Origin of the sequence: Pseudomonas sp. UBA2684 (genome assembly GCA_002354655.1) — a bacterium.
Lineage (GTDB): Bacteria > Pseudomonadota > Gammaproteobacteria > Pseudomonadales > Pseudomonadaceae > Aquipseudomonas.
Genome location: DELY01000034.1, coordinates 1 through 56,172, shown reverse-complemented (window position 1 = coordinate 56,172; position 56,172 = coordinate 1). Strand labels below are relative to the sequence as shown.

The window sequence follows — 56,172 nt, the reverse complement described above, 5'->3', positions numbered from 1 at the left end:
CCTGCCAAGGTGTGAGGCCGCATGGGTGGGCTTGCGGGGTGTGATCCGCTAAGCTAGGCGTCATGCGCGCTCTCGATTTTCTGCATATCTCCCTCGCTGATCAGTGTCTGTACGGCTTTGCCGACGGGCAATTGTTGCTGCGCGTTCCGGTGTCTACTGCGTTGAATGGTGCAGGCGAGCTCAGTGGCTCCGGTTGCACGCCGCGTGGCCGGCATCAGGTACGGGCGAAGGTGGGCGAGGGCTTGCCACTGGGTGCGGTGTTGCGTGGGCGGCGCTGGACCGGTGAAATCTGGTCCGCGCAGTTGGCGGCGCAGTTTCCCGGTCGCGACTGGATTCTCACGCGGATCATCTGGCTCAGCGGTTGCGAGCCAGGGCGTAACCGCCTCGGTGCGGTTGATACCTTTCGCCGTTATATCTACCTGCATGGCACCCCGGACAGTGAGCCAATGGGCATAGCGCTTTCTCACGGCTGCGTACGGTTGCGCAATGCCGACCTGCTGGAACTCTTCCCGCGGGTGCCCGTCCATTGTGCGGTACAGATCGATGAGGCGCCTTGCTCGGCATGGGCGGCGGCGCCACTCAATTAAGGATTATTCGTGAGTTCAAGCATGCAAGGCTCGTTGATGCTGGATGTCGCCGGCACGTGGTTGAGCGCCGAGGATCGACAGATCCTCAGGCAGCCTGAGGTCGGCGGGGTGATTCTGTTTGCGCGAAACATCGAGCACCCGCGCCAGGTGCGTGAGCTGGCGGCGGCGATGCGTGCGGTTCGTCCCGATCTATTGCTGGCGGTGGACCAAGAGGGTGGGCGCGTACAGCGTCTGCGCCAGGGATTTGTACGTTTGCCGGCCATGCGGGCGTTGGCCGATAACGCCAATGCCGAGCTGCTGGCTGAGCACTGTGGCTGGTTGATGGCCACGGAAGTGCTGGCTGTAGGGCTCGACCTGAGTTTTGCGCCGGTGCTGGATTTGGACTATCAGCGCAGCGCAGTCGTCGGCAGCCGTGCCTTCGACGGCGATGCGGCGCGTGCCACGCAGTTGGCTGGTGCCTTTATTCGCGGCATGCGCCAGGCAGGCATGGCGGCGACCGGCAAGCATTTTCCTGGGCATGGCTGGGCCGAGGCCGACTCCCACGTGGCGATTCCGCTGGATGAGCGCAGCCTTGAGCAAATTCGTCTACAGGACATGCAGCCGTTCGCCCGTCTCGCCGGGCAACTGGCGGCGGTGATGCCGGCCCACGTGATCTACCCGCAGGTCGATGATCGGCCCGCAGGCTTTTCGCGGCGTTGGTTGCAGGACATTCTGCGCGGCGAGTTGCAGTTTTCCGGGGTTATTTTCAGCGACGACTTGTCGATGGCGGGCGCCCATGTGGTGGGCGATGCCGCATGCCGCATCGAAGCAGCGTTGACGGCTGGGTGCGACATGGGCCTGGTGTGTAACGACCGTGGGGCCGCGGAGCTTGCCCTCAGCGCCTTGCAGCGCCTGCGGGTGGCCGCCCCAGCAGGCTTGGCGCGTATGCGTCGGCAGGCTTTCCCTGGCATTGAATACCGGCAAAGCCCGCGTTGGCTGGCCGCAGTCGGCGCATTACGCGCCGCGCAATTAATCGATTGAGGATTAACCCGATGACTGTTTACGCCATTATTGGCGGCACAGGCCTGACCCAGCTGGACGGCCTGACGATCACGGCGGCATTGAATCGTGAGACGCCTTATGGCGTGCCGTCTGCCCCTTTGTTGCGTGGTGAGTACGCTGGGCGCGATGTGCTGTTTCTGGCTCGCCATGGTCACCCGCACCGGGTTCCACCGCATCAGGTGAATTACCGCGCCAACCTGTGGGCGTTGAAGGAGGCGGGTGCTCAGGCAATTATCGCGGTCAATGCGGTAGGCGGCATTCATATGGCGATGGGCACCGGGCATTTTTGCGTGCCGCATCAGTTGATCGATTACACCGCAGGGCGTGAGCACACCTTCTTTGAGGGGGAGCTGCAACATGTTACTCACATCGATTTCAGCCACCCGTACGACGCCGAGTTGCGTGAGAAACTCTGTAGCGGTCTGCTGGCCGAGGGCTGTGCGTTCAGCAGTCATGGTGTTTACGGCTGCACCCAAGGGCCGCGCCTGGAGACGGTGGCCGAGATTGCGCGAATGGAGCGCGACGGTTGCGACATCGTCGGCATGACCGGTATGCCGGAAGCCGCCTTGGCGCGTGAGCTGGCGCTGCCCTACGCTTGCTTGTCGCTGGTGGTCAACCCGGCGGCTGGCAAGTCGGCTGGAGTGATCACCATGGCGCAAATCGAGCGTGCGCTGGAGGAGGGCATGGGCAAAGCCAAGGCTGTATTGGCCCGGGTGTTGGCCGCTTGAATTCGCCCGGCTAATCCTCGAAAAAACCGAAGGGCCGCATTGCGCGGCCCTTTTTTGTGGTTGTTCGCTTACAGCGGGCTGACGCGAATCAGTAAGCCCAGGCTGCCGTGGTCCAGGTAGGTCAGCTCGCCGCTTTTCAGGCGGCTGCCTTGCTTGATGCGCTGGCTGCCAGTGAGCAGGCCGCTGTCGTCGAACTGGTTGACCCACAGATCGGCTTGCAGATCGATAAAGCGCACTTGGCTGAGATGCAGGGTGCCCTCCACCGGGAAGTGACCGAACTGCTCATCGCCGGTGTGCAGCGCCACGCTGCTAGGGCTGCCGCCCAGCTGTTGCGACCAGGCTTTGTGCAAGAGCACTTCATAGCCGCTGCCGGGGTTGAGCTTGGCTGCTTCGCTATTGAGTGCCGTGACGCGCTCGCTGCTGGCGTCGAGCGGTTGTGCACCTTGAGCCCAGTCGTCGGGCGCTGGCTGGCTGGCGGGAATCGGTTCGCCCGCTTGGCGGAAGACGATGACTTCGACCTGGTAAAGGCCTTCGGCAAAAACCGCTGCGCTGCTCAGTAGCGACAGCAGAATAAGCGGCAGCAAGGCCAGGGTGCGGAGTGCGCGCATGGGTCAGTCCTTTACGTAGAGGGAGTCAGGCGCTCGAACAGCGCTTCCAGGGTATTGAATCGTTCTTCCGGGCGCTCCATGGGCACCTGGAGTTTAAACATCGTCGCGCCTTCGAACTTGTAGCGGTTCGGCGCGCTCTGGATCAGCTTGATCAGCGTCAGCGGGTCGACGCAGGTATCGGCGGTGAACTCGATGCGCCCACCTTGCGGGCCGGCGTCGACCTTCTTGATTCCGAGCTTCTCCGCCTGCAATTTCAGCAGGGTGATGCGCACCAGATTCTTGCTCGGCTCGGGCAGCAGGCCGAAGCGGTCGATCATCTCCACCTGCAGTTCTTTCAGGCCATCCTCGTCGGCGGCGTTGGCGATGCGTTTGTAGAGGATCAGCCGCGCATGCACGTCGGGCAGGTAGTCCTCGGGGATTAACGCCGGCACACGCAGGTTGATCTCCGGACCGCCGCCGAGCGGTTGGTCGAGGTTGGGCTGCTCGCCCTTGCGGATGGATTTCACCGCGCGCTCGAGCATTTCCATATAGAGGGTGAAGCCGACCGCCTGGATCTGCCCGCTCTGGCCGTCGCCGAGCAGCTCGCCAGCACCGCGGATCTCCAGGTCATGGGTGGCCAGGAGGAAGCCGGCACCGAGATCCTGGGCACCTGAGATGGCCTCCAGGCGTTTCTGCGCGTCGTCGGTCAGCTGCTTGCGTGGCGGTGTCAGCAGGTAGGCGTAGGCCTGGTGGTGACTGCGGCCGACGCGGCCGCGCAACTGGTGCAGCTGGGCCAGGCCGAACTTGTCGGCGCGCTCGATGATGATGGTGTTGGCGCTCGGCACGTCGATGCCGGTCTCGATGATGGTTGAGGCGATCAGCACGTTGAAACGCTTGTGGTAGAAGTCGCCCATCACCTGTTCCAGCTCGCGCTCGCGCATCTGCCCGTGGCCGATGCCGATGCGCGCCTCGGGAACGAGCTCGGCGAGGTCGGCGGCGCACTTCTCGATGGTTTTCACATCGTTGTGCAGGTAATACACCTGGCCGCCGCGTAGCAATTCGCGCAGCAGCGCTTCCTTGATCGTCGGGTTGTTCTGCTCCATGACGAAGGTGCGCACCGACAGCCGTCGCGCCGGCGGCGTGGCGATGATAGACAGGTCGCGCATGCCGGCCACGGCCATATTCAGGGTGCGCGGAATCGGCGTGGCGGTGAGGGTGAGGATGTCGACTTCGCTGCGCAGGGTTTTCAGCTGCTCCTTCTGGCGCACGCCGAACCGGTGCTCTTCGTCGATGATCACCAGGCCCAGGTTGCTGAATTTGACGTCATCCTGCAGCAGCTTGTGGGTGCCGATAACGATGTCCACTTTGCCCTCGGCCAGTTGCTGCATGGCCTCGCTGACTTCCTTGGTGCTCTTGAAGCGGCTCATCACCTCGACTTTTACCGGCCAGTCGGCGAAGCGGTCGCGGAAGCTGTTGTAGTGCTGCTGGGCGAGCAGGGTGGTGGGTACCAGCACTGCCACCTGCTTGCCGCCATGCACGGCGATAAAGGCGGCGCGCATGGCCACTTCGGTCTTGCCGAAGCCCACGTCGCCGCAGACCAGGCGATCCATCGGCTTGGGCGCGAGCATGTCGTCGCGCACGGCGTCGATGGCGTTCTGCTGATCCGGGGTTTCTTCGAAGGGGAAGCCGGCGCTGAAGGTGGCGTAGTCGGCCTTCGGGTCGGCAAACGCATAGCCTTCGCGAGCCGCGCGGCGGGCGTAGATGTCGAGCAGTTCGGCGGCAACGTCGCGCACCTGTTCGGCGGCCTTGCGCTTGGCCTTCTGCCAGATTTCCGAGCCGAGCCGATGCAGTGGGGCCAGGGCGTCGTCGCTGCCGGTGTAGCGCGCGATCAGGTGCAGGCTGGCCACCGGTACGTAAAGCTTGGCTTCCTCGGCGTACATCAGGGCGAGGAACTCGGCGGCCTGGCCGTCGAACTCCATGGTCACCAGGCCCAGGTAACGGCCGACGCCATGGTCGATATGCACCACCGGCGCGCCTTCGCGCAGTTCGGTAAGGTTCTTGATGACGTTGTCGCCGCCATCACGGGATTTCTCGCGGCGGCGTCGCTGCATGACGCGTTGGCCGAACAGCGGGCTTTCCGCCACCAGGGCCAGGTCTTCGAGCAGCAGGCCGTCATCCAGCGGGGCGATGCAGATGCCCAAACGCTCTTTACTGGCGGTGAAGCTTGGCCAGCTGTCGAATTCGTTGGGCTTGAGCTTGAGGCGCGCGAGCAGCTCCAGCAGCACCTCGCGGCGGCCCGCCGATTCGGCGCAGAACAGCACGCGGCCAGGATGCTCCTCGATAAAGCGCCGCAGCGCCGCCAGGGGTTCATTGGCTTTGGCCTGAATCGCCAGGTCCGGTAGCGGTTTGGCGTCGAAACGGGTGCGGCCGACGCCTTCCTCGATATCGTCCTGGCTGACCACCACGCGCGGCCAGTTCTTCAGGCGGGCGAAGCAGTCTTCCACCGGCAGGAAGATATCGGCGGGCGGCAGCAGCGGGCGTTCCGGGTCGACGCGGCGTTCTTCATAACGGCCGCGCGCATCGACCCAGAACTGCTCGGCGGCCTTTTCGATGCCCGGCAGGGAAAACACCTGGGTGTCGGTTGGCAGGTAGTCGAACAGGGTCGCGCTTTCCTCGAAGAACAGCGGCAGGTAGTACTCGATACCGGCCGGGGTGATGCCGGTGCTGAGGTCCTGGTAGATCGGGCAGCGGCGGAAGTCCACGTCGAAGCGCTCGCGGAAACGCCCGCGGAAATCGCTGACGGCTTTCTTTTCCAGCGGGAACTCGCGTGCCGGCAGCAGCTTGATCGACTCGACCTTGTCGATGGAACGCTGGGTTTCCGGGTCGAAGGTGCGCAGGGTTTCGATTTCGTCGTCGAACAGGTCGATGCGAAACGGTTGCTCGCTACCCATTGGGAACAGATCGATCAAGGCGCCGCGTACGGCGAACTCGCCGTGTTCGTACACGGTATCCACGCAGCGATAACCGGCGGCCTCGAGGCGCATGCGCATGTTGTCGACATCGATTTTCTGGCCGACGTCGAGTACCAGGCTGCTGCCGAGCAGAAAACGCGTCGGCGCCAAACGGTGTAGGGCAGTGGTGATGGGCACTACCAAAACGCCGTGTTTGAGCTCTGGCAGGCGATAAAGCGCAGAAATTCGCTGAGAAATAATGTCCTGGTGCGGCGAAAACAGGTCGTAGGGCAGGGTTTCCCAGTCGGGGAAATGCAATACCGGAAGTGTCGGGGCAAAGAAACTAAGCTCCTGCTCCAGGCGTTCGGCACTCTGGCTGTCGGCGGTTAGCAGCAGGGTGAAACGCTTGGCGGCGCTGGCGGCCTCGGCAATCGCCAGGCTTAGCGCGGCCCCGGGCAGGTTGCCCCAGTGTTGTTTGCCGGCGGTGGCCGGCAGGGACGGCAGGCGCAGTACGGATAGGGTCGGTGCAGACACAGGCAGCTCACGGTCATGGCACAAGGTCGGCGATTGTAGCGGGCAAGAATGCTCGGTGTCAGTCGCGACAGGTGCGCATTGCTCCTGCTTGCGTGCGCCGTCATAATGTAGCCCCTTTTTTCAGCCCCTACATGTGGAAGGTACTGCCCGTGACTCAGAAGCCCGACCAGTGTCTCGGTGAGTGGATCGATCGAGAAGCCCTTGCGGAAGCGATGATTCCGATGATTGGCCAACTCTACCGCAACAATAATGTGGTTACCTCGATCTACGGTCGTAGCCTGATCAACCGTTCGGTCATCCAAATTCTCAAAGCCCACCGCTATGCGCGCCACCGCCTAGGCGGCGATGCCGAGCTGTCGGTGCATGACACCTTCCCGATCCTCAAGACGATGAGCGAGCTCAAGCTGGGCGCCGCCTCCGTGGATCTGGGGCGCATGGTGGCCAAGTTCACCCAGGATGCCAATGGCCGCAGCATCGAGCAGTTCGTGCGTGACGAACTGGCCCCGGTCGCCGGCCAGCAGAACCTCGTGGCACGCAAAGGCACCGACGTGGTGCTCTACGGTTTTGGTCGTATCGGCCGCCTGCTGGCGCGCATCCTGATCGAGAAAACCGGTGGTGGCGACGGCCTGCGTCTGCGCGCCATCGTCGTGCGCAAGGGTGCGGAGAACGATCTGGTCAAGCGTGCCAGCCTGTTGCGTCGCGATTCGGTGCATGGCCCGTTCGATGGCACCATCACCATCGATGAAGCCAACAACACGCTGACCGCCAACGGTAACCTGATTCAGGTGATCTATGCCAAGTCGCCAGCCGAGGTGGACTACACCCAGTACGGCATCGACAACGCCTTGCTGGTGGACAACACCGGTGTATGGCGCGATGCCGAAGGCCTGAGCCAGCACCTGGCTTGCCCAGGTATCGATCGCGTGGTGCTGACTGCGCCGGGCAAGGGCGCGTTGAAGAACATCGTGCATGGTATCAACCATGGCGATATCACGGCGGACGACAAGATCATTTCCGCGGCGTCCTGCACCACTAACGCCATCGTGCCGGTGCTGAAAGCGGTGAACGACAAGTACGGCATCGTCAACGGCCACGTGGAAACCGTGCACTCGTACACCAACGATCAGAACCTGATCGACAACTTCCACAAGGGCAGCCGTCGTGGCCGCAGCGCCGCGCTGAACATGGTGATCACCGAAACCGGTGCCGCCACTGCCGCTGCCAAGGCGCTGCCGGTGCTGAAAGGCAAGCTGACCGGCAATGCCATTCGCGTACCGACACCCAACGTGTCCATGGCGATTCTCAACCTGAACCTGGAAAACGCCACCAGCCGCGAAGAGATCAACGAGTACCTGCGCTATATGGCGCTGCATTCGGATCTGCACAAGCAGATCGACTTCGTCAACTCGCAGGAAGTGGTGTCCACCGACTTCGTCGGTTCGCGCCATGCGGGTGTGGTGGATGCCGAAGCGACTATCGCCAATGACAACCGCGTTGTGCTGTACGTGTGGTACGACAACGAATTTGGCTATAGCTGCCAGGTAATTCGCGTCATGGAAGACATGGTTGGGGTCAACCCACCGGCCTTTCCGCGCTAAGCGCTAAGCGCTAAGCCGCAATTAAAGAACGGGAGCTTCGGCTCCCGTTTTTTATTGCCTGGATTCAGTCGGCCAGCAGGCTGTCGCGCAGTTTGTCCGACAGTCCGTTGGGGGCGAGCCAGATGCCGAGGTAGGCATTGGCCAGTTCGGGGTTGCTGCTGGTGAATGTGGCTTTGCCGTTACGCTCAAGGATTAAGCCGCTGCTGGCGCTGTAGTTGAGCGCGTAGCGGTCGCCTGGGCGAATATCGCGAAAGCTGGCATGCAGGGTATCGAGGTCTTTGCGCAGGCGTTCGAGCGTGGCTGGATTCTGCTGCCTTTCCAGGGTGACCCAGGCGGCTTTGATCACGTCAGTGCGGTCTATGTTGCGAAAGTAGTAAAGCTCCAGGCGCTTGCTGCGGTTGGCGTCGAGGGCTTGGCGTGCACTCAACTGCGGCTCGGCATAGAGCGCAGCGGCATACACGTCGGCCCACAGGTAGGTGAGCACGGTTTGGTTTTTCCGCTCGAGGCTGGCGTCTGGCAGGTCGACCTGTGCGGCGAAATTTGCTTCGTCCAGGCGTGCACTATTGTTCGCCAGCAAGGCGGGGCTGAGTAAGAGCAGGGCGATGAGCGTGAGCAGTCTGCGCATGACGGGTTCCTAGGCTGATTCAATGGTCTTATTTCGCGCGCATGGTGCTTTCAGTCAAGCTGGCGTCTGTTGCGCCCTGTTACGGAAAACTCAAAAAAAGCAAGTGCTTGGGTGGCCAGTCAGGGGGGGCGTCTTTATAATCGAACGGATCTTTTATCCGCGCTCACTATCATCATTCATGCCAATAGTACTGTCGGCGTGAGTGGAGCTATTAGGCTTTTCGATGGTGTTCGTATTCTAAAAAAAGCTTATAAATCAGTGGTTAGGCAAACCTATGATCAAAATAAAACATGGGCTTGATTTGCCCATAACAGGCGCGCCGGCGCAGCGTATCGAGGCTGCAAGGCCGGTACGTAGCGTCGCCGTCATAGGCTTCGACTATCACGGTATGAAGCCGACGATGGATGTCCAAGTCGGCGACCGCGTCAAGCTCGGTCAAGTGTTGTTCTCCGATAAAAAGTCACCCGGGGTAAATTACACCGCGCCTGGTGCCGGTGTCGTCAGCGCGATTCATCGCGGTGAAAAGCGTGTGCTGCAGTCGGTGGTGGTCGATCTCGACGGCGACGAGCAAATAAGCTTTGCCCAGTATCCGGCAGCGCAACTGGCCAGCCTGAGCGATGCGCAGGTTCGTGAAAACTTGCAGCAGTCCGGGCTTTGGACCGCTCTGCGTGCGCGTCCGTTCAGCAAGGTGCCGGCCGCCGATGCTGTGGCCAGCTCGATTTTCGTGACGGCTATCGATACCCACCCGCTGGCCGCCGATCCGGCGTTGGTCATTGGCGAGTATGCCGCGGACTTTGAAAATGGTCTGAAGGTGTTGAGCTGCCTGGCCAAAGTCTTTCTGTGCAAGGCCGACGGCGCCAATTTACCGGGCGAGCAACTGAGTCATGTGCAGACCGAAGCATTTGCCGGCCCACACCCGGCTGGACTGGCCGGTACCCACATCCACTTCCTCGATCCGGTCAACGCCAGCAAGAGCGTTTGGTCGATCAATTACCAGGACGTGATTGCCGTCGGCAAGCTGTTCACCAGCGGGCAACTGTGGGTTGAGCGCGTGGTGGCCCTGGCGGGGCCGGTGGTCGAGCAACCGCGTTTGTTGCGTACCCGCTTGGGCGCGAGCCTGGAGGAAATCACGGCCGGGCAGTTGCACGTTGGCTACAACCGAGTGATTTCCGGCTCGGTGCTTGGCGGTCGTACCGCACAAGGTGCATTTGCCTACCTGGGGCGCTATCACCTGCAGGTGTCCTGTCTGGCTGAGGGGCACGAGCGTGAGCTGATGCATTACCTGCGTGCCGGGATAAACAAGCATTCGGTGATGAACATCTTTGTTTCCAAGCTCAACGCCGTGAAGAAGTTCGCCTTCTCCACCACCACCAATGGCAGCCCGCGCGCCATGGTGCCGGTGGGTAACTACGAAGCCGTGATGCCGCTGGATATCTTGCCGACTCAACTGCTGCGCTACCTGATCGTCGGCGACACCGAGATGGCTCAGAAACTGGGCTGTCTGGAACTCGATGAAGAAGACCTGGCGCTGTGCACCTATGTGTGTGCCGGCAAGTATGAATATGGCCCGATCCTGCGCGATAACCTCGCCCGCATCGAGAAGGAGGGGTAACTCATGGGTATTCGTGCATTCCTCGATAAAATCGAGCACAACTTCGAGAAAGGCGGCAAGTTTGAAAACTGGTATGCCTTGTATGAAGCCATCGACACCTTTTTCTACCGCCCAGGCAGCGTAACCAAGACCACCGCCCACGTGCGTGACGGTATCGACCTCAAGCGCATGATGATCACCGTGTGGTTGTGTACCTTCCCGATAATGTTTTTCGGCATGTGGAACACCGGTTATCAGGCCAACCTGATCTTCGCCCAGAGCCCAGAGCTTTTGGCGGCGCAGGAAGGCTGGCGCTTCGCGCTGATCGGGTCGCTGGCAGGTTTCGACCCCAACAGCCTGTGGGATAACTTTATCCAGGGCGCGGCTTACTTCCTGCCGGTTTATGCGACGGCTTTTATTGTCGGCGGCTTCTGGGAAGTGCTGTTCGCTTCGATCCGCAAACATGAAGTCAACGAAGGCTTCTTCGTGACCTCCGTACTGTTCGCCCTGATTCTGCCGCCCAGCATTCCGCTGTGGCAGGTGGCGCTGGGTATCAGCTTCGGCGTAGTGATTGGCAAAGAAGTGTTTGGCGGCACGGGCAAGAACTTCCTCAACCCGGCACTTACCGGGCGGGCTTTCCTGTTCTTCGCCTACCCGGCGCAGATGTCCGGCGATGCGGTATGGACGGCGGTCGATGGTTTTGCCGGCGCTACTTCGTTGAGTCTGGCGGCTGCCGGCGGCATCGAAAACGTAGTGAGTAACGGCATCACTTGGATGGACGCCTTTGTTGGCACCATTCACGGTTCGCTCGGCGAAACCAGCACCCTGGCGATCATGATCGGTGGCGGTGTGTTGCTGCTGACCAAGATCGCCTCCTGGCGCATCGTCGCTGGCGTGATGCTGGGCATGGTCGGCCTCAGCCTGCTGTTCAATGTGTTCGGCTCGACAAGTAATCCGATGTTCGCCATGCCGTGGCATTGGCACTTGGTGGTGGGTGGTTTTGCCTTTGGTATGTTCTTTATGGCCACCGACCCGGTGTCGGCGTCCATGACCAATACCGGCAAGTGGATTTTCGGTGCCTTGATCGGCGTGATGGTGGTGTTGATCCGCGTGGTCAACCCGGCGTTCCCGGAAGGCATGATGCTGGCGATCCTGTTCGCCAACTTGTTCGCACCGCTGATCGACCACTTCGTCGTTCAAGCCAATATCAAGCGGAGGCTGGCACGCAATGTCTAGTCAAAAAGAATCCACTGCGCGCACGCTGACGGTAGCCCTGTTGGTCTGTCTGGTGTGCTCGGTGTTTGTTGCGGGCGCCGCGGTTGCGCTGAAGCCAACCCAGGTGGAAAACCGCCAGATGGATAAGCAGCGCAGCATTCTGGCAATTGCCGGCCTGGGCGATGCCAGCATGAGTGGTGCGCAGGTCAAGGCGCTGTTCGACAGCCGCATCAGTGCGCGCATCGTCGATCTCGACAGCGGGACCTTCAGCGATGCGCAAAATCCAGCGACGTTCGACCCACTGAAGTCCTCCAAAGACCCGAAGCTGTCTGAAGCCTTGAGCGGTTCCGACGATATCGCCTCGATCAAGCGTCGCGAGCGCTTCACCACGGTTTATCTGGTGGAGCAGGACGGCAAGCTGGACACCGTGATCCTGCCGGTACGCGGTTATGGTTTGTGGTCGACGCTGCACGGCTTCATGGCGCTGAAAGGCGACCTGAACACCGTGGCCGGTTTCGGTTTCTACCAGCACGCCGAGACCCCGGGTCTGGGTGGCGAAGTGGATAACCCGAAATGGAAAAGCCTGTGGCCAGGCAAAACCGTCTTCGCTGAAGACGGTGAGCTGGCGATTCAGATCATCAAAGGTAATGTCGATGCGCAAAGTGCGCAGGCTACCCATCAGGTGGATGGTCTGGCTGGCGCTACGCTGACTCAGAACGGGGTGAACAACCTGCTGCAGTTCTGGCTGGGAGAGAACGGCTTCGCCCAGTTCCTCGCCAATTTGCAAAAAGGGGAGGCTTGATCATGTCGCAGCCAACAATTAAAGAAGTTCTGCTCAACCCGCTCTTCAATAACAATCCGATTGGCCTGCAGATTCTGGGTATTTGCTCCGCATTGGCGGTGACCTCGAACCTGAAAACTGCCCTGGTGATGTCGGTTGCCCTGACCTTGGTGACCGGGTTCTCGAACCTGTTTATCTCGATGATCCGCAGCCAGATCCCCAGCTCGATCCGCATGATCGTGCAGATGGTGATCATTGCTTCCCTGGTGATTGTGGTCGATCAGGTACTCAAGGCCTTCGCCTTCAGCCTGTCCAAGCAGCTGTCGGTGTTCGTCGGTCTGATCATCACCAACTGCATCGTGATGGGCCGCGCCGAAGCTTTTGCCATGCAAAATCCGCCAGTGCTGTCGTTCTTCGACGGTATTGGCAACGGCCTGGGCTACAGCGTCATGTTGATTGCCCTGGGCATCATTCGTGAGCTGTTTGGTGCGGGCAAGCTGATGGGCTACGAGATCATTCCGCTGATCAACGACGGTGGCTGGTACCAGCCCAATGGCATGCTGCTGCTGCCGCCTTCGGCGTTCTTCCTGATCGGTCTGTTCATCTGGGGGATTCGTGCCTGGAAAAAAGACCAGATCGAGCAGCCGAGTTTCAAGATGGCGCCTCAGGTATCCAATAAGGAGGCTTACTGATGGAGCATTACCTCAGCTTGCTGGCTAAGGCGGTGTTCGTTGAGAACATGGCCCTGGCCTTCTTCCTTGGCATGTGCACCTTTATCGCTATCTCGAAGAAAGTCGAGACGGCGATCGGCTTGGGTATCGCCGTGATCGTGGTGCAGGTGATCACCGTACCGGCGAACAACCTGATCTATACCTACCTGCTGAAAGACGGCGCGCTGGCCTGGGCTGGGTTGCCGGAAGTCGACCTGAGCTTCCTCGGCTTGCTCAGCTACATCGGCGTCATCGCCGCCATCGTGCAGATCCTCGAGATGCTCCTGGATAAGTACGTGCCCAGTTTGTACAACGCCTTGGGCGTGTTCCTGCCGCTGATTACGGTGAACTGCGCCATCATGGGTGGCACCTTGTTCATGGTGGAACGCGATTACAACCTGGCGGAAAGCACCGTGTATGGCTTTGGTTCGGGTCTGTCCTGGGCGCTGGCGATTGCCGCATTGGCGGGGATTCGCGAGAAGCTCAAATACAGCGACGTACCGGCGGGGTTGCAAGGACTTGGCATTACCTTCATCACCATCGGTCTGATGTCCTTGGGCTTTATGTCCTTTTCCGGCGTGCAGTTGTAAGGAAGGGATGAACAGATGATCAATTACGAAATCTTTCTCGCCATCGGCATGTTCACCGGCATCGTGCTGGCGTTGGTGCTGGTGATTCTCGCGGCGCGCGCCAAGCTGGTGTCCAGCGGCGATGTGAGCATCGAAATCAACGGCGAAAAAACCATTGTGGTGCCAGCCGGCGGTAAGCTTCTGCAAACTTTGGCGGCCAACAATGTGTTCCTCTCGTCCGCCTGCGGCGGCGGTGGCACCTGTGCGCAGTGCAAATGCGTGGTGGAGAGCGGCGGTGGCGAAATGCTGCCGACCGAGGAAGCCGCGTTCACCCGCCGCGAGGCCAAGGCCGGCTGGCGTTTATCCTGCCAGACGCCGGTCAAGCAGGACATGAAGATCGAAGTGCCGGAAGAAGTCTTCGGCGTGAAGAAGTGGGAATGTACGGTGGAGTCCAACCCCAACGTGGCCACCTTCATCAAGGAGCTGACGCTGAAACTGCCGCAAGGCGAGAGCGTCGACTTCCGTGCCGGTGGTTATGTGCAGCTGGAGTGCCCGCCGCACGAAGTGCACTACAAGGACTTCGATATCCAAGAGGAATATCGCGGCGATTGGGACAAGTTCAACCAGTGGAAGTACGTGTCCAAAGTCGAGGAAACGGTGATCCGTGCCTATTCCATGGCCAACTACCCGGAAGAAGTCGGGCTGGTGAAGTTCAACATCCGTATCGCTTCGCCGCCGCCCGGTAAGGACGATCTGCCGCCAGGCAAGATGTCCTCCTGGGTGTTCGGCCTCAAGCCGGGCGACAAGGTCACCGTGTACGGGCCGTTCGGCGAGTTTTTCGCCAAGGACACCGATGCCGAGATGGTCTTCGTCGGCGGTGGCGCTGGCATGGCGCCGATGCGTTCGCACATCTTCGACCAGCTCAAGCGTTTGAAGTCCACGCGCAAGATCAGCTTCTGGTATGGCGCGCGCTCCATGCGTGAGGCCTTTTATGTCGAAGAGTACGACCAGTTGCAGGCGGAGAACCCGAATTTTCAGTGGCATCTGGCGCTGTCCGACCCGCAGCCGGAAGACAACTGGACCGGCCTCAAGGGCTTCATCCACAACGTACTGTTCGAGAACTACCTGAGGGATCATCCGGCTCCGGAGGATTGCGAGTTCTACATGTGCGGCCCGCCGATGATGAACGCGGCGGTGATCAAGCTGCTGACCGACCTGGGTGTGGAGCAGGAGAACATTCTGCTCGACGACTTCGGCGGCTAAGCATGATGCACGCGGTACTCCAGCCCGTTATTGCTGTCGCCTTGGCGACCGCTCTAACGGGCTGCTGGTTTTCAGAACGGATCGAGGAATTCGGCGGCCCGACCATGGGCAGCAGCTACTCGGTGAAGTATGTGCCCGGCGAAAACACCCCTGAGCTAGACGCGGTCAAGCGTGAGGCCGAGGCGATACTGGCCGAGGTTGACCAGCAAATGTCCACCTACCGCGACGACTCGCTCATTTCCACTTTCAATCGTGCGCCGGCCGGCAGTTGCCTGGCCATGCCCGAGGGCATGCTGGAGTTGGTGCGCGTGGGTGAGTTGCTGTCGCAGCAGAGCGCGGGGGCTTTCGACCTGACCCTGGAGCCGTTGCTCAACCTGTGGGGCTTCGGCCCGCAGGCGCGTGCCGAGCGGGTGCCGACCGCCGCGCAGCTGGCCGAGGCGCGTCAGCGCATGGGCCATCAACACCTGCGTATCGACGGCCAACAACTGTGCAAGGACGTCGCGGTCCAACTCGACCTCAATAGCATTGCCGCCGGCTACACCGTCGACCGGATCATCGCGCGTCTGGGGGAATTGGGCGTCAGTAGTTACTTGGTGGATGTTACCGGCGAACTGAAAGCCGCCGGCAGGAAGCCCGATGGCCAGCCTTGGCGTGTGGCTATCGAGGCGCCGCGCGACGATCAGCGGGTAGCGCAGAAAATTCTGCAACTGGATGGCTACGGTATCTCCACCTCTGGCGACTACCGCAACTACTTTGAACAGAACGGCGTACGCTACTCGCATACCCTCGACCCGCTGACCGGTGCGCCGATTACCCACAAGCTGGCTGCGGTGACTGTGGCTGATGCCTCAACGCTGCGCGCCGATGGCTTGTCGACCCTGTTGATGGTGCTGGGCCCCGAGCGGGGTTTCGCCTATGCCGAGCAGGCGGGTATTGCGGCATTTTTCGTGACCCGTGACGGCGAAGCCTTCGTCACACGGAGTACTCCCGCTTTCGAGCAGCTATTCGCTGCAGGAGAAGAGCAATGACGTTCTTGGTGGTGTTTCTGGTCATGGTGCTGGTCGTTGGCATGATGGCTATTGGTGTAATCATGGGGCGCAAACCCATTGCCGGCTCTTGTGGCGGCATTGCCAACCTCGGCATCGAAAAGGAATGTTCGATTTGCGGCGGTAGCCGTGAGAAGTGCGAAGAGGTCAACCGCGATGCCAGTGCTGCTGCTCCGGCAGATTTGGCGTACGACGCGACCAAGCGCTAACCGTTGCACGACTGCCGGCGCTTTAGGCTGTTGCGGTGAAGATATCGATTGCCGGGCTGCTTGCAGCGTCGGCCCTGCCGCGGGTGCGTCATAAGCGCTCCGGTGTGATCTGAAGGAGTAAACATGGCGGTCTACAACTACGACGTAGTGGTGCTGGGTTCTGGCCCTGCGGGTGAAGGCGCGGCGATGAACGCGGCCAAGGCCGGGCGCAAGGTGGCGGTGGTCGACAGCCGCCGCGAGGTCGGCGGCAACTGCACCCACCTGGGCACCATCCCGTCCAAGGCGCTGCGCCATTCGGTGCGGCAGATCATGCAATTCAACACCAACCCGATGTTCCGCCAGATCGGCGAACCACGCTGGTTTTCCTTCCCTGACGTACTGAAAAGCGCCGAGCGAGTCATTGCCAAGCAGGTGACCTCGCGCACCGGCTACTACGCGCGCAACCGTATCGACGTGTTTTTCGGCACCGGCAGCTTCGCCGACGAGCACACCATTGAAGTGGTCTGCGCCAACGGTGTAGTGGAAAAGCTGGTGGCCAAGCAGATTGTCATCGCCACCGGTTCGCGGCCTTACCGCCCAGTGGATGTGGACTTCCACCACCCGCGTATCTACGACAGCGATACCATCCTCAGCCTGACCCACACGCCGCGGCGCATCATCATCTATGGTGCCGGAGTGATCGGTTCCGAGTACGCCTCGATCTTCAGCGGCCTGGGCGTACTGGTCGATCTGATCGACAACCGCGACCAGTTGCTGAGTTTCCTCGATGCGGAAATCTCCGATGCGCTGAGCTATCACCTGCGCAACAACAACGTGCTGATTCGCCATAACGAAGAGTACGAAAGCGTCGAAGGGGTGGAGAACGGCGTAGTCCTGCACCTCAAGTCTGGCAAGAAGATCAAGGCCGACGCCTTCCTCTGGTGCAACGGCCGTACCGGTAACACCGATCAGCTTGGCCTGGAGAATATCGGCATCAAGGTCAACAGCCGTGGGCAGATCGAAGTCGACCAGAATTACCGCACCCCGGTGTCGAACATCTACGCCGCTGGCGACGTGATCGGCTGGCCGAGCCTGGCCAGCGCGGCGGCCGACCAGGGCCGCTCGGCGGCCGGCAGCATCGTCGATAATGGCAGCTGGCGCTTCGTCGATGATGTGCCAACCGGCATCTACACCATTCCGGAGATCAGCTCGATCGGCAAAACCGAGCGCGAACTGACCCAGGCCAAGATCCCCTACGAAGTGGGCAAGGCCTTCTTCAAGGGCATGGCGCGGGCGCAGATTTCTCACGAGCCGGTGGGCATGCTGAAGCTGCTGTTCCACCGCGAAACCCTGGAAGTGCTCGGCGTACATTGCTTCGGCTATCAGGCTTCGGAGATCGTGCATATCGGTCAGGCGATCATGAATCAGAAGGGGGAGGCCAATACCATCAAGTATTTCGTCAATACCACCTTCAACTACCCGACCATGGCCGAAGCCTATCGGGTGGCTGCGTTCGACGGTCTTAACCGGCTTTTTTGAGCGGCTCCGGCCGGTGGCCTGAGCCGGCCGGGGAGGACCCGTTCAGTGACTCCTGCGACTGGCGTTGGCCCAATCGCGAAAGTTTCTGATCAGGCTTAATGAAGAACCGGCCCTGGTGGCCGGTTTTTTTATGTGCGCTAGGTTGGGGTGAGGGGGCAGCGACGAAGCCCAGCCTAGGCGCTTCCCAGCGTCTGCACGGCAAGTCCAGGAAAGTCGGTGATGATGCTGTCCACTCCGAAATCGGCAAGCCGGCGCATCAAGGCGGGCTCGTTGACCGTCCATACCGAGACATGCAGCCCGGCTTTCTGTGCTTTCAGCAGACGCTCCGGGGTGCACAGGGTCCAGTTCAGCGCGAGCACGTCACAGCCGTAATGGCGGGCCACTTTCAGCGGGTCAAGCCAGGCGTACTCGGCAACCAGGCCGCGCGATAGCTCGGGCGTCAGACGCTTCAGGGCCGCCAGTACCTCGCGTGAGCTGGAGGTGACGGTAATCTTGTCGAGGATGCCGTGGCGCTTGGCCAGTTCGGCGATTGCTTCGACCGTGCGCGCGGCGCGAACTTTCGACGCGCTTTTGACTTCCAGTTGCCAGTGTTCGAAGTCGCACTTGTCGAACAGTTCAGCCAGGCGCGGAATGGGGCAGGGCGTTATCCAGCCTGGGCCACCTTTGCGCGCGTCATAACTCACCAGTTCGGCGGCGTCATGCTCGACCACCTTGCCGCGGTGGCCGGTGGTGCGTTTCAGGCTGGGGTCGTGAATCACCATCAGTTCGCCATCGCGCGACAGGTGCAAATCCAGCTCACAGCGCCGCACGCCATGCTCCAGGCATTGCTGAAAACTGTTCAGGGTGTTTTCCGGTGCTTCGCCTTTGGCGCCGCGGTGGCCATAAATCAGGGTCACGGTGATTCCTTATCGGGCATGGCGGCGCGCGGTTGGTGATGGCGCACGCTATTGATCACATGGTTGTGCTCGAAGTACACGCTGAATTCGCGGTAATCCCAGCGGGTAATGGGGGGCTGGCCGACGGCGGGGTGTTCTTCATCGGCCAGGCCGAAGCGTTCCAGTACGGCGCGCTGCGACTCGCCACGCACCGGCAGTTGGCCGGCCACCGCGCCTTGTTCACCGAGGGGGATTTGCAGCGTTTCGGCAACGCTGGCGAGCGGTAGCCAGAAGGCGAGGAGCAGTAAAAGACGTGGCATAGCGGCTCTCATCCGGAGGCGTGGGGCTGTTCGCGGGCTTGGCGACGTTCCAGGGCCTGACGTTGCAGGATATGCCGGGCCAGCAATTGCCGTTGTGCGTCGGTCAACGCTTCGAACTCGGTACCAATCTCGAATTGTTGGTCAGCCAGTGCGCGGCAATGGATCACCTTGGCCCGCAACAGTAGCCCCAGCGCTTGCGGCATCAGCACCATTTTGATGGCCAGGTGGGTGCCGTTGGCAACCCCGTGCGCGCTGTTGAAGCTCACACCGCCTTCGGACAGGCTGACCTTTCTCGGTGTGCCGATATCGCGCAGCAAGCTCTGGGCAACGGCCTGGCCGAGCAGGTCGATGCGCTTGTTCATGACTTTCAGGTAATTGGCCAGGGTGCGGTCGCGCTCGCTGATGTGCCGCAGCAAATGCTGCGACTCGAAGTCCATCAGGTGCAACTCGCTGAGCAGGTTGAACAGTGGCGAGCTGTCGTGAAGCTCATCACTGGCCAGCGCTTCGGCGCCCGTCAGTGGGGTGAAATCCAGTGCGATCGTATCGTCGATACGATAGTATTCGCGGCGGTCATCTTCATCTTGAGTCGACATGGCGAACCCATGGCAGCAGTAGTGGTCTGAGTGTATCAGGCCGTTGAAAAGCGTAGCGAGCGAAGGCTAGGTAAGGCGAAATCAGCCGAAAAAGCGCAATGTACGAATGGTACATGAGCATTGTGAGGGTGATTTCAACGCTGCATAGTCTAGCGCAGTAGTTTTTCGGTGGCCTGTAAGGCTGCTTGCCAAGCCCCGCCACATGGACGTTCCTCTTTCCCTCGAACCAGCCCCGACATGTTCAGACCTCTGTTCGTATTTATTGGTACGCGCTACACGCGCGCCAAACGCCGCAATCATTTCGTTTCCTTCATTTCCCTGACTTCGATGATCGGGCTGGCACTGGGTGTGCTGGTGATGATCGTGGTGCTGTCGGTGATGAATGGCTTCGACCATGAGATGCGCACCCGCGTGCTTGGCATGGTGCCGCACGCCACCGTCGAAAGTGCCACACCGATCAGCGACTGGCGCAGCCTCGGCGATCAGGCGTTGAAGAACCCGCAGGTGTTGGCCGTGGCGCCTTTCAGCCAGATGCAGGGTTTGCTGACGCATGACGGCAAGGTGCAGAAAGTCCTGATCAATGCGATTGATCCGCAGGAAGAACCGAAGGTTTCAATCATCGGCGACTTCTTCCAGCAGGGTCGTTTGCAGGACCTCAAAGCCGGTGACTTCGGCATGGTGATCGGCGACAAGGCCGCAGCCAAGCTCGGCGTTGGCCTCGGCGATAAAATTACCTTCGTTGCACCAGAAGTCACGGTCACGCCAGCAGGCATGTTTCCGCGGCTCAAGCGCTTCACCGTGGTCGGTATTTTCCATGTTGGCGCTGGCGAGATCGACGGCTACCTGGCGATGACCCATATCCAGGATCTGGCCCGTTTGCAGCGCCACCAAGCGGACCAGGTGCAGGGGATTCGGCTGAAGTTCGCCGACCTCTTCCAAGCGCCGCGCACCGCCTGGGAGTTGGCGCAAACGCTGGGTGATCGCGAGTACTATGCGCGCGACTGGACCCGCACCCATGGCAACCTGTACCAGGCGATCCGCATGGAGAAAGCCATGATCGGCCTACTCTTGCTGCTGATCGTTGCGGTGGCTGCATTCAATATCATCTCGACCTTGGTCATGGTGGTCACCGACAAAAAGGGCGATATCGCGATCTTGCGTACCTTGGGCGCGACGCCGCGACAGATCATGGCGATTTTCATGGTCCAGGGCACGGTGATCGGGGTCGTCGGCACGGCCATCGGCGCCGTGCTGGGGATTTTCGCCGCGCTGAACGTCAGTGCCGGCATCGCCGCCCTGGAGCGCGTGCTGGGGATGAAATTCCTCAATGCCGACGTTTATTTCATCGACTACCTGCCGTCGCAGTTGATGTGGGCGGATGTGCTGCAGGTGTGCGGCGCCGCCTTGCTCCTGAGTTTCCTCGCCACCCTTTACCCGGCCTGGCGCGCGGCGCGCACCCAGCCCGCGGAGGCCTTGCGCTATGAGTAATCCGGTTATGCATGATCGCGCCGTCCTGAGTTGCCGCAACCTCAGCAAAAGCTATGACGAAGGTCCCCAGACCGTAGTGGTACTGGATGACTTGCAGCTGGAACTGCACCCTGGCGAGCGCATGGCGATCGTCGGCAGTTCGGGCTCCGGTAAAAGTACCTTGCTGAACATGCTCGGCGGTCTGGATACGCCCAGCACCGGTAGCGTGTGGTTGGCTGGCGAAGAGCTTTCGGCGCTGAATGAAAAGGAGCGCGGCTTGCTGCGCAATCGCTCGTTGGGTTTCGTCTATCAGTTTCACCATTTGCTGGCCGAGTTCACTGCCCTGGAAAACGTCTGCATGCCGCTGCTGATTGGCCGCACGCCAATTAGCGAGGCGCGTCAGCGGGCGACCTCTTTGCTTGAGCGGGTTGGCTTGGGCCACCGCTTGGCGCACAAGCCGGCGGAGCTGTCCGGTGGCGAGCGCCAGCGTGTGGCGATTGCCCGCGCGCTGGTCAATCAGCCGGGATTGGTGTTGCTCGATGAGCCGACCGGCAACCTCGACCACCACACCGCACAGGGCATTCAGGATTTGATGAAGGAGCTGAGCGACTCGTCGCAGACCGCCTTCCTGGTGGTGACCCACGATATGCAACTGGCCAGGCAGATGGACCGCATCCTGCGCCTGGAAGACGGCAAGTTGGTGGCTGCCTGATGTTTCGCCCTCTGAGCATCTTCATCGGCACGCGTTATACGCGGGCGAAGCGGCGCAACCATTTCATTTCCTTTATCTCGCTGACCTCGATGATCGGCCTCGCCTTGGGCGTCCTGGCGATGATTGTTGTGCTGTCGGTGATGAATGGCTTTCAGAAGGAAATGAGTACACGCATCCTCGGGACGGTGCCGCATGCCAGCATTTCCGGGGTGCAGCCGCTGGATGATTGGCAGACCTTGGCCGCGACCGCCCGCAAGAATCCACAGGTACTGGCTGCCGTGCCATTTGCCGAGCTGGAAGGCATGTTGTCGTTTCGTGGGGCGATGCAGCCGATTCAGCTGCATGGGGTCGATCCGCAGTTGGATTCACAGGTCTCGATTATTGCCGAGCACATGGTGCAAGGGCGTTTGGCGGACTTGAAAGCCGGCGAGTTTGGCGTCGTCATCGGCGAAATCACCGCGCGGCGCTTTCAGCTGAAGATCGGTGACAAGCTGGCCTTGATCGTGCCCGAGATCAGCTCGGTGCCCGGTGGTATTACCCCGCGCATGCAGCGGATCAACGTGGTTGGCGTGTTCAAGGTGGGTGCCGAACTGGATAGCTCGCTGGCCGTGCTGCACGTGGCCGATGCCGCGCAGATTCAGCGCATGCAGCCTGGCCAGGTGCAGAGTGTGCGCTTGAAGTTGAAAGACCTGTACCAGGCGCCACAGGTGTCGGCGGCGATAGTCGCCGAGCTGGGCGAGGGGTATCGCGCGAGTGACTGGACCCTGACCCAGGGCAGCTTGTTCAGCGCGATGAAGATGGAAAAGACTATGATCGGTCTGTTGCTGCTGCTGATCGTTGCGGTGGCCGCGTTCAATATCATCGCCACGTTGATCATGGTGGTGGCCGACAAGGGCGCGGATATCGCCATCCTGCGTACCCTTGGCGCAACGCCGCGGCAAATCATGGGCATCTTCATGGTGCAAGGTACGGTGATTGGCGCGATTGGCACGCTGATCGGCGGCACGCTGGGAATCTTGGCGGCGCTGAATGTCAGTCAACTGGTGGGATGGATCGAGCGGGTGAGTGGCCAGCAGGTGCTCAGTTCCGATGTCTATTTCATTAGCAACCTGCCGTCCGAGTTGTTGCTCTCGGATGTACTGCTGATCTGCGGTGCAGCGTTCAGCTTGAGCTTCTTGGCCACGTTGTATCCGTCCTGGCGGGCGGCGCGGATTCAGCCAGCCGAGGCATTACGCTACGAGTAAGCTAGTCTTGCATGCAGAAAAAAGCCGTTACTGAGTAACGGCTTTTTTGTTTCACAGTTAGCTGTCGCGGTTGCGGCGTTTTTCCTGGCGTTTGCGCCAGTTGTGCCGCACCCACCAGTGCCAGTAGGTATTGGTGGCCAAGTAGCCCAGCAGCGCCAGCAGCAGACCCAAGACAAATGAGCCCAGATACAGCGGTTGCCAGTGGGTTTGTAAGACGTGACCGATCCAACTTAGGGTGATCTGGTCGGGCATTTGCAAGGTTGGGGTACTGCTCAACCAGGCACCGAACTTGTAGCTGCAATAGAACACCGGTGGCATGGTGATCGGATTGGTCAGCCAGACCAGGCCAATCGAAATCGGCAGGTTCGCTCGGGCCGGAATGGCCACGGCGGCGGCGGCGATCATCTGCATGGGCATCGGAATCATTGCCCAGAACAAACCGATCGCCATGGCGCGGGAAACGGAGTGACGGTTGAGGTGCCAGAGGTTCGGGTCGTGAATCAGCGTGCCGAGAAAACGCAGGGATTTGTTGCCCTTGATGCGTTCTGGGTTAGGCATGTAGCGCTTGAATAAACGACGCGGCATGAGGGCTCTCTGGCAGGCTAAAAGCGTCGATATTATGCACAGATTAATGGCGGCCTGCTGTCGCACTTTGTGACAGCAAATAAGTGAAAACTGATCGTTTGGTTAGACCCATGGAATAGGGTCTCAGGGAGTGTGTGGTCATGCGCTTAGGGATGTTAGCGCTGCTGGCAGGTTTGCTTGTGCTGCGATTCTTGCCGACGCTGCCGCCTGTTTGGGTTCTGTATCTGCTGCCGGTAATGGGCTTGATGCTCCTGCCGTTTCGCAGCTATCCGCTGGCACTTTTCCTCTTCGGTTTCAGTTGGGCGTGCCTCAGTGCGCAGTCGGCGTTGGATGATCGTCTGGCGCCTGAGCTCGATGGCCGTACCTTGTGGTTGCAAGGTCGCGTGGTTGGCCTGCCAGAGGTCAGCGATGGCGTGGTGCGTTTTCAGGTGCAGCAGGCGCAGTCACGCCGCGCCGAGTTGCCGGCGCGGCTGCGTATCGCCTGGTATGGCGGTCCACACTTGCAGGCCGGCGAAGTCTGGCGCCTTGCGGTACGGTTGAAGCGTCCGCATGGCTTGGTCAATCCACAATCCTTCGATTACGAAGCCTGGCTGTTGGCGCAGCGCATCGGTGCCACCGGTACGGTGAAAAGCGGTCAGCGTGTGCAGGTCGCTCGGGGTTCGGGGGCCTGGCGCGATGCTCTGCGCCAACGCCTGCTCGCCAGTGATGCGCAGGGCCGCGAAGGGGCGCTGGCGGCCCTGGTGTTGGGCGATGGTTCGGGGCTGACAGTCGCCGACTGGCGAGTGTTACAAGATACCGGCACGGTGCATTTGCTGGTGATTTCCGGCCAGCATATCGGCCTGATGGCGGGTTTGCTCTATGGCTTGGTTGCCGGTCTGGCGCGCTTGGGCTGGTGGCCGCGGCGTTGGCCTTGGTTGCCTTGGGCCTGTGGCCTGGCGTTTGCCGGTGCGCTCGGCTACGGCTTGCTGGCGGGTTTCGAGGTGCCGGTGCGGCGGGCTTGTGTGATGGTCGGTCTGGTGTTGTTGTGGCGCTGGCGATTTCGTCATCTGGGTGCCTGGTTACCGTTGTTGGTGGCCTTGCTGGCGGTTTTGCTGGTGGAACCCTTGGCCAGTCTGCAGCCAGGCTTTTGGTTGTCCTTCGGTGCGGTGGCGGTGCTGATTCTGATTTTCAGTGGCCGTCTAGGCGCCTGGCGCTGGTGGCACACGCTGGGGCGGGCGCAGTGGGCGATGGCAATCGGCTTGCTGCCGTTGTTGTTGGCCTTGGGCTTGCCGGTCAGCGCGAGCGGCCCTCTGGCCAACTTGATTGCAGTGCCTTGGGTTGGCCTGGTTGTGGTGCCGCTGGCCTTGTTCGGCACGTTGTTGCTGCCGGTGCCAGTGGTTGGCGAGTCGCTGTTGTGGCTGGCCGGTGGGTTGCTCGATGTGTTGTTTGGCCTGTTGGCGCAGATTGCCACCTGGCTGCCGGCCTGGTTGCCCAGCGCATTGCCGTTATGGGCCTGGCTGCTGGTAACGCTCGGGGCTTTGTTACTGTTATTGCCGGCCGGCGTGCCGTTGCGCGGTTTGGGCTGGGTCATGCTGTTGCCGTTGTTGTACACCCCGGCAGAGCGGCCGCCGCAGGGCCAGGCCGAGGTCTGGATGCTGGATGTCGGGCAGGGCTTAGCGGTTTTGCTGCGTACCCGCGAGCATGCATTGCTGTATGACGCCGGGCCGCGGTTTGGCGATTTCGATGTCGGCGAGCGCATCGTGTTGCCTTCATTGCGGGCTCTGGATGTGCGCCGGCTCGATATGCTGCTGATCAGCCACGCCGATAACGACCATGCCGGTGGTGCGCCGGCGATTCAGCGGGGAATGCCCGTCGAGCAGGTTGTCAGCGGCGAGGTTGCCGAGTTACCTACCGTTCTACAGGCGCGTGAGTGTGTTTCAGGGCATCGCTGGCAGTGGGACGAAGTGCACTTGACCACCTGGCGCTGGGCGAAGGCCGGCGATGGCAACCAGGCCTCGTGTGTACTGCTGGTCGAGGCAGCTGGCGAGCGCCTGCTGTTGACCGGCGATATCGATAGCCGTGCCGAGCGGGCCTTGCTCGACAGCGGTCTGGATGTGCGTGCTGACTGGTTGTTGGCACCGCATCATGGCAGCCGCAGTTCGTCCTCCGAGGCCTTGCTGGAGGCTGTCGCCCCGCAAGCGGCGCTAATTTCACGCGGCCAGCACAATGCGTTCGGTCATCCGCATCCGGCGGTGGTTGCTCGCTACGAGGCGGTGTCCGCGCGGCTCTACGATACGGTCGAGCAGGGCGCGGTGCGGGTGCAATTAGGCGCCTTTACAGACGCGCACGGTTTGCGGCATCGCCCACGGTTCTGGCGGGAAAAATGAGAACCGCAGCGGTCGGCGAGGCATCGGCCCTATGCTAGAGTGGCGCCACTTTTGCGAAGGGGATTTGCCACCGTGTGGGAACTGGTCAAAGCTGGCGGCTGGATCATGCTGCCAATCATTCTGTGTTCTATCGCTGCGGCCGGCATCATTGCCGAGCGCCTCTGGACTCTGCGACCGAGCCGTGTCACGCCGCCTAATCTGCTTGGCCAGGTGTGGCGCTGGATCAAAGACAAACAGCTGAACAACCAGAAGCTCAAAGAGCTGCGCGGCAACTCGCCGCTGGGGCAGATTCTGGCGGCTGGTCTGGCCAACTCCAAGCATGGTCGCGAGATCATGAAAGAGTGCATCGAGGAGGCGGCGGCGCGGGTCATCCATGAGCTGGAACGCTACCTCAACGCACTCGGCACGATTGCCGGTATTGCGCCGCTGCTCGGCCTGCTTGGTACTGTGCTGGGCATGATCGAGATTTTCAGTTCCTTTATGGGCTCGGGCATGAGTAATGCCTCGCTGCTCGCCGGCGGTATCGCCAAGGCGCTGATCACCACCGCCGCCGGTTTGATGGTGGCGATCCCGGCGCTGTTCTTTCACCGTTACCTGCAACGCCGGGTCGATGAGCTGGTGGTCGGCATGGAACAGGAAGCGATCAAGCTGGTGGAAGTGGTGCAGGGTGACCGTGACGTCGATTTGAGCGAGGGCAAGGCGTGAAATTCCGGCGCAAACCGCGGGAGAACGTCGAAATCAACCTGGCCTCGTTGATCGACGTGGTGTTTATCCTGCTGCTGTTTTTCGTGGTCACTACTACCTTTACCCGTGAGACCCAGCTCAAGGTCGATCTGCCGGAAGCCGCCAGCGGCACGCCGCCGGAGCAGACCGAACTGAAACAGCTGGAAGTGTTGATTGCTGCCGATGGCAGTTACTCGCTGAACGCGCAGCCGCTGTTGAAAAGCGACCTCAATAGCCTGATGGCTGCGCTACAAAAGGAATCGGCGGGTGATAACAGCCTGCCGCTGACCATCAGCGCCGATGCCCAAACGCCACACCAAGCGGTGATTACGGCCATGGATGCCGCCGGCAAGCTGGGTTTTGCCCACCTGCGCATCACCACGGTCGAGGCGCAGGCGACGCCTTGAAGGTGGCTTGCTGATGGCACTTTCCGATCGTTTACTGGCTGCCTGGTACGCCGGGCATCCGGCACTGGCCTTACTGCGACCGCTGGAGCTGCTCTATCGACATGTGGTGCAGCGCAAGCGTGCGCGTTTCCTGGCCGGTGAGGGGCGCATCTACCGTGCGCCAGTGCCGGTGCTGGTGGTGGGTAACATCACCGTCGGCGGTACCGGTAAAACTCCACTGATTCTCTGGCTGATCGAGCATTGCCGTAGCCGTGGTCTCAAGGTTGGCGTGGTCAGTCGTGGCTATGCTGCCAAACCGGCACATTTCCCTTGGCGGGTGCGGGCCGATCAGTCGGCCAGCGTTGCTGGCGACGAGCCGCTGTTGATCGTCCAACGCAGTGGCGTGCCGCTCATGATCGATCCAGATCGTGGGCGTGCGGTGCAGGCTTTGTTGGCGGCAGAACCGTTGGACCTGATTCTCAGCGACGACGGCTTGCAGCATTACCGTCTGGCTCGCGACCTGGAGCTGGTGCTGATCGATGCGGCGCGCGGCCTGGGCAATCGCCGTTGCCTGCCGGCTGGGCCGCTGCGTGAGCCAGTCGAACGCCTGCACAGTGTCGACGCCTTGCTCTACAACGGTGCCGCCAGTGACCCAGAAGGCGGCTATGCCTTCAGTTTGCAGCCCCGTGCATTGGTCCATCTGCGCAGTGGCGAGCAGCGCCCACTGACGCATTTCCCGCCACAGCAGCGCCTGCATGCCGTGGCAGGCATTGGCAACCCGCAGCGTTTCTTCAGTACGCTCGAGACGCTACACTGGCGACCGATTCCGCATGCTTTTGCCGACCATGCGCCGTACAGCGCCGAGTTGCTGGATTTCAGCCCGGCTCTGCCTGTGCTGATGACGGAAAAGGATGCGGTGAAGTGCCGGGCCTTTGCCGCTGACGACTGGTGGTACTTGCCGGTGGATGCTCAGCCTTCTCCGGCGTTCGTCAACTGGTTCGACACGCAGCTGGCCCGCTTGCTGCCCCTGGCTCGGTAGTTGTTCAGCCAGCGGTTGCACGCCCGCTAACACACGCTTATCGATTGCCGCCGCTTTCTACCAAGGACTTCCCATGGACCCGAAACTACTCGATATCTTGGCTTGCCCACTGTGCAAGGGCCCGCTGAAGCTGGCTGCCGATAAAAGCGAGCTGATCTGCAAGGCCGATGCATTGGCTTTTCCGGTGCGCGATGGCATCCCCGTGATGCTGGAAAGCGAAGCCCGTACCCTGAACGTCGACGAACGCCTGGATAAGTAAATGAGCCGCGCTTTTACCGTTGTGATTCCGGCGCGTTACGCCTCCAGCCGGTTGCCCGGCAAGCCGCTGCAAGATATCGCTGGTAAGCCGATGATCCAGCATGTCTGGGAGCAAGCGTGCAAAAGCAGCGCGCAACAGGTGGTGGTGGCGACCGATGATGCGCGCATCGTCGAGGTGTGCCGCGGCTTTGGTGCCGAGGTGGTGTTGACCCGCGTCGAGCATAATTCCGGCACCGACCGTCTGGCCGAAGTGGCCACGGCCCTAGGCCTGACCAGCGACGCCATCGTGGTCAACGTGCAGGGCGATGAGCCGCTGATTCCACCACGCATCATCGACCAAGTGGCGGCCAACCTGGCGGCCAATCCGCAAGCGGCAATCGCCACCCTGGCCGAGCCGATCGAGGATGTGCAGGCGCTGTTCAACCCCAATGTGGTCAAGGTGGTCAGCGACAAGAGCGGCCTGGCCCTGACCTTCAGTCGTGCGCCGCTGGCCTGGGCCCGTGATGCCTTCGCCAAGAGCCGTGACGAGCTGCCCGCTGACGTGCCGTACCGTCGGCATATTGGCATCTACGCCTACCGCGCGGGGTTTCTCCACGACTTCGTCGCCTGGGGCCCGTGCTGGCTGGAAGACACCGAGTGCCTGGAGCAGCTACGCGCGCTCTGGCATGGCGTGCGTATCCATGTCGCCGATGCCCTGGAAGCGCCGCCGGCCGGGGTCGATACGCCAGAAGATCTGGAGCGCGTTCGGCGCCTGCTGGGGGCTTGATGCGTGTTCTGTTCGTTTGCCTGGGCAATATCTGCCGCTCGCCTACGGCCGAAGGCGTGTTGCGCCACAAGCTGCGTGCAGCCGGACTGGAAGGGCGGATCGAGGTCGGCTCGGCCGGCACCGGCGACTGGCACGTGGGCAAGGCGGCGGATATCCGTACTCGCCAGGCGGCGCAGCAGCGTGGCTATGATTTGTCTGCGCTACGCGGCCGGCAGGTCAAGGCCGCGGATTTTCACGCCTTTGACCTGATTCTGGCGATGGACAACAGCAACCTGCATGACCTGCAGCAGCTGCGCCCAAGCAATGCGTCGACCGAGCTGGATCTGTTTCTGCGCCGTTATCAGCTCGAACTGGACGAAGTGCCCGACCCTTATTACGGCGGCGAGGCCGGCTTTGAGCAGGTGCTGGATCTGCTTGAGCAGGCCTGCGATGCCCTGATGATTGAGCTCAAGGGGCGGCTATGAACCTGCATATTCAGACCCAGGTGTCGCTCAAACCCTACAACAGCTTTGCCGTCGAGGCCCAGGCCAGCCACTTTGCCGAGGCGCAGGATGATCAGCAGGTCGGGCAGGCGCTGGCTTACGCGACGGCGCAGCAACTGCCGCTGCTGTTGCTCGGCGGTGGCAGCAACCTGCTGCTAACCGCCGATGTCGCGGCCCTGGTGTTGCGCATGGCCAGTCGCGGCATTCGCGTGCTAAGCGATGATGGCGAGCGGGTTGTCATCGAGGCAGAGGCGGGTGAGCCGTGGCACCCGTTTGTGCAATGGACACTGGCGCAGGGCTTTGCCGGCCTGGAAAATCTCAGCCTGATTCCCGGTACCGTGGGCGCAGCCCCGGTGCAGAATATCGGCGCTTATGGCGTCGAGCTGAAGGATGTCTTCGCCGGGTTGACCGCGCTGGATCGGCAGAGTGGCGAGTTACGCGAGTTTTCCCTGGCGGACTGCGCCTTTGCCTACCGCGACAGCCTGTTCAAGCGCGAAGCCGGGCGCTGGGTGATTCTGCGGGTGCGTTTCGCCTTGAGCCGTACCGCGTCGCTGCACGTGGACTACGGCCCGGTTCGCCAGCGTTTGGCCGAGCAGGGCATTGCGCTGCCGACGGCTATGGATGTCAGTCAGGCGATCTGTGCGATTCGCAGTGAAAAACTGCCCGATCCGGCGGTGCTGGGCAATGCCGGGAGCTTTTTCAAGAACCCGCTGGTGTCTGCCGAGTTGGCGCAGCGTTTGCGCGGCGAGCATGCCGATCTGGTGGCGTATCCGCAGGCCGATGGCCGGGTGAAGCTGGCGGCCGGCTGGTTGATCGAGCGGGCTGGCTGGAAGGGCTTCCGTGATGGCGATGCGGGGGTGCACCGTCTGCAAGCCTTGGTGCTGGTCAACTATGGTCAGGCCACCGGGCAGCAATTATTGGCGCTGGCGCAACGTATCCAGGCCGATATTGCTCAGCGCTTTGCGGTCAGCTTGGAAGTCGAACCTAACGTACTTTAGCCGGAACTAAGTCGTGTAGCGTTCAGCATCATGAGTGCACAGAAATGAAAAGGGGATGCCGAAGCATCCCCTTTTTATTGCGCTGAGCGGCTTCAGACTTGCGGTTTTACCGCATGTTCATCCTGCTGCTGTTCAGTTTCGGCAGTGCTTTCGCTAGCCGGTGTGCTTTCTGGCTCGCCGGCCTCAACCGCTGGCGCTTGTTGCGCTTCGTCGATTTCGGCGCGGACAACGGCTGGTTCTGCGTCCGCTTCTTGTGCAGCGGCCTCGACGTGAGGTGCTTCGACTGCTTCACGGGCCAGGCGCTCGGCTTCGCGCTGACGGCGACGCACTTCGCGAGGATCGTTTGGCGCGCGGCCATTGCTACCGACTGCGGGCGCTTCTTCCGGCGCGGCAAGCACTTCTACCACCGGCTCGGCGACTGCGCTGTCAATAACCGCTTCAGGCTGCTCTTCGCTGGCGACAGCGACAGGTGCTTCGACAGTAACCGGCACGGTTTCAGTTGCGACGGGGGCGCTGACTTCGGCAACCATGACTTCGCTGACTTCGCTGACTTCGCTGACTTCGCTGACTTCGCTGACTTCGGCGGCTTCTGCAACAGGGCTGCTCGGCTCAACGACTGGTGCTGGTACAACGACTGGCGCCGCAGCTTCCTGAGCAGGCTGCTCGGTCACGGCAGGTTCAGTGCTGGCCAGTTCGGCGGCAACAGTTGCGGCCACGACCAGCGTCGATGCTGTTTCGGCATTGTCTTCAGCGGTTTCTTCGCCTTCGATCAGGTTGCCGTTGGCATCGCGCTGACGTTCACGACGATTGCTGCGACGACGCTGACCGCGCGAGCGGCGGCGAGGACGATCACCGCCTTCGCCACCATCCTGCTCATCGTCTTGCAGCTGCTCTTCGCTATTCAGCACTTCTTCATCGGCTGGCGCCGCCTGTTCGGTGCGCGGCTGACGCTCTTCGCGCGGCGGGCGCGGTTGACGCGGCTCGCGTTGCGGACGCTCAGCCCGAACTTCTTCAGTGCCAGTCGCGCCAGTGCTGCTTTCCGGGGTGTCCAGCGGCTCACGCAGTTCGCGCGGCGCGCGCTCTTCACGCGGCTTGCGCTCGCGAGGTTGGCGCTCTTCACGCGGAGGGCGGGACTGACGCACCTCTTGCGGTTCACGCACTTCAACGGCATCGCGTGGAGTGCGTTCTTCACGCGGTGCACGTTCCTCACGGGCGGCACGCGGCTGACGCTCTTCGCGCGGCGCACGTTCTTCACGAGGTGCACGCTCTTCGCGTGGCTTGCGCTCTTCGTCGCGACGACCGCCGCGGCTGCGGTTCTGCTGGCGACCGTTACGACGCTCATCGCTACGCTGCGGGCGTTCGCTGGCTTTCTTCTCGATGACGGCAGGTTTTTCTTCTTCCTTGCCGGCAAACAGGCTGACCAGCGACTTGACCAGGCCTTTGAACAGGCTTGGTTCGGCTGTTGCGACGGGCGTAGCGACTACTGTTTCTGGCAGCGGCGCTGCACGTTGTGGCGCAGCTTTGATCGCAGCTTCCTGGCGAACCAGGGTGCGCGTGGCGCTGGCCTGCTTCTCTTCTTCGACCTCTGCCGTGGCCATTTCGTAGCTGGTTTGCGTGCTCTGTGCTTCCGGGCTGTCGTCACGGATGCGCTGTACTTCGAAGTGCGGCGTTTCCAGGTGATCGTTCGGCAGGATGACAATGCGTGCACGGGTACGCAGTTCGATCTTGGTGATCGAGTTGCGTTTTTCGTTGAGCAGGAAGGCGGCGACCGGGATTGGTACCTGGGCGCGGACTTCGGCGGTGCGGTCTTTCAGGGCTTCTTCTTCGATCAGGCGCAGGATCGCCAACGACAGCGATTCGACGTCACGGATGATGCCTTGACCGTTGCAGCGCGGGCAGACGATACCGCTGGTTTCGCCAAGCGACGGGCGCAGACGCTGACGCGACATTTCCAGCAGGCCGAAACGCGAGATGCGGCCGACTTGCACGCGGGCGCGGTCGGCTTCCAGGGCTTCGCGGACTTTTTCTTCCACGGCACGCTGGTTCTTCGCCGGCGTCATGTCGATGAAGTCGATGACGATAAGGCCGCCGATGTCGCGCAGGCGCAACTGGCGGGCGATCTCTTCAGCGGCTTCGAGGTTGGTCTGCAGTGCAGTTTCCTCGATATCGCTGCCTTTGGTCGCGCGTGCCGAGTTGATGTCGATAGACACCAGGGCTTCGGTTGGGTCGATGAAGATGGAGCCGCCAGACGGCAATTTCACTTCGCGCTGGAATGCGGTTTCGATCTGGCTTTCGATCTGGAAGCGGTTGAACAGCGGCACGCTGTCTTCGTACAGCTTGATCTTGCTGGCGTACTGCGGCATCACCTGATTGATGAAGCTCAGGGCTTCCTGCTGTGCTTCAACGCTGTCGACCAGTACTTCGCCGATATCCTGACGCAGGTAGTCACGGATGGCGCGGATGATCACGTTGCTTTCCTGGTAAATCAGGAAAGGCGCGGCGCGGTCCAGCGAGGCTTCTTTGATGGCGCTCCACAGTTGCAGCAGGTAATCGAGGTCCCACTGCATTTCTTCGCTGGAGCGACCGAGGCCGGCGGTGCGCACGATCAGGCCCATGTCGACCGGTGCGTCGAGGCCGTTCAGTGCTTCGCGCAGTTCGTTACGCTCTTCACCTTCGATGCGTCGCGAGATACCGCCGGCGCGCGGGTTGTTCGGCATCAGTACCAGGTAGCGGCCAGCCAGGCTGATAAAGGTGGTGAGGGCTGCGCCCTTGTTGCCACGCTCTTCTTTTTCGACCTGGACGATGACTTCCTGGCCTTCCTTGAGCACGTCTTTGATATTGACGCGGCCTTCGGGGGCCTTACTGAAGTATTCGCGGGAAATTTCTTTGAGCGGGAGGAAACCGTGACGTTCGGAGCCGAAGTCGACGAAGGCGGCTTCGAGGCTCGGTTCAACGCGAGTAATGCGACCTTTATAGATGTTGGCCTTTTTTTGCTCGCGAGCGCCCGATTCAATGTCCAGATCGTACAGGCGTTGGCCGTCGACCAGAGCAACACGCAACTCTTCGGGTTGAGTTGCGTTAATCAGCATTCTTTTCATGTAGTACCGTCGGTTTCCGGTGCTGACGGAAACGGCGTTCGGCACACACGACTCTCAGGGTCGGTGTCAGGCGCGTCAGAAACGGTCGTAAATCGTTTCATTGTCAAGCGACAGTCAGCCAGTTGGGCTGGGTCGCGACAGACGTCTCCTGCTTGCTGTATGTGACAGAAAGCACTAATCAGGAGGAGGAATCAGCTGCTGGTAGCGGACGAGATGAAGCGTCTTCGATAAAGCTAATTGCTACGCAGACCGGCAGTTGTACATCTCCACCCTACACGTATCGCTGAAAATCGGGTGCCGCTCGCAGAATCCGTAGCGGGTTGGCATTTACCGCGGCCGTCCAGTGGGGATGGTCGCGCATCATGGCTAAGGCTTTATTTCCGAGTTATTCGCGGCCTTTGCGGCGAAAGTCCCGTCGGACGGCCTCACGTCCTGAAAGGGTTGCGTTGGTTGGGGATGGCAGTTTTGGCGATCATCCGCAAACCAGGCCGCTTTTGGCGGCGTTCGCGACTATAGCAGTAATGATTAAGTGCTTCAATTCCATAAAAAATTGTTATGATTGCGCGATGACAAATCCTGCCTCTCCAACCTCCGGCGTTCAGCTGCTCGAGGTTGCGCCGGAACTCGCCGGCCAACGTATCGATAACTTTCTGCGCACTCAGCTCAAGGGTGTGCCCAAGACATTGATTTACCGCATCCTGCGTAAAGGCGAGGTGCGCGTGAACAAGGGGCGTATCAAGCCGGAATATAAGTTGCAGGCGGGCGATATCATTCGCGTGCCGCCTTTGCGGCTGGCTGAGCGCGATGAGCCGGAGCCGCTGGCTCAGGGGTTGTTGCAGCGCTTGGAGGCGGCAATCGTTTACGAAGACAAAGCGCTGATCGTCCTGAATAAGCCGGTTGGCATCGCAGTGCATGGTGGCAGCGGCTTGAATTACGGGGTGATCGAGGCGTTTCGGCAGCTGCGGCCGGATGCCAAGGACCTGGAGTTAGTGCATCGCCTCGATCGCGATACTTCGGGGCTGTTGATGATTGCCAAAAAGCGCAGCATGTTGCGGCATCTGCACGAGGCTTTGCGCGGCGATGGCGTGGATAAGCGTTATATGGCCTTGGTGCGCGGCCATTGGGCGACGGCCAAGAAGCAGGTCAATGCGCCTTTGCTGAAGAGCAATCTGCGTTCCGGGGAGCGCATGGTCGAGGTCAATCCCGAGGGTAAAGAGGCGTTGACCGTGTTTCGCGTGCTACGCCGTTTCGGCGAGTTTGCCACCTTAGTCGAGGCTAAGCCGGTAACCGGGCGGACACATCAGATTCGTGTGCACAGCAAGCATGCCGGGCATTGCATTGCTGGCGACAGCAAGTACGGCGATGACGACTTCACCCGTGAAGTTCGTGAGTTGGGCGGCAAGCGCTTGTTTTTACATGCTTACGAGTTGGTCGTGCCGCTGCCCGATGGCGGCCAGCTGAAGCTTGAGGCGCCTGTCGACGAGATGTGGGCGCGCACGTTGGAGCGCTTGGGTGCGTGACTATCGGCTGCTGATTTTCGATTGGGATGGCACGCTGGTCGATTCGATCGGTCGTATTGTCACGGCCATGCACCGTGCCGCCGATGCGTGCGAGTTGGTGCGACGCAGCGACACGCAGGTCAAGGGTATTATCGGTCTCGGTTTGCCAGAGGCGATCCGCAGCTTGTACCCGGAGCTCGTCGAGGCGGCACGCGTCGAGCGCTTCCGGCGCTGTTATAGCGAGCAGTACCTCGCGCTTGAAGCGCAGCCTTCGGCGTTGTTTCCTTGTGTGGCTGAGGCGTTGTCGGCTTTTCGTGCGGCCGGCTACCGTTTGGCTGTGGCGACAGGTAAAAGCCGGCATGGCTTGCGGCGGGTGCTGGAAGCTCGCGGCTGGCTGGAGTATTTCGATGCCACGCGGTGTGCCGATGAAACGGCGAGCAAGCCGAGCCCGTTGATGCTGGAAGAAATTCTGGCGCAGTGCGGTGTTGCGCCACGGCAGGCGTTGATGGTGGGTGACTCGTCATTTGATTTGCAGATGGCGCAGCGTGCCGGTATCGACTCTGTGGCAGTGGGTTATGGTGCGCAACCTTTGCTGGCCTTGCGCGCTTACAATCCGGTATTGGCAGTGGAGCATTTCACGGAATTGCGTACCTGGCTTGAGCGGTGCGCGGATGAGCAACGAGTTGAGGTGGATGATTATGTCGGATGAATGGAAGGCCTCGGCTGCCGATCAGGGCGATGACAAAAGTTGGAAATTGCTGGAAAAGACCCTGCTGGCCGGTGTGCAGGAGCAGCGCAGGGCGCGTCGCTGGGGGATTTTCTTCAAGTCGCTGACGTTTCTTTATCTGTTCGGTGCGTTGGCGCTGTTTGCGCCGCTGCTCAATTTGCAGAAGGGTTCGGCCAGTAGTTCCAGTCATACCGCGTTGATCGAGGTGCGCGGGATGATTGCCGATCAGGAGTCCGCCAGTGCCGATAATATTGTCGGCAGCCTGCGCGCGGCTTTTGAAGATGCCAACACCAAGGGTGTGATTTTGCGTATCAATAGCCCGGGTGGTAGTCCGGTGCAGTCGGGCTATATCTATGACGAGATTCGTCGTCTGCGTGCGGAGTATCCGGCGATCAAGCTGTATGCCGTGATTAGCGATCTGGGGGCGTCGGGTGCCTACTACATTGCCAGTGCAGCCGATGAGATTTATGCCGACAAGGCCAGCTTGGTGGGCTCCATCGGCGTAACGGCGGCTGGTTTCGGGTTTGTCGGGGTGATGGAGAAGTTGGGGGTCGATCGTCGCGTGTACACGTCGGGCGAGCACAAGGCATTTCTCGATCCGTTCCAGCCGCCTAAGGAAGAAGAGGCGCTGTTCTGGAAAAGTGTACTGGAGACCACTCACCGGCAGTTTATCGAGAGCGTCAAGCAGGGGCGTGGTGAGCGTTTGAAGTCGGCCGAGCATCCGGAGCTGTTTTCTGGTCTGGTCTGGTCGGGCGAGCAAGCGTTGCGGTTGGGGTTGATCGATGCGCTGGGTAATACCAGTTATGTTGCGCGTGAAGTGATCGGCGAAAAAGAGCTGGTTGACTTCACTGTGCAGGAAACGCCGTTTGACCGCTTTGCGAAAAGGCTCGGTGCCAGCGTTGCCGAGCACCTGGCCTTGTGGATGGGGTTTCAGGGGCCTGTATTGCGTTAGGTCTTACCGCGTGGCGCACAAGCCCGGCCCTGCGGCCGGGCTTTTTGTTTTTGCGGGGCTGCTTTAGGGGATTTCCACGCCTGCGTTATGCAACATGTCTACCAGGCGGATCAGTGGTAGGCCGATTAGGCTGCTGGCGTCGGCGCCTTGTGTGCTGCGGAATAAGCTGACGCCGAGGCCTTCGGCTTTGAAGCTTCCAGCGCAGTCGTACGGTTGCTCTGCGTGCAGGTAGCGGGTTATTTGCGCCTCGCTCAGCGGGCGAAAATGTACCGTAAATGAAATGCAATCGACCTGGCAGTGGTGGTTCTCGCTATTGAGTAGCGCTAGGCCGGTCAAGAAAATAACGCTTTTGCCGCTGGCGGCAAGCAACTGATCGCGGGCGCGCTCAAAGGTGTGGGGCTTGCCAAGAATCTGGCCGTCAAGCACGGCAACTTGATCGGAGCCGATAATCAGATGCCGTGGATGGCTGTTTTGCAGTGCCTGTGCCTTTTCCCGAGCCAGGCGCTGGACCAGCGTTGCGGCGTCCTCGTCCGGATGGCGGGTTTCGTCGATGGCTGGCGTGCTACAACTGAATGGGCGTTGCAGGCGGGCCAGCAGTTCGCGTCGGTAAGGTGAGCTGGATGCGAGTACCAATGGCAGCATGTGTTTCTTCCTTACGGTTCAGGCGGCGATTCTAGCGGTCGTCCTAGATGCTGGACAGGCTGAATTTCCCTTTGACAGGTGCCGGCCGCATCCCTAGAATGCGGCGCCTATGTCGAATGGCCCGATTCCACCTCACGTTGATCCGCGCAAACTTGCTGATCGTGGCACCATCCTTACGGGTGAGTTGCTGCTGGCTGATTTGCCGCGACTCTGCGACCCGCTTGCCGATAACCAAGGCATGGTGCGCGCGAAGTTTTCTTTCGAGCGCGACGAGCGTAATGCTGTGGTTCTACACAGCGAGCTTGAGGTTGAAGTCAAGATGGTTTGCCAGCGTTGTCTGGACCTGGTCGCTCTGCAGATCCACAGTGCGTGCGATTACGCTGTGGTGAAAGAAGGTGCGAATACCCAGTCTGTGCCGCAAGGCTATGACGTGCTGGAAATGGGTGAAGATCCATTGGATCTGCTGGCCTTGGTTGAAGAAGAGCTTTTGCTCGCTTTGCCCATTGTCCCGGCTCATGACCCTAAAGATTGCCAGCAGCCGGCGGGCCTTGATGAGCCCGAACCGAGCGAGGACGAGGTAACGCGGTCCAACCCGTTCAGTGTATTGGCGCAGTTAAAGCGTGACCCAAACGTTTAGGAGTTAATTAGTTATGGCTGTTCAGCAGAACAAAAAATCCCGTTCCGCCCGCGACATGCGTCGTTCGCACGATGCCCTCGAGGGTAATGCCTTGTCCGTCGAGAAGAGCACCGGTGAAGTTCACCTGCGCCACCACGTATCGCCGGAAGGTGTGTACCGTGGTCGCAAAGTGATCGACAAGGGCGCTGACGAGTAATCCTTGTCCGCTCCGATCATCGCGATTGATGCAATGGGTGGGGACTTCGGTCCCCACTGCGTTGTTCCGGCCAGCATTGCCTGTCTGGCTGAATACCCCTCGCTGCACCTGGTCCTGGTTGGCCAATCCCCCCTTATTGAAGATTTGCTTGCTCAGCATCCCGCTGTCGATCGCGCGCGTCTGCAGGTAAAGCATGCTGGCGAAGTGATCGGTATGGACGAGCGGCCGTCGCAGGCCTTGCGTGGCAAGCCGGATTCCTCGATGCGTGTGGCGTTGGAGTTGGTGCGTGAGGGGCGCGCAAGTGCGTGCGTCAGTGCGGGTAATACCGGTGCATTGATGGCGTTGTCGCGTTATGTGCTGAAAACCCTGCCTGGCATCGATCGCCCAGCCATGGTGACGGCGATTCCGACTCAGCGCGGGGCGTGTCATCTGCTCGACCTGGGGGCCAATGTCGATTGCAGTGCCGAGCACTTGTATCAGTTTGCCGTGATGGGGGCAGTGGCGGCTGAAGCATTGGGGGTTGTTGGCCCGCGTGTGGCGTTGCTGAATGTTGGCACTGAAGATATCAAGGGCAATCAACAGGTCAAGTTGGCCGCCAGCTTGTTGCAGCAGGCCAAAGGGCTTAACTACATCGGTTTTATCGAGGGAGATGGGCTCTACCGTGGTGAGGCCGATGTGGTGGTGTGCGATGGTTTTGTCGGCAATATCCTGCTCAAGTCGAGCGAGGGATTGGCGGCGATGATTGCTGCCCGTATCGAGGTGCTGTTCAAGGAAACGCTAGCCTCGCGCTTGGTGGGAGCCCTGGCGTTGCCATTACTGCGACGTTTGCAGGCCGGCTTGGCGCCCGCGCAGCACAATGGCGCAAGTTTCCTCGGGTTGCAGGGTATCGTCGTGAAAAGCCACGGAGCCGCTGGTGCGGAGGACTTCAAAAGCGCCATTCGCCGTGCCTTGACGGAGATCCAAGAAAACTTGCCGCAACGCTTGCATGGTCGTCTCGAAGATCTGTTGCTCTAGGATGTGACCGCAACTGGCGGCCTGTCATCCAACTGTCAGTTTGTTGCGCTTGGCTATACCGGGCGTCAATTTTCCCGACGATTAGACCATTAAGGGACCTCTTTACATGTCTGCATCCCTCGCATTCGTCTTTCCTGGCCAAGGCTCGCAGTCCCTGGCGATGTTGGCCGAGCACGGTGCTCAGCAGAACGCGCTGCTCGACACCTTCGCCGAGGCGTCCTCGGCGCTCGGCTACGACCTCTGGGCCCTGGTTCAGCAGGGGCCGGAAGAACAACTCAACCAAACCGACAAGACCCAGCCGGCTATTCTCACGGCCTCTATTGCCTTGTGGCGCCTGTGGCTGGCCGAGGGTGGTGCGCGCCCGGCATTTGTTGCCGGCCACAGTCTGGGCGAATATTCGGCGCTGGTCGCCGCTGGCAGTCTGCCTTTTGCCGATGCGGTGAAACTTGTCGAATTGCGTGGTCAGTTGATGCAGCAGGCGGTGCCTGCTGGTCAGGGCGGCATGGCGGCCATCCTCGGGCTTGAGGATGCCGATGTGCTGGCTGCCTGCGCTGAAGCAGCGCAAGGCGAGGTTGTCAGCGCGGTGAATTTCAATGCGCCGGGCCAGGTGGTTATCGCCGGTGGGGCGGCTGCCGTTGCGCGCGCCATTGACGCGTGCAAGGCGCGTGGTGCCAAGCGCGCCATGTCGCTGCCGGTCAGCGTGCCGTCGCACTGCGATCTGATGCGTCCGGCTGCCGAGCGTTTCGCTGCGTCGGTCGAGGCTATTGCCTGGCAGTCCCCACAGATCCCCTTGGTGCAAAACGTCAGTGCGGCGGTCGTGGCCGATCTCGACAGCCTCAAGCGCAATTTGCTGGCTCAGTTATACAGCCCGGTGCGTTGGGTTGAGTCGATGGTCTGTCTGGCTGAGCAAGGGGTGACCGATTTGCTCGAATGTGGCCCAGGCAAGGTCTTGTCGGGGCTGAATAAGCGCTGCGTCAAAGGCATCAATACCCATAATCTGGATACCCCGGACGCCTTCGCCGCCGCACGCGCGACGCTGGCCTGATTGAGGAGAGGTTTTTATGAGCCTGCAAGGTAAGGTTGCTCTGGTTACCGGCGCGAGCCGCGGGATCGGTCAAGCCATCGCCCTGGAGTTGGGGCGGCAAGGTGCAGTGGTCATCGGTACGGCGACTTCTGCGTCGGGTGCCGAGCGCATCGCTGAAACACTGAAGGCGCACGGCATCGAGGGCGCAGGCCTGGTGCTGGATGTCAGCGACAGTGAGTCGGTTACCAGTACCCTCGAACATATCCAGCAACATCTTGGTCAGCCGTTGATCCTGGTCAATAACGCTGGTATCACCCGCGATAACCTGATGTTGCGGATGAAGGATGACGAATGGTTCGATGTCATCAATACCAACCTGAGCAGCTTGTACCGGCTGACCAAGGCGGTGCTGCGCGGCATGACCAAGGCGCGTTACGGACGCATCATCAACATCGGTTCGGTGGTGGGTGCCATGGGCAACGCCGGGCAGGTCAACTACGCAGCTGCCAAGGCCGGCCTTGAAGGTTTCGGCCGTGCGCTGGCGCGTGAAGTGGGTTCGCGGGCGATTACCGTGAACGCTGTGGCACCGGGCTTTATCGACACCGATATGACCCGCGAATTGCCGGAAGCGCAGCGTGACGCGCTGCTGACTCAAATTCCGTTGGGCCGTTTGGGGCAGGCCGAAGAGATCGCAAAAGTGGTCGCTTTCCTCGCTTCTGATGGCGCGGCTTACGTTACAGGCGCTACTATCCCTGTGAACGGCGGGATGTACATGAGCTGAATGTGACGGATGGCTTCAGAAAACTGTCATAGATGCTGTCTAAAATCCGTTATAAAGCTGCAATAGGTTTCTAGACAGATCGTTGAAGTGTTCGTGGGGCACCCCGGCATTCAGCTTGAAATGCTAAAAACCCTTTATATACACTTGGCCGCAGAACAGTGGCCTGGATTTGTCCCATTAGGAGTGAGAACAAGGTATGAGCACCATCGAAGAGCGCGTCAAGAAAATCGTTGCCGAGCAACTGGGCGTCAAAGAAGAGGAAGTAACCAATAGCGCTTCCTTCGTTGAAGACCTGGGTGCCGACTCTCTTGACACCGTTGAGCTGGTGATGGCTCTCGAAGAAGAATTCGAGACCGAGATCCCGGACGAACAAGCCGAGAAGATCACCACCGTTCAGGAAGCGATCGACTACGTTACCGCTCACGCGTAAGACGTATTCGTCGGTTCCCGACTCGGAAAAGCCGCACTGCCTGTATGGGCGTGCGGCTTTTCTTTAGGCGCATTCCATGCGTCGAACAACCGAATAAGAGGAGATTGCTGTGTCGCGTAGACGCGTCGTGGTTACCGGTATGGGCATGTTGTCGCCGCTGGGTAACGATGTGCCGAGCAGCTGGCAGGGCATTTTGGCCGGTCGCAGTGGCATCGGCCCGATCGAGCATATGGACCTTTCCGCCTATTCCACTCGCTTTGGTGGCTCGGTAAAGGGCTTCAATGTCGAGGAGTACTTGTCCGCCAAGGAGGCGCGCAAGCTCGATCTATTCATTCAGTATGGTCTGGCCGCCAGCTTTCAGGCGGTGCGCGATTCGGGTCTGGAAGTGAACGACGCCAATCGCGAGCGCATTGGCGTGGCCCTCGGTTCCGGTATTGGTGGTTTGACTAATATCGAGAACAACTGCAAGTCGCTGCACGAGCAGGGGCCACGGCGGATTTCGCCGTTCTTCGTCCCGGGCTCGATCATCAATATGATTTCCGGTTTCCTGTCGATCCATCTGGGTTTGCAGGGGCCTAACTACGCCATTGCCACGGCCTGCACCACGGGCACGCATTGCATCGGCATGGCGGCGCGTAATATTGCCTACGGCGAAGCCGATGTGATGGTGGCTGGCGGTGCGGAAATGGCCGCGTGTGGTTTGGGCATCGGTGGGTTTGCCGCGGCACGTGCGCTGTCCACTCGCAACGATGATCCGACGAAAGCCAGCCGGCCATGGGATAAGGACCGCGATGGTTTCGTGTTGTCCGATGGTGCCGGTGCGCTGGTGCTGGAAGAGTTGGAGCACGCCCAGGCGCGTGGTGCGAGCATTTATGCCGAGCTGATCGGCTTTGGCATGAGCGGCGATGCCTACCACATGACTTCGCCGCCGGAAGACGGCGCCGGTGCTGCGCGCTGCATGGCCAATGCGCTGCGCGATGCGGGGATTACGGCGGATCAGGTGCAGTACATCAATGCACATGGCACATCAACGTCGGCGGGTGACAAGGCCGAAGTCGCGGCCATCAAGTCGGTGTTCGGCGAGCATGCCTATAAGCTCGCCGTCAGTTCGACCAAGTCGATGACCGGGCACCTGCTAGGCGCTGCCGGCGCCGTAGAGGCGATTTTCAGCGTGCTGGCATTGCGTGATCAGGTCGCGCCGCCAACCATCAACCTGGATGCGCCTGACGAGGGCTGTGACCTCGATTTCGTCGCACATCAGGCCAAGCCCATGCCGATCGATGTGGTGCTGTCCAACTCCTTTGGCTTTGGTGGTACTAACGGCTCGCTGGTGTTCCGCCGGTTTGTCGGTTGATGCCAAGCTGGATCGACGGTCGTCCGGCTGAGCTGCTGTCCGTCAGGGACCGTGGCTTGGCCTACGGCGATGGTCTGTTCGAAACCATCGCCGTGAGTGGCGGCAAGTCCGCCTTGCTCGAACGCCATCTCGCACGTCTTGCCGATGGCTGTGCGCGCTTGCAGATCGCCCTTGACCTGGCGCTGGTACGTGCCGAATTGCTGGCGTTCAGTGGTGAACTGGGTGATGGCGTTGCCAAGTTGATCGTGACCCGTGGCGATGGCTTGCGTGGCTATGCACCGCCGTCGCCCTCGCAGTCACGGCGCATCCTGCAAGGCAGCGCCAAGCCCGTCTACCCGCACGAGCATGCCGAGCGTGGGGTGCGTCTGTTTCCCTGTGTTACACGTCTGGCCGAGCAGCCGGTGCTGGCTGGTTTGAAGCACCTCAATCGTCTGGAGCAAGTGCTGGCGCGTGTCGAATGGCAGGACGCGGAACATGCCGAAGGCTTGATGCTGGATACAGCAGGGCGGGTGGTCGAGGGCGTCTACAGCAATCTGTTTCTGGCCACCGGCGGCGTCCTTCAAACCCCCGAGCTGTCGCGCTGCGGCGTCGCCGGAGTGATGCGGGCCGAGTTGCTGGCGCAGGCAGGCAGGCGGGGGCTAGCATGCACTGTGCGCGATATCAGCCTAGCGGACTTGTTGGCCGCCGATGAGGTGTTTCTCTGTAACAGTCTCTATGGGGTGTGGCCTGTGCGTGCGCTGCAAGGACACGACTGGCCGGTCGGCCCGCTCACCCGTAAACTGCAAGCCATTGCCCGCGATCTACTGGACTGCTGATTTGTGATACGCAAACTATTACTGCTGCTGGAAGGCGGCGTGTTGCTTGCTGGCCTGCTTGTGGCTTTTGTCGCTTGGCAGCAACACTCGGCGCTCGAACAGCCGTTGAATCTGACTGAAGAGCGTTTGCTGGAAGTGCCTGCCGGTGCCACGCCGGGTGGCGTGCTCAATCGCCTGGAAGCCGATGGTGTGCTGCACAGTGCGTTTTGGTTGCGGCTGTACTGGCGCTTCAATTTGCAGGGGCAACCGCTGCACAGCGGCGAGTACCGCCTGACACCGCAATTGACGGTGCGAGATATGCTTGGGCTGTGGCGGCGTGGCGAGGTGGTGCAGTACAGCCTGACGCTGGTCGAGGGTTGGAGCTTCCGTCAGGTGCGCGCTGCGATGGCGCGTGAGGACAAGCTCGAATTGACCCTGACAGCGCTCAGCGATGCCCAATTGATGGCGCGTCTCGGGCAGCCCGGCGTCAACCCCGAGGGGCGTTTTTTCCCAGACACTTACCGGTTTGTCCGGGGCATGAGCGATCTTGATTTGCTCAAGCAGGCGTATACCCGTCTCGAACAGGTTTTGGCTGAAGAGTGGGCAGGGCGTGCTGATGGGCTGCCCTACAAAGAGCCTTATGACGCGTTGATCATGGCCTCCATGATCGAGAAGGAAACCGGGGTACCGGAGGAGCGTGGCGAGATCGCTGGGGTCTTCGTCCGTCGACTGCGCATCGGCATGCGCCTGCAAACTGATCCGACGGTGATCTACGGTCTGGGCGAGCGCTACAACGGCAAACTGACGCGTGCCCATTTGCGTGAGCCAACGGCCTATAACACCTATGTGATTGACGGTATGCCGCCGACCCCGATTGCTCTGGTCGGGCGTGAAGCGATTAACGCGGCGCTGCATCCGGTGGCCGGCAAGAGCTTGTATTTCGTCGCTCGCGGCGATGGCAGCCATGTATTCTCCAACACCCTCGAGGCGCACAATCGCGCGGTGCGTGAGTACCAACTCAATCGCCGTGCGGATTATCGTTCCAGCCCCGCCCCCGTACAGCCAAGCAATCAATAAGGACAGCCCGTGAGCGGTTTGTTTATCACCCTGGAAGGCCCGGAAGGCGCCGGCAAAAGCACCAACCGCGATTACCTGGCCGGGCGCCTGCGCGAGCAGGGCATCGAGGTGCTGCTGACACGTGAGCCCGGCGGCACGCCATTGGCGGAGCGGGTGCGCGAGTTGCTGTTGGCGCCGAGCGATGAGGTGATGGCGACCGACACCGAATTATTGCTGGTGTTCGCGGCGCGGGCTCAGCACCTGGCGCAGGTGATTCGTCCGGCGCTGGCGCGCGGTTGTGTGGTGCTTTGCGACCGCTTTACCGATGCCACATACGCCTACCAGGGCGGTGGGCGTGGGGTGTCGGAGGCGCGTATCGGTGTGCTGGAAAGTTTTGTGCAAGGCGATCTGCGTCCCGATCTGACGCTGGTGTTCGATCTGCCGGTGGAGATTGGCCTCGCCCGCGCGGCTGCACGAGGGCGGCTGGATCGTTTCGAGCAGGAAGGCCGTGGCTTCTTTGATGCCGTGCGTCACACCTACCTGCAGCGCGCCCAGGCAGCGCCGCAACGCTATAAAATTCTGGATGCGGCGCAATCACTGAGCCAGGTGCAGCACGCGCTGGATGAATTGCTGCCGGCTATCGTGGAGTTGTGCCGTGGCTGATGCCTACCCTTGGCAAACCGCGCTGTGGCAGCAGTTGGCCGGGCGCGCGCAGCACGCCCATGCATACCTGCTGCATGGCCCGGCGGGCATCGGTAAGCGGTCGCTCGCCGAGCGCCTGATGGCGCGGCTGTTGTGTCAACGACCGGTTGGGTTGGATGCCTGTGGTCAGTGCAAGGCCTGTCATTTGCTGGCGGCGGGTACTCATCCCGATAACTTCGTGCTGGAACCGGAAGAAGCGGATAAGGCGATCAAGGTCGATCAGGTCCGCGAGCTGGTCAATTTCGTGGTGCAAACGGCGCAACTCGGCGGCCGCAAGGTGGTATTGGTCGAGCCGGCCGAGGCGATGAACCCGAATGCGGCCAATGCCTTGCTGAAAAGTCTAGAAGAGCCGTCCGGCGACACGGTATTGCTGCTTATCAGTCACCAGCCCAGCCGTTTACTGCCGACGGTCAAGAGTCGTTGCGTGCAGCAGGCCTGCCCATTACCCAGCGAGGCCATGAGCCTGGCCTGGCTGGCTCAGGCCTTACCCGAATGCACGGACGAGCAGCACCGCGAGTTGCTCTGTCTGTCTGCGGGGTCGCCACTGGCGGCGGTGCGCATGCAGTCGCAAGACGTGCGTGAGCAGCGAGCGCAGGTGGTCGAGGGCATCAAGAAACTGCTCAAGCAGCAGATTGCGCCGAGCCAGTTGGCCGAGAGTTGGAATGCCGTTTCGCTGCCGTTGTTGTTCGACTGGTTCTGCGACTGGGCGCAGTTGATGTTGCGCTATCAGATGACCCGCGACGAAGCCGGCTTGGGGCAAGCCGATATGCGCAAGGTTGTGCAGTATCTCGCGGAGAAAACGGCGCAACCCAAGGTGTTGACGATGCAGGACTGGTTGCTGGCGCAGCGCCATAAAGTCATCGGCAAAGCCAACCTCAACCGTGTCTTGCTTCTCGAAGCCTTGCTGGTGCAGTGGGCAAGCTTGCCCGGACCGGGCTAGAATCGGGCCCTCACGTGCTAAAAACCAGGAATGCCGCATGAGCTTGCCACCTAATCTGGGTCCGCGTAACGGAATCTTGTCTCTGACCATCAAAGACAAATCCGTGCTCTATGCCGCTTACATGCCCTTTATCAAGAACGGCGGGCTGTTTATCCCGACCAACAAGAGCTACAAGCTCGGCGATGAAGTGTTCATGCTGCTCAACTTGATGGATGAGCCGGAAAAAATTCCGGTTGCCGGCAAAGTGGTGTGGATCACCCCGAAAGGCGCGCAGGGCAATCGTGCCGCGGGCGTCGGCGTGCAGTTCAACGACGGCGACAACACCGCGCGCAACAAGATCGAAACCTACCTGGCGGGTGCGCTGAAGTCGGACCGTCCGACTCATACCATGTGACCCATGTCGTTCTCAGAGCCTAGGGCTCGCGGTGTCGATGCCGGCACTGATTCTCAAGTGATTGCTATCCATGCTGGTTGATTCCCACTGTCACCTCGATCGTCTCGACTTGGCTGCTTACAACGGCTCTCTTGATGCGGCGCTGGATGCTGCGCGCGCGCGCGGTGTCGGGCATTTTTTGTGCATTGGCGTCAGCGCCGAGAATGCTTCCGCGGTTAAAGCAGTGACCGATCGTTATGCCGATGTCGATTGTTCGGTGGGGGTTCACCCACTGGATCTTCAGCCGGGCGCGGCGCCGGCCCTGGACTGGTTGCTGGCTGAGTTGAACCACCCGCGGGTGGTGGCCATCGGCGAAACCGGCCTGGATTACCACTACGAGCCGCAAGCCGCTGAATTGCAGCAGGAAGCCTTTCGCCTGCACTTGCAGGCTGCCCAGGTCACCGGTAAGCCGGTGATCGTGCATACCCGCGAAGCGCGCGCCGATACCCTGAAACTGCTGCGCGAGGCCGCGTTGCCGCAGGGCGGCGTGCTGCATTGCTTTACCGAAGACTGGGAAATGGCCAAGGCCGCACTGGATATCGGTTTTTATATTTCGCTGTCCGGTATCGTCACCTTCCGCAATGCCGAGGCGCTGCGTGACGTCGCGCGCCAGGTGCCGGTCGATCGCCTGCTGGTGGAAACCGATTCGCCGTATCTGGCCCCGGTGCCGCACCGTGGCAAACCGAACCTGCCGGAGTATGTGCGTGAGGTGGCGGATTACCTGGCGGTGCTACGCGGCGTCAGTTTCGAGGAGCTGGCCGAGCAAACCACCACGAACTTCAAACGGCTGTTTCCGCTGGCACGAGTCGCTTAGCCATAGCTGGGCGCGTACTGAATTACGCGCAAAAAAAACCCGGACTCTGGGGGATGAATCCGGGTTAAGACCATTAGGAGTAAATCAAGGTACGCGGTCCACGGTACCTTGCCTGGTGGGGCACTTGGGGGGAGATGCCGCACACCAGTACCCATCAGTATTGGCGAAGTTTGCTGATCGTCCAGGCCGGTTCAGCTCATTTTTTAAACAGATTTGGAATACCTGCGCTGCTGCTGAGTCCGCATCCTGTTGCCAACTGGCGCAGCAGCTGCAACGTCTCTTCGATTACCCGCGCCTCGCTGTAGAAATGCGGTGACAAGCGGATGCCGTCGCCGCGCTGCGCGCAAATGACCTGTGCGGCTTTGAGCTGCGCAAAGAGCGCCTGATTGTCCCAGCCGGCAAGGCTGAATGTGACGATTCCGGCACGCCGCGCCGGATCGCGCGGACTGTGCAGGCTGACGCCTGGGATACCCGCCAGGCCATCGAGCAGCCATTGCACGCGGGCCTCGAGGGCTTTACCAACTTCGGCCATGCTCACCTCTTCGAGCAATGAGAGGCTGGCCTCCAGCGCCATGGCGCCAAGCATGTTCGGGCTGCCGCACTCGAAACGCCGGGCCGAGCGTGCCGGTTGCCAGTCGCTGCGTTGGTAGTCGCCGGCGTGTTCCAGCATGTGCCAGCCATATTCATGCAGTTTCAGTTGTGCGCGCAGGTCGCTGCGGCAATAGAACACGCCCAGGCCTTCCGGGCCGAGCAGCCATTTATGCCCATCGGCCATGGCGAAGGCGCATTGGCAGGCCTGGGCATCGAAGGGCAGGGCGCCGAGTTGCTGGATCGCATCGACGCAGAACAGCACGCCGCGTTGCTGGCAGCCATGGCCCAGGCGCTCGAGGTCAAGGCGCAGGCCGCTGGCGAACTGCACTGCGCTGATCGACAGCAGACGAGTGCGTGGTCCGCAGGCATTGAGTAGGTTGGTTTCTGGGTCGCCGTTGTGCAGGTTGACCTGAATCACTTCGACCCCGAGCGGCTTCAGCGCCTCCCACACCACACGGTTGGACGGAAACTCTTCGTCACTGATCAGCACCTGATCGCCGGGCTGCCAGTCGAGGCCGAAGGCGACGAACGACAGGGCTTCGGAGGTGTTTTTGACCAATGCGATATCGGCGCTGGACGGTGCATTGAGTAGGCGTGCCAAGCGGTCGCGCAGGCTGCGCTCAACCAATAACCAGCTCGCATAGTCACGCGCGCCGATTTGCGCGTTCTGCTCGGCGAAGCGGCGAACTGCCAGCACGGCGCGCTGTGGCCACGGGGCGACGGCGGCGTGGTTCAGGTAACGTATTTCAGGAAGTTGCGGAAACTCGTCATGAATGGCGTACATGGTCGGATGATCCGTGCAATTTAGCGGCATTTAGGCATAATACGCGGCTTCGATTTTCGACCCTTTAGTCTCTTTATGCAGAAAGAACCTCGTAAAGTTCGTGAGTTTCGTCGCCGCGAACAAGAAATCCTCGACACCGCCCTGAAGCTCTTTCTCGAGCAGGGGGAAGACAGCGTAACCGTCGAGATGATCGCCGACGCTGTCGGTATCGGCAAAGGCACCATCTACAAACACTTCAAGTCCAAGGCGGAAATCTACCTGCGCCTGATGCTCGATTATGAGCGCGACTTGAACGAGTTGCTGCATTCGGCCGACGTCGATCGCGACAAGGAAGCGCTGTCGCGCGCCTATTTCGAGTTCCGCATGCGTGATCCGCAGCGCTACCGTTTGTTCGACCGCCTCGAAGAAAAGGTGGTCAAGGGCAATCAGGTGCCGGAGATGGTCGAGCAGCTGCACAAAATTCGCGCCTCCAACTTCGAGCGCCTGACCCAGCTGATCAAAGGCCGAATTGCCGAGGGCAAGCTGGAAGACGTGCCGCCGTACTTCCACTACTGCGCCGCCTGGGCGCTGGTGCATGGCGCCGTGGCGCTGTACCACTCGCCGTTCTGGAGCAACGTGCTGGAAGATCAGGAAGGTTTCTTCCAGTTCCTCATGGATATCGGCGTGCGCATGGGCAATAAGCGCAAGCGCGATGGCGACGCTCCGTCGAGCTGACCCTATTCAGCCGGTCTATAGCACGTGCCGCGCATGTGCTGAGACCGGTTGCAGCGATATACTCCGAGCTATCACTCGCCGGAGCTTTCCATGATCGTCGACCGCCAAGGCAGACGTTTTCGTAACCTGCGCATCAGCCTGACCGCTGCCTGCAATTACGCCTGCACCTACTGCGTGCCGGACGGTAAGCGTTTGGTCGCGGCGCAGGATGAACTCTCCGCCGAAGCCATGGTGCGTGGCGTGGCCTACCTGATCGAAGCCGCCGGTATCGAACGTCTGCGTATCACCGGCGGCGAACCGCTGGTCAGCCCGAAACTCGATGTGTTTCTGCGTGAGGTCGGTCGATTGGGTTTGGCCGAGATCAGCCTGACCACCAACGGTCAATTGCTCTCGCGCAAGCTACCGCTGCTGCTGGAAAGCGGCATCCGCCGTCTCAACGTTTCCCTGGACACCCTCGATACCAATGCGTTTCGTGTGATTGCGCGGGGTGGCGATTTGGCCAGTGTCTTGGCTGGGCTGGAAGAGGCCCGCGCGGCGGGATTGAAGATCAAACTCAATATGGTGCCGTTGCGTGGGCAGAACCTCAATCAGGTGCTGCCGTTGCTCGACTATTGCCTGGAGCGTGGCTTCGAGTTGCGCTTTATCGAGTTGATGCGCATGGGTCACCTGGCACGCGACGGCAACAGCTTCCTGCAGCAGTTCGTCGGCATGCCCGAACTGTTGAGCATGATTGGCGAGCGCTACAGCTTTGCCCAGGCCGATGCGCCGCTGGATGCCACCGCGCTGCGCTATGAGATTCCGCAGCAGGGGTTTTTCGGCGTGATCGCCAATGAAAGCGTGCCGTTCTGCCGTACCTGTTCACGTTTGCGCTTGTCGTCGACCGGTTGGTTGCATGGTTGTCTATCGTCAAGCAACCGCCATTATGTCGGCGACTTGCTCGATAAACCGCGTCATCAGGCCTTGCCGGCCTTGCAGCGCTTGTTGGTCAAGGCGCTCGGCGACAAGCAGGACGTTGCCTTCTCCGGCGGGGTGACCGTCATGAAGATCATTGGAGGATGACGGCCCCGTGAGTGAGTTTCCCATTGCCTATATCGAGCCGGTCTTCCGCCCGCCGAGCGAGGCGCATTCGCTGATCCTGCCGGTGACCAACGGCTGTTCCTGGAACCACTGTACCTTCTGTGATTAGTTACCCCTGATTTGACTCCTAAACTATCGTGAAAGCCCCTCTGAATTTCCTCCCTATGCCGTAGAAAATAGAAATCTCAGCAAAAATAATCTTCTGCACGCATTTTTTACTACTAGAGTTACCCCTGAACGGTACAGGTAGTCCCCAATTTTTTGGTGCAGCTCGATGAAAACCTTCTTCGAATCATCCCATCGCGAGTACAGAACGATCATCGGCGACGCGACTGGTATGCAAGATGTTTTGCCTGTCGTAGTTACTGAGCATGGAGTGCTTGATCAGTTTGTCCGTTATATGTATTTGAATCGGCGCAAAAGTCGCTCATGGCAAGATGCTGCAACTTTTGCGATTCAATTGCTGCTCGAATTCATGGAGGCGAATCAAGGTTTCTTCGAAAAGCCGAGGGAGCTATTTACGTCGTTTTCAAATGCTCTTTATACCGGCACGAGTGGAGGGGGGCGTGATCCGTCAGGGCTTTATTGGCAGCCAAGGCAGCCTGATGATGCCAGTAAGCTGATCGGCCACATCACTCGATTTACGGACTGGCTTTCAGCGATCAATGAAGATACCGACCTCCAACTCAACCCATGGAGGAACGCGACTCGGCATGAGCAGCGGTTGAATTGGGCTGCTTACTCGCATCGGAGAGACAACGCCTTTCTCTCTCACCTGTTTCGCCGAGCGCCACAGACCGATCAATCTAGGGTGGTGCGCTCCCAAGGGTTGCCTATTGATGATCTTACTCCCGCAAAAACATTCCCAGTAGAAAAGCTCAATCTGTTGTTCACTGAGGGCTTCCGCAGGATTGCGAGAGACCGGCGCGGCCCAATAGATCTTCGCAATGTTCTTATTACGTTGCTTATGCACTACGGCAGTTTACGGCTATCTGAAGCGCTTTCACTTTGGAGTGATGATGTGACGCTTGAGAATGGAGAAGTGATCGTCCGTGTATATCATCCGGAGTACGGGCTCGCCCCGGACGGAAAAACTAATCGAGCTTCGTACCTGCAAAAACGCTTTGGAATGCTGCCGCGCAATCGTTTGGTAAAAGCTATCGACCCTCTGTTCCTTGGCTGGAAAGACGCACTACTTACCGATCCAATTCGTAAGTGTTTTGAAGTCTTTTTTTTTCCCCATTTTGCCGGGCAGACGTTTGCTCGGCTGTGGCGCGACTACCACCTGATACAGCGGGTAAAGCCAGCAATGTGCGACCAGCACCCTTATGCATTTACTAGCCGCAATGGTCGACCGTACTCGCATCGCATGTTCCGCAAGGCTCACCAGCTAGCAGTAGAACGAATTGGTCTAGAGTACGGAAAGCTTCAGGGCACGACGCCGCATGGTCATCGACATGCCTATGGCCAACGCATGTCAGCAGCTGGAGCCCCGGCGATCAGTATCAAAACCGCGATGCATCACAAATCGATTGAATCGAGCCAGACTTATACGGTGCCGACCTCAACGGATTTTCGCAGTCGTATGATTGAAATGGAGTCGCGACTTTCTGAGCAACACGCAAATGTCGAAGTACTGCAACTTGGCAGGGAGGAAAAATAATGCCAGGGAAAAGGGTGGACTTGTACAGCTACGCCGAGGCGCAGGCGGTAGTTCAAGCGCTGGGTATCGAAAGCGTCAAGGACTACAGGGTGCGCTATGTAACAGCCACGAGGTTACCTTCATGTCCGCATCGTGTGTATCTCAATGCCGGCTGGACAGACTGGTTTGATTTTTTGGGTAAGGACAAACCTGACAGGTACACAACCTACGCTGAGGCTCAGGAGGCGGCATTAGCGCTGGGTATGGAAGATATTAACGACTATAACGCACGTTATTGGAAAGACCCGAGGTTGCCTGCCTGTCCTCAATCCTCCTATGCTGGCATGGGTTGGGTAAACTGGTACGTTTTTCTTAGCAAGAACAAATCTGATCTGTATACCACTTACGCCGAGGCGCAAGTGGCGGCCCAAGCGCTAGGTATCGGATCGGCCAATAACTATATTGCATGCTCCCACCAAGACCCGAGGCTACCTGCTAGCCCATCGGCTTTCTATGCTAGCAACGGTTGGATAGATTGGTTTGACTTCTTGGGCAAGGAAAAGCCGGAGTGGTACGCAACCTACGCTGAGGCGCAGGCAGCAGCCCAAATACTGGGTATTGAAAATAGCAGCGACTACTATGCGCGCTATAACCAAGATCCAAGACTGCATTCTAACCCCCATCGTTTCTATATCAACTCCGGTTGGACAGACTGGTTTGACTTCTTGGGTAAGGAGAAGCCCAGCCTGTATGCAACTTACGCCCAGGCAAAAGCAGCAGTCCAGGCGTTAGATATTAAATATATGGGTGAATACAAAGAACGCTATCGGGAAGACCCGATGCTGCCTTCTAATCCCCGTGCTACTTATGATAATGCTGGCTGGGTGAGTAATTATGATTTTTTCAGCAGACAAAAACCCAACCGTTACACCACTTACACCGAGGCCAAAGTAGCGGCCCAAGCGCTAAATATTCAACACATGGGTGAATACAGAGCACGTTATCGAGAAGATCCAAGGCTACCCGCCGACCCGCAAAGGCTTTATGCCAACGCTGGCTGGACTGACAATTATGAATTTCTCGGTCAAGACAAAATTAACGATTATTCATCTGACTACCCGATAGTGCTTGCCGATGTTGAGCGTTGGCTGAAGACTCAAACAAATATCACGACTAAACGAGCTGCTATCAAAGTGTTGTTGAATGGTTTTTATCAACCCCTGAAATTACCAGACGACTCCAAATATCCGCTGTTGCGAAGCCATAAGTTTAATACCACTGTGTACACGCAGTTGATCGAGAGTCAGGCAGAGTCGACGCAGAGACCGTATCACAGCGCTATTACTGGTTTTTTCCAATGGTTGCTTGACGAGGATTGCACCGACGAGGACGGTGATGAACGTATTGTTCTTCCAGATTTTCGAAATCCTTTCGTTACAGTGCTTGCTGGATTTTCAGACAGTTTGCAAAATTATCGGCCCTCTCAGTCAACTAAGTTTCCACTTGGCTACGAGTATATCCTGCGTGCGCGTAATTTCTTAGTGCCTAACAGCGATGCGTCCTTGCAGACACGGCCAACTTTGATGGACTTACCGCATCTGCAAGACTTCTTTAATAGTCGTACTGATTGGATATACGTTGATCAGTCGCAAATTGATAGGAGTGACTCGAATTGTATTTGGCGCGAAGTAAAAAATGCTGATCGCTATCGCAACGGTAATCGAGTAGTAATGGATTCTTATCAAATTTGGTCGCCTGTACGGTTTATTGCTCTCTACATGTTGCTGCGTTTTCCGCTGCGAGGCCAACAGATTTTGTGGCTCGACAGTGGCGAGGCTGATAACGAAATAGCTATTTTGGATGCCAGTGGTTCGATTCGCTGGGAAAAGAATACTGGCCCGTTGGCGGGGAAGGGTAGCAAAAAGAGTCGCCCTCAGGCTGTCGTGCAAAAGGGTCACAAGGGTATACCGAAACTCTATATAACCACCAACAAGAGTGGGCGTTCTGAGGGGGGGTATGACGTCGAATGGATACCTGATGATCTCCTGTATTGGCTTTTGTTACTGCGTGATTGGCAGGCCAAATACAATCCTATTTCCAAGCCGACTGAATGGGTTGACGTCAATCTTCGGGCCGAAACCAACGTAAAAATCCTCAAAGCACGGGGAACACAATGTTTCTTGTTTCGCACTGAAGCTGTGGATCAGGTTTTGCAGACAACCACTGCGTTCTCGCACGCATTGCCTGCCTTGCTATACCGCATTCAGCGTGTGCATGAGGATTTGGCGACAGTTAGCGAAGGTCAGAAAAATAGATTCGTTAGTTCGTATACCCCGCACAGTCTGCGCGTTAGCTTGATAACTGCATTCATTGCAGATGGTGATGCCCCCATTCACTTGATCTCTAAACTAGTCGGACACACCTCGTTGGTGATGACAATCTATTACATAAGGCTGAGCGGCGAGCAAATGCGGCGGCCCATGGATGAGGTGGAAAAGCTAGCAGCACATCGATCCGCAGAGCGTAGCGCTGAGGCGATCAGTCTCGGTGGGCTTCACTCCGTGCGCGATCAACTCATTGCGACGGATGGGAATCGTTTTTTTATCGAGTCTGATGTTCCTAGAACGGCATGTGTTGTATCTGATTGTGGCATTTGCCCCATGTCAGGTGCTGCTTGCTATATGGGTGGCGAAGTTGTTGTCGAGAGGAAAGTCGAGTCTCTGTATAGCCCTGTTCAGGCTGGCTATCTCGGCCAGAAGAATTGCCCTAGGTGTAGATTCTTTATCACTGGTGTTCCGTTCCTAGGCGGGCTCGTCTCGCTTGCAAATGAAATAGGGCTGGAAATTTCCACGGAAAGTAACCGCTATCAGAGATATACGGCAGAGTTGGATGAGCTGGAACAAGAGCACTATGACACCTGTCAGAACGGCGAGCCATTCCTCCGTGAGATGGAACGTAAGCAAGCGGTATCCAATCAACATTGCAGTGCTGGAAAGCTTGACAGTTTGCTAGGGGACTACTCCGCCCTCAATGGTCATATTCAAAGTTGCCTGAAGTTGATCAACCAAAATAATCTTGATTCCGATAGTGACGTCAGGCTAATCATTTCTGGAGACGTGCATGAAATAGGTGTCGCATACGAGGAGTCAGATACGGGATATCACCTGCTTGCCGAAATCTGCCAGAACGCGGCCATCTACAAGTCAGCCAATGCCTCTCGTGCTGCGCCTCTGATTTCCCAGGCTATCGACCGGATGGCCGAAAATAATGGTTTGCCGCCTGCCATGTTTAGGCTCAGTCACGAACAAACAATTATTGTGGCTAATGAGCTTAATAGGCTTCTGCTCATGCGGCTGGGCTCTTGGGAAAAGATCGATGATCTTTTTTCTGGTGAGTTGATGTTGCTCGATATTGATACACATGAACCCGAGTTGACGCGCATCTCCACGGAGATTCGGCAGCTCCTTTCTAGCCCAAATAGTGCTCACCAGATTTTTCAGGAGATTCCGGTTTATGAGTGAGCAACTAATTTCACCACAGGAAACCTACGAGCGACTGATCCATGAGGCCAGCGATGCACGCCGCAAACGCAGCCTACATGCGTTGAATGAGGTGTGCCGATTACTGCATGAGCGCAACTCTTCGGATTTTTCCTACAAGACCATCATTACTCTTGGTCAAGATCGCGGTCTATCTGTGCCTGGTGAGAAATCCATAGTCAACGCCACGGGAGCGCATTACCGTGAGTTGATCCAGGCATGGAAGTTGATCTCGGTTATAGGGAAATCCAGTGCAGCGCCCGTCTCCAATAGTTGGATCGATATGATTGAAGATCCTGTGCTGCGACTAAGCGTCACCCTGCTTGCCAAAGAGTTGCGTGCCTGTTGCTGCTGACCGAAAACTG

Annotated in this window: 56 protein-coding genes and 1 pseudogene (1 of these 57 only partly in view); 47 read left to right on the top strand and 10 right to left on the bottom strand. The window is 59.6% G+C overall.

Annotation, left to right across the window (positions count from 1 at the left end):
- The 4 genes in view from B3M58_RS11260 to B3M58_RS11245 are tightly spaced (at most 47 nt apart) and all read left to right on the top strand, a layout consistent with a single transcriptional unit that may run on beyond the window.
- Window positions 1-15 carry the 3' end of a TetR/AcrR family transcriptional regulator gene (locus B3M58_RS11260; RefSeq protein ID WP_296219168.1) on the top strand. 693 nt of this gene lie to the left of the window's left edge, so 15 of the gene's 708 nt are visible here — the last part of the coding sequence; the start codon falls outside the window, past its left edge; it ends in the stop codon at window positions 13-15.
- A gap of 47 nt (window positions 16-62) precedes the next feature.
- On the top strand, window positions 63-587 hold the full coding sequence (locus tag B3M58_RS11255) for a L,D-transpeptidase (RefSeq protein ID WP_296219167.1): 525 nt from the start codon (window positions 63-65) through the stop codon (window positions 585-587).
- 21 nt (window positions 588-608) lie between these two features.
- Window positions 609-1,607, top strand: a complete 999-nt coding sequence (gene nagZ, locus B3M58_RS11250) for a beta-N-acetylhexosaminidase (RefSeq protein ID WP_296219251.1) — start codon at window positions 609-611, stop codon at window positions 1,605-1,607.
- Between the two features lie 11 nt (window positions 1,608-1,618).
- Entirely contained in the window at window positions 1,619-2,356 is a 738-nt protein-coding gene (locus B3M58_RS11245; RefSeq protein WP_296219166.1) for an S-methyl-5'-thioinosine phosphorylase, read from the top strand.
- Between the two features lie 68 nt (window positions 2,357-2,424).
- Here the strand turns inward: B3M58_RS11245 and B3M58_RS11240 are convergent, their stop codons facing one another.
- Window positions 2,425-2,964, bottom strand: a complete 540-nt coding sequence (locus B3M58_RS11240) for a CsiV family protein (RefSeq protein ID WP_296219165.1) — start codon at window positions 2,962-2,964, stop codon at window positions 2,425-2,427.
- Between the two features lie 11 nt (window positions 2,965-2,975).
- Window positions 2,976-6,428 carry a transcription-repair coupling factor gene (gene mfd / locus B3M58_RS11235; RefSeq protein WP_296219164.1) on the bottom strand — a complete coding sequence of 1,151 codons (3,453 nt, stop codon included), beginning with the start codon at window positions 6,426-6,428 and terminating at the stop codon, window positions 2,976-2,978.
- Window positions 6,429-6,559: 131 nt separating this feature from the next.
- Between mfd and B3M58_RS11230 the strand changes: the two genes are divergently transcribed.
- The gene (locus B3M58_RS11230) at window positions 6,560-8,026 is read left to right on the top strand and encodes a glyceraldehyde-3-phosphate dehydrogenase (RefSeq protein ID WP_296219163.1); all 1,467 of its coding nucleotides are present in this window, start codon (window positions 6,560-6,562) and stop codon (window positions 8,024-8,026) included.
- Window positions 8,027-8,090: 64 nt separating this feature from the next.
- Here B3M58_RS11230 and B3M58_RS11225 read toward each other — a convergent pair whose 3' ends face one another.
- On the bottom strand, window positions 8,091-8,651 hold the full coding sequence (locus B3M58_RS11225; protein ID WP_296219162.1) for a chalcone isomerase family protein: 561 nt from the start codon (window positions 8,649-8,651) through the stop codon (window positions 8,091-8,093).
- A gap of 274 nt (window positions 8,652-8,925) precedes the next feature.
- On the opposite strand from B3M58_RS11225, the gene B3M58_RS11220 reads away from it, so the two are divergent.
- The 9 genes from B3M58_RS11220 (at window position 8,926) to sthA (ending at window position 17,553) form a co-directional block, all read left to right on the top strand.
- A complete protein-coding gene (locus B3M58_RS11220; protein ID WP_296219161.1) occupies window positions 8,926-10,263 on the top strand; it encodes a Na(+)-translocating NADH-quinone reductase subunit A in 1,338 nt (445 codons plus the stop codon).
- 3 nt (window positions 10,264-10,266) lie between these two features.
- On the top strand, window positions 10,267-11,478 hold the full coding sequence (locus B3M58_RS11215; RefSeq protein ID WP_296219160.1) for an NADH:ubiquinone reductase (Na(+)-transporting) subunit B: 1,212 nt from the start codon (window positions 10,267-10,269) through the stop codon (window positions 11,476-11,478).
- Window positions 11,471-12,259: a Na(+)-translocating NADH-quinone reductase subunit C gene (locus B3M58_RS11210; protein WP_296219159.1), complete on the top strand. Its 789-nt coding sequence runs from the start codon at window positions 11,471-11,473 to the stop codon at window positions 12,257-12,259. Before B3M58_RS11215 ends, B3M58_RS11210 begins: the two co-directional genes overlap by 8 nt.
- The gene (locus tag B3M58_RS11205; protein ID WP_296219158.1) at window positions 12,256-12,930 is read left to right on the top strand and encodes an NADH:ubiquinone reductase (Na(+)-transporting) subunit D; all 675 of its coding nucleotides are present in this window, start codon (window positions 12,256-12,258) and stop codon (window positions 12,928-12,930) included. The genes B3M58_RS11210 and B3M58_RS11205 overlap by 4 nt, the downstream gene beginning before the upstream one ends.
- Window positions 12,930-13,538: an NADH:ubiquinone reductase (Na(+)-transporting) subunit E gene (gene nqrE / locus B3M58_RS11200; RefSeq protein WP_090238197.1), complete on the top strand. Its 609-nt coding sequence runs from the start codon at window positions 12,930-12,932 to the stop codon at window positions 13,536-13,538. Before B3M58_RS11205 ends, nqrE begins: the two co-directional genes overlap by 1 nt.
- Window positions 13,539-13,553: 15 nt before the next feature.
- Window positions 13,554-14,780, top strand: a complete 1,227-nt coding sequence (gene nqrF / locus B3M58_RS11195) for an NADH:ubiquinone reductase (Na(+)-transporting) subunit F (protein ID WP_296219157.1) — start codon at window positions 13,554-13,556, stop codon at window positions 14,778-14,780.
- Between the two features lie 2 nt (window positions 14,781-14,782).
- Entirely contained in the window at window positions 14,783-15,808 is a 1,026-nt protein-coding gene (locus B3M58_RS11190; protein ID WP_296219156.1) for an FAD:protein FMN transferase, read from the top strand.
- Entirely contained in the window at window positions 15,805-16,035 is a 231-nt protein-coding gene (nqrM, locus tag B3M58_RS11185; protein ID WP_296219155.1) for a (Na+)-NQR maturation NqrM, read from the top strand. The genes B3M58_RS11190 and nqrM overlap by 4 nt, the downstream gene beginning before the upstream one ends.
- Window positions 16,036-16,158: 123 nt before the next feature.
- The gene (gene sthA, locus B3M58_RS11180; RefSeq protein WP_296219154.1) at window positions 16,159-17,553 is read left to right on the top strand and encodes a Si-specific NAD(P)(+) transhydrogenase; all 1,395 of its coding nucleotides are present in this window, start codon (window positions 16,159-16,161) and stop codon (window positions 17,551-17,553) included.
- A 173-nt stretch (window positions 17,554-17,726) separates the two neighbouring features.
- On the opposite strand, the gene B3M58_RS11175 is transcribed toward sthA, so the two are convergent.
- From B3M58_RS11175 to B3M58_RS11165, 3 genes are read right to left on the bottom strand one after another with little or no spacing between them, the layout of a single operon-like run.
- Window positions 17,727-18,449: a glycerophosphodiester phosphodiesterase gene (locus B3M58_RS11175; protein WP_296219153.1), complete on the bottom strand. Its 723-nt coding sequence runs from the start codon at window positions 18,447-18,449 to the stop codon at window positions 17,727-17,729.
- A complete protein-coding gene (locus B3M58_RS11170) occupies window positions 18,446-18,748 on the bottom strand; it encodes a phosphodiesterase (protein ID WP_296219152.1) in 303 nt (100 codons plus the stop codon). The genes B3M58_RS11175 and B3M58_RS11170 overlap by 4 nt, the downstream gene beginning before the upstream one ends.
- Before the next feature lie 8 nt (window positions 18,749-18,756).
- Entirely contained in the window at window positions 18,757-19,341 is a 585-nt protein-coding gene (locus B3M58_RS11165) for a PilZ domain-containing protein (protein WP_296219151.1), read from the bottom strand.
- A gap of 237 nt (window positions 19,342-19,578) precedes the next feature.
- Between B3M58_RS11165 and B3M58_RS11160 the strand changes: the two genes are divergently transcribed.
- The 3 genes from B3M58_RS11160 to B3M58_RS11150 are packed head-to-tail and all read left to right on the top strand — an operon-like array spanning window position 19,579 to window position 22,764.
- Complete coding sequence (locus B3M58_RS11160; RefSeq protein ID WP_296219150.1) at window positions 19,579-20,829, top strand: lipoprotein-releasing ABC transporter permease subunit; 1,251 nt, start codon at window positions 19,579-19,581, stop codon at window positions 20,827-20,829.
- Between the two features lie 7 nt (window positions 20,830-20,836).
- A complete protein-coding gene (lolD, locus tag B3M58_RS11155; protein WP_296219249.1) occupies window positions 20,837-21,520 on the top strand; it encodes a lipoprotein-releasing ABC transporter ATP-binding protein LolD in 684 nt (227 codons plus the stop codon).
- Window positions 21,520-22,764, top strand: coding sequence for a lipoprotein-releasing ABC transporter permease subunit (locus B3M58_RS11150; RefSeq protein ID WP_296219149.1), 1,245 nt, complete (start codon window positions 21,520-21,522; stop codon window positions 22,762-22,764). Before lolD ends, B3M58_RS11150 begins: the two co-directional genes overlap by 1 nt.
- Before the next feature lie 57 nt (window positions 22,765-22,821).
- Here B3M58_RS11150 and B3M58_RS11145 read toward each other — a convergent pair whose 3' ends face one another.
- Window positions 22,822-23,349 carry a DUF2062 domain-containing protein gene (locus B3M58_RS11145; RefSeq protein ID WP_296219148.1) on the bottom strand — a complete coding sequence of 176 codons (528 nt, stop codon included), beginning with the start codon at window positions 23,347-23,349 and terminating at the stop codon, window positions 22,822-22,824.
- A 152-nt stretch (window positions 23,350-23,501) separates the two neighbouring features.
- Here B3M58_RS11145 and B3M58_RS11140 point away from each other — a divergent pair, with 152 nt between their 5' ends.
- The 8 genes from B3M58_RS11140 to murB all read left to right on the top strand — a co-directional run bounded on the left by B3M58_RS11140 (window position 23,502) and on the right by murB (window position 30,367).
- Window positions 23,502-25,715, top strand: a complete 2,214-nt coding sequence (locus B3M58_RS11140) for a DNA internalization-related competence protein ComEC/Rec2 (protein WP_296219247.1) — start codon at window positions 23,502-23,504, stop codon at window positions 25,713-25,715.
- Between the two features lie 72 nt (window positions 25,716-25,787).
- Window positions 25,788-26,420 (top strand): MotA/TolQ/ExbB proton channel family protein, encoded by a 633-nt coding sequence (locus B3M58_RS11135; RefSeq protein ID WP_296219147.1) that lies wholly within the window; start codon window positions 25,788-25,790, stop codon window positions 26,418-26,420.
- Window positions 26,417-26,845 carry an ExbD/TolR family protein gene (locus B3M58_RS11130; protein ID WP_296219146.1) on the top strand — a complete coding sequence of 143 codons (429 nt, stop codon included), beginning with the start codon at window positions 26,417-26,419 and terminating at the stop codon, window positions 26,843-26,845. The genes B3M58_RS11135 and B3M58_RS11130 overlap by 4 nt, the downstream gene beginning before the upstream one ends.
- A gap of 13 nt (window positions 26,846-26,858) precedes the next feature.
- Entirely contained in the window at window positions 26,859-27,863 is a 1,005-nt protein-coding gene (gene lpxK, locus B3M58_RS11125) for a tetraacyldisaccharide 4'-kinase (RefSeq protein WP_296219144.1), read from the top strand.
- 73 nt (window positions 27,864-27,936) lie between these two features.
- On the top strand, window positions 27,937-28,122 hold the full coding sequence (locus tag B3M58_RS11120; protein WP_090442371.1) for a Trm112 family protein: 186 nt from the start codon (window positions 27,937-27,939) through the stop codon (window positions 28,120-28,122).
- Window positions 28,123-28,887, top strand: coding sequence for a 3-deoxy-manno-octulosonate cytidylyltransferase (gene kdsB / locus B3M58_RS11115; RefSeq protein ID WP_296219142.1), 765 nt, complete (start codon window positions 28,123-28,125; stop codon window positions 28,885-28,887). It abuts the gene before it with no gap.
- Window positions 28,887-29,351, top strand: coding sequence for a low molecular weight protein-tyrosine-phosphatase (locus B3M58_RS11110; protein ID WP_296219140.1), 465 nt, complete (start codon window positions 28,887-28,889; stop codon window positions 29,349-29,351). Before kdsB ends, B3M58_RS11110 begins: the two co-directional genes overlap by 1 nt.
- Entirely contained in the window at window positions 29,348-30,367 is a 1,020-nt protein-coding gene (murB, locus tag B3M58_RS11105; protein WP_296219138.1) for a UDP-N-acetylmuramate dehydrogenase, read from the top strand. The genes B3M58_RS11110 and murB overlap by 4 nt, the downstream gene beginning before the upstream one ends.
- 92 nt (window positions 30,368-30,459) lie before the next feature.
- Here the strand turns inward: murB and rne are convergent, their stop codons facing one another.
- Complete coding sequence (gene rne, locus B3M58_RS11100) at window positions 30,460-33,465, bottom strand: ribonuclease E (protein WP_296219137.1); 3,006 nt, start codon at window positions 33,463-33,465, stop codon at window positions 30,460-30,462.
- A 566-nt stretch (window positions 33,466-34,031) separates the two neighbouring features.
- Between rne and rluC the strand changes: the two genes are divergently transcribed.
- Genes rluC through B3M58_RS11085 form a run of 3 tightly spaced genes read left to right on the top strand, consistent with a single transcriptional unit; the run spans window position 34,032 to window position 36,643 of the window.
- A complete protein-coding gene (rluC, locus tag B3M58_RS11095; protein WP_296219245.1) occupies window positions 34,032-34,985 on the top strand; it encodes a 23S rRNA pseudouridine(955/2504/2580) synthase RluC in 954 nt (317 codons plus the stop codon).
- Window positions 34,978-35,673, top strand: coding sequence for an HAD-IA family hydrolase (locus B3M58_RS11090; RefSeq protein WP_296219136.1), 696 nt, complete (start codon window positions 34,978-34,980; stop codon window positions 35,671-35,673). The genes rluC and B3M58_RS11090 overlap by 8 nt, the downstream gene beginning before the upstream one ends.
- Window positions 35,663-36,643 carry a S49 family peptidase gene (locus B3M58_RS11085; protein ID WP_296219133.1) on the top strand — a complete coding sequence of 327 codons (981 nt, stop codon included), beginning with the start codon at window positions 35,663-35,665 and terminating at the stop codon, window positions 36,641-36,643. The genes B3M58_RS11090 and B3M58_RS11085 overlap by 11 nt, the downstream gene beginning before the upstream one ends.
- Window positions 36,644-36,706: 63 nt before the next feature.
- Here the strand turns inward: B3M58_RS11085 and B3M58_RS11080 are convergent, their stop codons facing one another.
- A complete protein-coding gene (locus B3M58_RS11080; RefSeq protein ID WP_296219131.1) occupies window positions 36,707-37,285 on the bottom strand; it encodes a Maf family protein in 579 nt (192 codons plus the stop codon).
- A 109-nt stretch (window positions 37,286-37,394) separates the two neighbouring features.
- On the opposite strand from B3M58_RS11080, the gene B3M58_RS11075 reads away from it, so the two are divergent.
- The 13 genes from B3M58_RS11075 to B3M58_RS11015 all read left to right on the top strand — a co-directional run bounded on the left by B3M58_RS11075 (window position 37,395) and on the right by B3M58_RS11015 (window position 47,460).
- Window positions 37,395-37,922: a YceD family protein gene (locus B3M58_RS11075; protein WP_296219129.1), complete on the top strand. Its 528-nt coding sequence runs from the start codon at window positions 37,395-37,397 to the stop codon at window positions 37,920-37,922.
- Window positions 37,923-37,935: 13 nt separating this feature from the next.
- Window positions 37,936-38,118 (top strand): 50S ribosomal protein L32, encoded by a 183-nt coding sequence (gene rpmF, locus B3M58_RS11070; protein WP_025167420.1) that lies wholly within the window; start codon window positions 37,936-37,938, stop codon window positions 38,116-38,118.
- A gap of 3 nt (window positions 38,119-38,121) precedes the next feature.
- Window positions 38,122-39,132 (top strand): phosphate acyltransferase PlsX, encoded by a 1,011-nt coding sequence (gene plsX / locus B3M58_RS11065; protein WP_414704077.1) that lies wholly within the window; start codon window positions 38,122-38,124, stop codon window positions 39,130-39,132.
- 106 nt (window positions 39,133-39,238) lie between these two features.
- Entirely contained in the window at window positions 39,239-40,177 is a 939-nt protein-coding gene (gene fabD / locus B3M58_RS11060) for an ACP S-malonyltransferase (RefSeq protein ID WP_296219120.1), read from the top strand.
- A gap of 16 nt (window positions 40,178-40,193) precedes the next feature.
- The gene (fabG, locus tag B3M58_RS11055) at window positions 40,194-40,937 is read left to right on the top strand and encodes a 3-oxoacyl-ACP reductase FabG (RefSeq protein ID WP_296219118.1); all 744 of its coding nucleotides are present in this window, start codon (window positions 40,194-40,196) and stop codon (window positions 40,935-40,937) included.
- 196 nt (window positions 40,938-41,133) lie between these two features.
- The gene (gene acpP / locus B3M58_RS11050) at window positions 41,134-41,367 is read left to right on the top strand and encodes an acyl carrier protein (RefSeq protein WP_058066290.1); all 234 of its coding nucleotides are present in this window, start codon (window positions 41,134-41,136) and stop codon (window positions 41,365-41,367) included.
- Window positions 41,368-41,476: 109 nt separating this feature from the next.
- The gene (fabF, locus tag B3M58_RS11045; protein ID WP_296219116.1) at window positions 41,477-42,721 is read left to right on the top strand and encodes a beta-ketoacyl-ACP synthase II; all 1,245 of its coding nucleotides are present in this window, start codon (window positions 41,477-41,479) and stop codon (window positions 42,719-42,721) included.
- Complete coding sequence (gene pabC, locus B3M58_RS11040) at window positions 42,721-43,536, top strand: aminodeoxychorismate lyase (protein WP_296219115.1); 816 nt, start codon at window positions 42,721-42,723, stop codon at window positions 43,534-43,536. Before fabF ends, pabC begins: the two co-directional genes overlap by 1 nt.
- 3 nt (window positions 43,537-43,539) lie before the next feature.
- Entirely contained in the window at window positions 43,540-44,592 is a 1,053-nt protein-coding gene (gene mltG / locus B3M58_RS11035) for an endolytic transglycosylase MltG (protein ID WP_296219114.1), read from the top strand.
- A 9-nt stretch (window positions 44,593-44,601) separates the two neighbouring features.
- Window positions 44,602-45,234 carry a dTMP kinase gene (gene tmk, locus B3M58_RS11030; protein ID WP_296219113.1) on the top strand — a complete coding sequence of 211 codons (633 nt, stop codon included), beginning with the start codon at window positions 44,602-44,604 and terminating at the stop codon, window positions 45,232-45,234.
- On the top strand, window positions 45,227-46,213 hold the full coding sequence (locus B3M58_RS11025) for a DNA polymerase III subunit delta' (protein WP_296219112.1): 987 nt from the start codon (window positions 45,227-45,229) through the stop codon (window positions 46,211-46,213). Before tmk ends, B3M58_RS11025 begins: the two co-directional genes overlap by 8 nt.
- 37 nt (window positions 46,214-46,250) lie before the next feature.
- The gene (locus tag B3M58_RS11020; RefSeq protein WP_003245164.1) at window positions 46,251-46,607 is read left to right on the top strand and encodes a PilZ domain-containing protein; all 357 of its coding nucleotides are present in this window, start codon (window positions 46,251-46,253) and stop codon (window positions 46,605-46,607) included.
- Between the two features lie 70 nt (window positions 46,608-46,677).
- The gene (locus B3M58_RS11015) at window positions 46,678-47,460 is read left to right on the top strand and encodes a TatD family hydrolase (RefSeq protein ID WP_296219099.1); all 783 of its coding nucleotides are present in this window, start codon (window positions 46,678-46,680) and stop codon (window positions 47,458-47,460) included.
- Between the two features lie 196 nt (window positions 47,461-47,656).
- On the opposite strand, the gene B3M58_RS11010 is transcribed toward B3M58_RS11015, so the two are convergent.
- Complete coding sequence (locus tag B3M58_RS11010; RefSeq protein WP_296219097.1) at window positions 47,657-48,835, bottom strand: aminotransferase class V-fold PLP-dependent enzyme; 1,179 nt, start codon at window positions 48,833-48,835, stop codon at window positions 47,657-47,659.
- 75 nt (window positions 48,836-48,910) lie between these two features.
- Between B3M58_RS11010 and B3M58_RS11005 the strand changes: the two genes are divergently transcribed.
- From B3M58_RS11005 to gmtX, 6 genes and pseudogenes are all read left to right on the top strand, one after another.
- Window positions 48,911-49,549 carry a TetR/AcrR family transcriptional regulator gene (locus B3M58_RS11005; protein ID WP_296219096.1) on the top strand — a complete coding sequence of 213 codons (639 nt, stop codon included), beginning with the start codon at window positions 48,911-48,913 and terminating at the stop codon, window positions 49,547-49,549.
- 90 nt (window positions 49,550-49,639) lie between these two features.
- Window positions 49,640-50,608: a GTP 3',8-cyclase MoaA gene (locus tag B3M58_RS11000; protein ID WP_296219095.1), complete on the top strand. Its 969-nt coding sequence runs from the start codon at window positions 49,640-49,642 to the stop codon at window positions 50,606-50,608.
- Window positions 50,609-50,615: 7 nt separating this feature from the next.
- Window positions 50,616-50,732 (top strand): annotated as a pseudogene (locus B3M58_RS10995) (radical SAM protein); the annotation flags it as partial.
- 168 nt (window positions 50,733-50,900) lie between these two features.
- Complete coding sequence (gene gmtY, locus B3M58_RS10990) at window positions 50,901-52,289, top strand: gamma-mobile-trio recombinase GmtY (RefSeq protein WP_296219094.1); 1,389 nt, start codon at window positions 50,901-50,903, stop codon at window positions 52,287-52,289.
- Window positions 52,290-52,309: 20 nt separating this feature from the next.
- On the top strand, window positions 52,310-55,789 hold the full coding sequence (locus B3M58_RS10985) for a VPA1269 family protein (RefSeq protein WP_296219093.1): 3,480 nt from the start codon (window positions 52,310-52,312) through the stop codon (window positions 55,787-55,789).
- Window positions 55,782-56,162, top strand: a complete 381-nt coding sequence (gmtX, locus tag B3M58_RS10980) for a gamma-mobile-trio protein GmtX (protein ID WP_296219091.1) — start codon at window positions 55,782-55,784, stop codon at window positions 56,160-56,162. The genes B3M58_RS10985 and gmtX overlap by 8 nt, the downstream gene beginning before the upstream one ends.
- The last annotated feature ends 10 nt before the right edge of the window (window positions 56,163-56,172 follow it).

Bases quoted from the DNA above. Each gene is read 5' to 3' on its own strand.
- pabC (WP_296219115.1), top strand. From the start codon at position 42,721: ATGCCAAGCTGGATCGACGGTCGTCCGGCTGAGCTGCTGTCCGTCAGG.
- B3M58_RS11150 (WP_296219149.1), top strand. From the start codon at position 21,520: ATGTTTCGCCCTCTGAGCATCTTCATCGGCACGCGTTATACGCGGGCG.
- B3M58_RS11075 (WP_296219129.1), top strand. From the start codon at position 37,395: ATGTCGAATGGCCCGATTCCACCTCACGTTGATCCGCGCAAACTTGCT.
- B3M58_RS11020 (WP_003245164.1), top strand. From the start codon at position 46,251: ATGAGCTTGCCACCTAATCTGGGTCCGCGTAACGGAATCTTGTCTCTG.
- B3M58_RS11160 (WP_296219150.1), top strand. From the start codon at position 19,579: ATGTTCAGACCTCTGTTCGTATTTATTGGTACGCGCTACACGCGCGCC.
- acpP (WP_058066290.1), top strand. From the start codon at position 41,134: ATGAGCACCATCGAAGAGCGCGTCAAGAAAATCGTTGCCGAGCAACTG.
- rpmF (WP_025167420.1), top strand. From the start codon at position 37,936: ATGGCTGTTCAGCAGAACAAAAAATCCCGTTCCGCCCGCGACATGCGT.
- B3M58_RS11000 (WP_296219095.1), top strand. From the start codon at position 49,640: ATGATCGTCGACCGCCAAGGCAGACGTTTTCGTAACCTGCGCATCAGC.
- B3M58_RS11220 (WP_296219161.1), top strand. From the start codon at position 8,926: ATGATCAAAATAAAACATGGGCTTGATTTGCCCATAACAGGCGCGCCG.
- fabD (WP_296219120.1), top strand. From the start codon at position 39,239: ATGTCTGCATCCCTCGCATTCGTCTTTCCTGGCCAAGGCTCGCAGTCC.
- B3M58_RS11190 (WP_296219156.1), top strand. From the start codon at position 14,783: ATGATGCACGCGGTACTCCAGCCCGTTATTGCTGTCGCCTTGGCGACC.
- B3M58_RS11005 (WP_296219096.1), top strand. From the start codon at position 48,911: ATGCAGAAAGAACCTCGTAAAGTTCGTGAGTTTCGTCGCCGCGAACAA.
- murB (WP_296219138.1), top strand. From the start codon at position 29,348: ATGAACCTGCATATTCAGACCCAGGTGTCGCTCAAACCCTACAACAGC.
- lolD (WP_296219249.1), top strand. From the start codon at position 20,837: ATGCATGATCGCGCCGTCCTGAGTTGCCGCAACCTCAGCAAAAGCTAT.
- B3M58_RS11225 (WP_296219162.1), bottom strand. From the start codon at position 8,651: ATGCGCAGACTGCTCACGCTCATCGCCCTGCTCTTACTCAGCCCCGCC.
- gmtY (WP_296219094.1), top strand. From the start codon at position 50,901: ATGAAAACCTTCTTCGAATCATCCCATCGCGAGTACAGAACGATCATC.
- B3M58_RS11210 (WP_296219159.1), top strand. From the start codon at position 11,471: ATGTCTAGTCAAAAAGAATCCACTGCGCGCACGCTGACGGTAGCCCTG.
- sthA (WP_296219154.1), top strand. From the start codon at position 16,159: ATGGCGGTCTACAACTACGACGTAGTGGTGCTGGGTTCTGGCCCTGCG.
- B3M58_RS11240 (WP_296219165.1), bottom strand. From the start codon at position 2,964: ATGCGCGCACTCCGCACCCTGGCCTTGCTGCCGCTTATTCTGCTGTCG.
- B3M58_RS11230 (WP_296219163.1), top strand. From the start codon at position 6,560: ATGTGGAAGGTACTGCCCGTGACTCAGAAGCCCGACCAGTGTCTCGGT.
- B3M58_RS11120 (WP_090442371.1), top strand. From the start codon at position 27,937: ATGGACCCGAAACTACTCGATATCTTGGCTTGCCCACTGTGCAAGGGC.
- B3M58_RS11085 (WP_296219133.1), top strand. From the start codon at position 35,663: ATGTCGGATGAATGGAAGGCCTCGGCTGCCGATCAGGGCGATGACAAA.
- kdsB (WP_296219142.1), top strand. From the start codon at position 28,123: ATGAGCCGCGCTTTTACCGTTGTGATTCCGGCGCGTTACGCCTCCAGC.
- B3M58_RS11080 (WP_296219131.1), bottom strand. From the start codon at position 37,285: ATGCTGCCATTGGTACTCGCATCCAGCTCACCTTACCGACGCGAACTG.
- fabG (WP_296219118.1), top strand. From the start codon at position 40,194: ATGAGCCTGCAAGGTAAGGTTGCTCTGGTTACCGGCGCGAGCCGCGGG.
- nagZ (WP_296219251.1), top strand. From the start codon at position 609: ATGCAAGGCTCGTTGATGCTGGATGTCGCCGGCACGTGGTTGAGCGCC.
- B3M58_RS11170 (WP_296219152.1), bottom strand. From the start codon at position 18,748: ATGCCACGTCTTTTACTGCTCCTCGCCTTCTGGCTACCGCTCGCCAGC.
- B3M58_RS11245 (WP_296219166.1), top strand. From the start codon at position 1,619: ATGACTGTTTACGCCATTATTGGCGGCACAGGCCTGACCCAGCTGGAC.
- nqrE (WP_090238197.1), top strand. From the start codon at position 12,930: ATGGAGCATTACCTCAGCTTGCTGGCTAAGGCGGTGTTCGTTGAGAAC.
- B3M58_RS11255 (WP_296219167.1), top strand. From the start codon at position 63: ATGCGCGCTCTCGATTTTCTGCATATCTCCCTCGCTGATCAGTGTCTG.
- B3M58_RS11215 (WP_296219160.1), top strand. From the start codon at position 10,267: ATGGGTATTCGTGCATTCCTCGATAAAATCGAGCACAACTTCGAGAAA.
- B3M58_RS11165 (WP_296219151.1), bottom strand. From the start codon at position 19,341: ATGTCGACTCAAGATGAAGATGACCGCCGCGAATACTATCGTATCGAC.
- nqrF (WP_296219157.1), top strand. From the start codon at position 13,554: ATGATCAATTACGAAATCTTTCTCGCCATCGGCATGTTCACCGGCATC.
- B3M58_RS11010 (WP_296219097.1), bottom strand. From the start codon at position 48,835: ATGTACGCCATTCATGACGAGTTTCCGCAACTTCCTGAAATACGTTAC.
- nqrM (WP_296219155.1), top strand. From the start codon at position 15,805: ATGACGTTCTTGGTGGTGTTTCTGGTCATGGTGCTGGTCGTTGGCATG.
- rne (WP_296219137.1), bottom strand. From the start codon at position 33,465: ATGAAAAGAATGCTGATTAACGCAACTCAACCCGAAGAGTTGCGTGTT.
- gmtX (WP_296219091.1), top strand. From the start codon at position 55,782: ATGAGTGAGCAACTAATTTCACCACAGGAAACCTACGAGCGACTGATC.
- B3M58_RS11140 (WP_296219247.1), top strand. From the start codon at position 23,502: ATGTTAGCGCTGCTGGCAGGTTTGCTTGTGCTGCGATTCTTGCCGACG.
- B3M58_RS11145 (WP_296219148.1), bottom strand. From the start codon at position 23,349: ATGCCGCGTCGTTTATTCAAGCGCTACATGCCTAACCCAGAACGCATC.
- rluC (WP_296219245.1), top strand. From the start codon at position 34,032: ATGACAAATCCTGCCTCTCCAACCTCCGGCGTTCAGCTGCTCGAGGTT.
- lpxK (WP_296219144.1), top strand. From the start codon at position 26,859: ATGGCACTTTCCGATCGTTTACTGGCTGCCTGGTACGCCGGGCATCCG.
- B3M58_RS11110 (WP_296219140.1), top strand. From the start codon at position 28,887: ATGCGTGTTCTGTTCGTTTGCCTGGGCAATATCTGCCGCTCGCCTACG.
- B3M58_RS11015 (WP_296219099.1), top strand. From the start codon at position 46,678: ATGCTGGTTGATTCCCACTGTCACCTCGATCGTCTCGACTTGGCTGCT.